Source organism: Streptomyces phaeofaciens, from assembly GCF_014648915.1.
Lineage (GTDB): Bacteria > Actinomycetota > Actinomycetes > Streptomycetales > Streptomycetaceae > Streptomyces > Streptomyces phaeofaciens.
Window position 1 is genome coordinate 55991 of the sequence record NZ_BMSA01000022.1, and the last position, 56324, is coordinate 112314.

Annotated in this window: 51 protein-coding genes and 1 pseudogene (2 of these 52 running past the window's edge); 20 read left to right on the top strand and 32 right to left on the bottom strand. The window is 72.6% G+C overall.

Annotation, left to right across the window (positions count from 1 at the left end; translation table 11 throughout):
* The 3 genes from IE275_RS31230 to IE275_RS31240 form a co-directional block, all read left to right on the top strand.
* A protein-coding gene (locus IE275_RS31230; protein ID WP_189715348.1) for a sensor histidine kinase crosses the window boundary here: on the top strand, positions 1-374 show its 3' portion. It extends 1267 nt beyond the left edge of the window; 374 of the gene's 1641 nt are visible here — the last part of the coding sequence; its start codon lies beyond the left edge, outside the window; it ends in the stop codon at positions 372-374.
* On the top strand, positions 371-1048 hold the full coding sequence (locus IE275_RS31235) for a response regulator (RefSeq protein WP_189715350.1): 678 nt from the start codon (positions 371-373) through the stop codon (positions 1046-1048). The genes IE275_RS31230 and IE275_RS31235 overlap by 4 nt, the downstream gene beginning before the upstream one ends.
* Before the next feature lie 127 nt (positions 1049-1175).
* Positions 1176-1382, top strand: coding sequence for a hypothetical protein (locus tag IE275_RS31240; protein WP_189715352.1), 207 nt, complete (start codon positions 1176-1178; stop codon positions 1380-1382).
* A 245-nt stretch (positions 1383-1627) separates the two neighbouring features.
* Here IE275_RS31240 and IE275_RS31245 read toward each other — a convergent pair.
* From IE275_RS31245 to IE275_RS31285, 9 genes and pseudogenes are all read right to left on the bottom strand, one after another.
* Positions 1628-2516 (bottom strand): annotated as a pseudogene (locus IE275_RS31245) (LLM class flavin-dependent oxidoreductase).
* Between the two features lie 113 nt (positions 2517-2629).
* Positions 2630-3703 carry a glycoside hydrolase family 5 protein gene (locus IE275_RS31250; RefSeq protein ID WP_189715354.1) on the bottom strand — a complete coding sequence of 358 codons (1074 nt, stop codon included), beginning with the start codon at positions 3701-3703 and terminating at the stop codon, positions 2630-2632.
* A gap of 271 nt (positions 3704-3974) precedes the next feature.
* Positions 3975-5012, bottom strand: coding sequence for a rod shape-determining protein (locus IE275_RS31255; protein WP_189715356.1), 1038 nt, complete (start codon positions 5010-5012; stop codon positions 3975-3977).
* Between the two features lie 280 nt (positions 5013-5292).
* Complete coding sequence (locus tag IE275_RS31260) at positions 5293-9573, bottom strand: SAV_2336 N-terminal domain-related protein (RefSeq protein ID WP_189715358.1); 4281 nt, start codon at positions 9571-9573, stop codon at positions 5293-5295.
* Positions 9573-10607, bottom strand: coding sequence for an AAA family ATPase (locus IE275_RS31265; RefSeq protein WP_189715359.1), 1035 nt, complete (start codon positions 10605-10607; stop codon positions 9573-9575). The genes IE275_RS31260 and IE275_RS31265 overlap by 1 nt, the downstream gene beginning before the upstream one ends.
* 42 nt (positions 10608-10649) lie before the next feature.
* The gene (locus IE275_RS31270) at positions 10650-12359 is read right to left on the bottom strand and encodes a VMAP-C domain-containing protein (RefSeq protein ID WP_189715361.1); all 1710 of its coding nucleotides are present in this window, start codon (positions 12357-12359) and stop codon (positions 10650-10652) included.
* Positions 12356-12760, bottom strand: coding sequence for a CU044_2847 family protein (locus IE275_RS31275; protein ID WP_268255308.1), 405 nt, complete (start codon positions 12758-12760; stop codon positions 12356-12358). The genes IE275_RS31270 and IE275_RS31275 overlap by 4 nt, the downstream gene beginning before the upstream one ends.
* Positions 12761-12879: 119 nt before the next feature.
* Entirely contained in the window at positions 12880-14217 is a 1338-nt protein-coding gene (locus IE275_RS31280) for a carboxyl transferase domain-containing protein (protein ID WP_189715363.1), read from the bottom strand.
* The gene (locus IE275_RS31285) at positions 14214-15656 is read right to left on the bottom strand and encodes an acyl-CoA synthetase (RefSeq protein WP_189715365.1); all 1443 of its coding nucleotides are present in this window, start codon (positions 15654-15656) and stop codon (positions 14214-14216) included. Before IE275_RS31285 ends, IE275_RS31280 begins: the two co-directional genes overlap by 4 nt.
* Positions 15657-15816: 160 nt before the next feature.
* Here IE275_RS31285 and IE275_RS31290 point away from each other — a divergent pair, with 160 nt between their 5' ends.
* Complete coding sequence (locus tag IE275_RS31290) at positions 15817-16686, top strand: ATP-grasp domain-containing protein (protein ID WP_189715366.1); 870 nt, start codon at positions 15817-15819, stop codon at positions 16684-16686.
* A gap of 66 nt (positions 16687-16752) precedes the next feature.
* On the opposite strand, the gene IE275_RS31295 is transcribed toward IE275_RS31290, so the two are convergent.
* A complete protein-coding gene (locus IE275_RS31295) occupies positions 16753-17361 on the bottom strand; it encodes a hypothetical protein (protein WP_189715368.1) in 609 nt (202 codons plus the stop codon).
* A 124-nt stretch (positions 17362-17485) separates the two neighbouring features.
* Here IE275_RS31295 and IE275_RS31300 point away from each other — a divergent pair, with 124 nt between their 5' ends.
* Together IE275_RS31300 and IE275_RS31305 are read left to right on the top strand one after the other, a co-directional pair.
* Positions 17486-18259, top strand: a complete 774-nt coding sequence (locus tag IE275_RS31300) for an IclR family transcriptional regulator (RefSeq protein ID WP_189715369.1) — start codon at positions 17486-17488, stop codon at positions 18257-18259.
* Positions 18256-19104 carry an SMP-30/gluconolactonase/LRE family protein gene (locus IE275_RS31305; RefSeq protein ID WP_189715371.1) on the top strand — a complete coding sequence of 283 codons (849 nt, stop codon included), beginning with the start codon at positions 18256-18258 and terminating at the stop codon, positions 19102-19104. Before IE275_RS31300 ends, IE275_RS31305 begins: the two co-directional genes overlap by 4 nt.
* Positions 19105-19164: 60 nt before the next feature.
* Here IE275_RS31305 and IE275_RS31310 read toward each other — a convergent pair whose 3' ends face one another.
* From IE275_RS31310 to IE275_RS31340, 7 genes are all read right to left on the bottom strand, one after another.
* Positions 19165-20565, bottom strand: coding sequence for an NAD(P)/FAD-dependent oxidoreductase (locus IE275_RS31310; protein ID WP_189715374.1), 1401 nt, complete (start codon positions 20563-20565; stop codon positions 19165-19167).
* 65 nt (positions 20566-20630) lie between these two features.
* Entirely contained in the window at positions 20631-21806 is a 1176-nt protein-coding gene (locus IE275_RS31315; protein ID WP_189715376.1) for an MAB_1171c family putative transporter, read from the bottom strand.
* Positions 21803-22990 (bottom strand): MAB_1171c family putative transporter, encoded by a 1188-nt coding sequence (locus IE275_RS31320; RefSeq protein ID WP_189715378.1) that lies wholly within the window; start codon positions 22988-22990, stop codon positions 21803-21805. The genes IE275_RS31315 and IE275_RS31320 overlap by 4 nt, the downstream gene beginning before the upstream one ends.
* Complete coding sequence (locus IE275_RS31325; protein WP_189715380.1) at positions 22987-23493, bottom strand: toxin; 507 nt, start codon at positions 23491-23493, stop codon at positions 22987-22989. Before IE275_RS31325 ends, IE275_RS31320 begins: the two co-directional genes overlap by 4 nt.
* Before the next feature lie 318 nt (positions 23494-23811).
* Entirely contained in the window at positions 23812-24402 is a 591-nt protein-coding gene (locus IE275_RS31330) for an XRE family transcriptional regulator (protein ID WP_189715382.1), read from the bottom strand.
* Between the two features lie 350 nt (positions 24403-24752).
* Positions 24753-25985, bottom strand: coding sequence for a DUF6545 domain-containing protein (locus IE275_RS31335; RefSeq protein WP_189715384.1), 1233 nt, complete (start codon positions 25983-25985; stop codon positions 24753-24755).
* The gene (locus IE275_RS31340) at positions 25982-26599 is read right to left on the bottom strand and encodes a toxin-antitoxin system, toxin component family protein (RefSeq protein ID WP_189715387.1); all 618 of its coding nucleotides are present in this window, start codon (positions 26597-26599) and stop codon (positions 25982-25984) included. Before IE275_RS31340 ends, IE275_RS31335 begins: the two co-directional genes overlap by 4 nt.
* Before the next feature lie 223 nt (positions 26600-26822).
* Here IE275_RS31340 and IE275_RS31345 point away from each other — a divergent pair, with 223 nt between their 5' ends.
* The 8 genes from IE275_RS31345 (at position 26823) to IE275_RS31380 (ending at position 34601) form a co-directional block, all read left to right on the top strand.
* The gene (locus IE275_RS31345) at positions 26823-28181 is read left to right on the top strand and encodes an extracellular solute-binding protein (protein ID WP_189715389.1); all 1359 of its coding nucleotides are present in this window, start codon (positions 26823-26825) and stop codon (positions 28179-28181) included.
* Positions 28178-29119 carry a carbohydrate ABC transporter permease gene (locus IE275_RS31350; protein WP_189715391.1) on the top strand — a complete coding sequence of 314 codons (942 nt, stop codon included), beginning with the start codon at positions 28178-28180 and terminating at the stop codon, positions 29117-29119. The genes IE275_RS31345 and IE275_RS31350 overlap by 4 nt, the downstream gene beginning before the upstream one ends.
* Positions 29116-29967, top strand: coding sequence for a carbohydrate ABC transporter permease (locus IE275_RS31355; protein ID WP_189715393.1), 852 nt, complete (start codon positions 29116-29118; stop codon positions 29965-29967). The genes IE275_RS31350 and IE275_RS31355 overlap by 4 nt, the downstream gene beginning before the upstream one ends.
* Positions 29968-30013: 46 nt before the next feature.
* The gene (locus IE275_RS31360) at positions 30014-30943 is read left to right on the top strand and encodes an arabinan endo-1,5-alpha-L-arabinosidase (RefSeq protein ID WP_189715574.1); all 930 of its coding nucleotides are present in this window, start codon (positions 30014-30016) and stop codon (positions 30941-30943) included.
* 81 nt (positions 30944-31024) lie between these two features.
* Entirely contained in the window at positions 31025-32539 is a 1515-nt protein-coding gene (gene arfA, locus IE275_RS31365; RefSeq protein ID WP_189715395.1) for an arabinosylfuranosidase ArfA, read from the top strand.
* A gap of 14 nt (positions 32540-32553) precedes the next feature.
* Complete coding sequence (locus IE275_RS31370) at positions 32554-33015, top strand: RrF2 family transcriptional regulator (RefSeq protein WP_189715397.1); 462 nt, start codon at positions 32554-32556, stop codon at positions 33013-33015.
* Between the two features lie 145 nt (positions 33016-33160).
* The gene (locus IE275_RS31375) at positions 33161-34072 is read left to right on the top strand and encodes a sulfite exporter TauE/SafE family protein (RefSeq protein ID WP_189715399.1); all 912 of its coding nucleotides are present in this window, start codon (positions 33161-33163) and stop codon (positions 34070-34072) included.
* A 136-nt stretch (positions 34073-34208) separates the two neighbouring features.
* Complete coding sequence (locus IE275_RS31380) at positions 34209-34601, top strand: hypothetical protein (protein ID WP_189715400.1); 393 nt, start codon at positions 34209-34211, stop codon at positions 34599-34601.
* Between the two features lie 78 nt (positions 34602-34679).
* On the opposite strand, the gene IE275_RS31385 is transcribed toward IE275_RS31380, so the two are convergent.
* Positions 34680-35540: an intradiol ring-cleavage dioxygenase gene (locus tag IE275_RS31385; protein ID WP_189715403.1), complete on the bottom strand. Its 861-nt coding sequence runs from the start codon at positions 35538-35540 to the stop codon at positions 34680-34682.
* 240 nt (positions 35541-35780) lie between these two features.
* On the opposite strand from IE275_RS31385, the gene IE275_RS31390 reads away from it, so the two are divergent.
* Positions 35781-36428 carry a DUF4360 domain-containing protein gene (locus IE275_RS31390; protein ID WP_189715405.1) on the top strand — a complete coding sequence of 216 codons (648 nt, stop codon included), beginning with the start codon at positions 35781-35783 and terminating at the stop codon, positions 36426-36428.
* Between the two features lie 48 nt (positions 36429-36476).
* Here the strand turns inward: IE275_RS31390 and IE275_RS31395 are convergent, their stop codons facing one another.
* Together IE275_RS31395 and IE275_RS31400 are read right to left on the bottom strand one after the other, a co-directional pair.
* The gene (locus IE275_RS31395) at positions 36477-36719 is read right to left on the bottom strand and encodes a DUF397 domain-containing protein (protein ID WP_189715407.1); all 243 of its coding nucleotides are present in this window, start codon (positions 36717-36719) and stop codon (positions 36477-36479) included.
* The gene (locus IE275_RS31400; RefSeq protein ID WP_189715408.1) at positions 36716-37540 is read right to left on the bottom strand and encodes a helix-turn-helix domain-containing protein; all 825 of its coding nucleotides are present in this window, start codon (positions 37538-37540) and stop codon (positions 36716-36718) included. Before IE275_RS31400 ends, IE275_RS31395 begins: the two co-directional genes overlap by 4 nt.
* Before the next feature lie 127 nt (positions 37541-37667).
* Here IE275_RS31400 and IE275_RS31405 point away from each other — a divergent pair, with 127 nt between their 5' ends.
* Together IE275_RS31405 and IE275_RS31410 are read left to right on the top strand one after the other, a co-directional pair.
* Positions 37668-38159, top strand: a complete 492-nt coding sequence (locus tag IE275_RS31405) for an ATP-binding protein (protein WP_189715410.1) — start codon at positions 37668-37670, stop codon at positions 38157-38159.
* A 61-nt stretch (positions 38160-38220) separates the two neighbouring features.
* A complete protein-coding gene (locus IE275_RS31410; protein ID WP_189715412.1) occupies positions 38221-39345 on the top strand; it encodes an FAD-dependent monooxygenase in 1125 nt (374 codons plus the stop codon).
* 28 nt (positions 39346-39373) lie between these two features.
* Here the strand turns inward: IE275_RS31410 and IE275_RS31415 are convergent, their stop codons facing one another.
* Positions 39374-40144: an intradiol ring-cleavage dioxygenase gene (locus IE275_RS31415; RefSeq protein ID WP_189715414.1), complete on the bottom strand. Its 771-nt coding sequence runs from the start codon at positions 40142-40144 to the stop codon at positions 39374-39376.
* Positions 40145-40332: 188 nt separating this feature from the next.
* Positions 40333-40752, bottom strand: coding sequence for a ricin-type beta-trefoil lectin domain protein (locus IE275_RS31420; protein ID WP_189715417.1), 420 nt, complete (start codon positions 40750-40752; stop codon positions 40333-40335).
* A 288-nt stretch (positions 40753-41040) separates the two neighbouring features.
* Here IE275_RS31420 and IE275_RS31425 point away from each other — a divergent pair, with 288 nt between their 5' ends.
* Entirely contained in the window at positions 41041-42012 is a 972-nt protein-coding gene (locus tag IE275_RS31425; protein WP_189715419.1) for an arabinan endo-1,5-alpha-L-arabinosidase, read from the top strand.
* A 75-nt stretch (positions 42013-42087) separates the two neighbouring features.
* On the opposite strand, the gene IE275_RS31430 is transcribed toward IE275_RS31425, so the two are convergent.
* The 8 genes from IE275_RS31430 to IE275_RS31465 all read right to left on the bottom strand — a co-directional run bounded on the left by IE275_RS31430 (position 42088) and on the right by IE275_RS31465 (position 52604).
* Complete coding sequence (locus IE275_RS31430) at positions 42088-43794, bottom strand: pyridoxal phosphate-dependent aminotransferase (protein ID WP_189715421.1); 1707 nt, start codon at positions 43792-43794, stop codon at positions 42088-42090.
* A 201-nt stretch (positions 43795-43995) separates the two neighbouring features.
* Positions 43996-45150 carry an aldose epimerase family protein gene (locus IE275_RS31435; RefSeq protein ID WP_189715425.1) on the bottom strand — a complete coding sequence of 385 codons (1155 nt, stop codon included), beginning with the start codon at positions 45148-45150 and terminating at the stop codon, positions 43996-43998.
* A 58-nt stretch (positions 45151-45208) separates the two neighbouring features.
* Positions 45209-46453, bottom strand: a complete 1245-nt coding sequence (gene mmsB, locus IE275_RS31440) for a multiple monosaccharide ABC transporter permease (RefSeq protein ID WP_189715428.1) — start codon at positions 46451-46453, stop codon at positions 45209-45211.
* Entirely contained in the window at positions 46450-48000 is a 1551-nt protein-coding gene (gene mmsA / locus IE275_RS31445) for a multiple monosaccharide ABC transporter ATP-binding protein (protein WP_189715430.1), read from the bottom strand. The genes mmsB and mmsA overlap by 4 nt, the downstream gene beginning before the upstream one ends.
* 32 nt (positions 48001-48032) lie before the next feature.
* Entirely contained in the window at positions 48033-49139 is a 1107-nt protein-coding gene (gene chvE / locus IE275_RS31450) for a multiple monosaccharide ABC transporter substrate-binding protein (protein ID WP_189715432.1), read from the bottom strand.
* 142 nt (positions 49140-49281) lie between these two features.
* On the bottom strand, positions 49282-50253 hold the full coding sequence (locus IE275_RS31455) for a hypothetical protein (protein ID WP_189715434.1): 972 nt from the start codon (positions 50251-50253) through the stop codon (positions 49282-49284).
* Positions 50254-50445: 192 nt separating this feature from the next.
* Positions 50446-51450, bottom strand: a complete 1005-nt coding sequence (locus IE275_RS31460; RefSeq protein ID WP_189715435.1) for a zinc-dependent alcohol dehydrogenase — start codon at positions 51448-51450, stop codon at positions 50446-50448.
* Positions 51447-52604 (bottom strand): mandelate racemase/muconate lactonizing enzyme family protein, encoded by a 1158-nt coding sequence (locus IE275_RS31465; protein ID WP_189715437.1) that lies wholly within the window; start codon positions 52602-52604, stop codon positions 51447-51449. The genes IE275_RS31460 and IE275_RS31465 overlap by 4 nt, the downstream gene beginning before the upstream one ends.
* Positions 52605-52816: 212 nt before the next feature.
* On the opposite strand from IE275_RS31465, the gene IE275_RS31470 reads away from it, so the two are divergent.
* Positions 52817-53599 (top strand): SCO2400 family protein, encoded by a 783-nt coding sequence (locus tag IE275_RS31470; RefSeq protein ID WP_189715439.1) that lies wholly within the window; start codon positions 52817-52819, stop codon positions 53597-53599.
* 30 nt (positions 53600-53629) lie between these two features.
* On the opposite strand, the gene IE275_RS31475 is transcribed toward IE275_RS31470, so the two are convergent.
* Positions 53630-55423 carry a hypothetical protein gene (locus IE275_RS31475; RefSeq protein WP_189715441.1) on the bottom strand — a complete coding sequence of 598 codons (1794 nt, stop codon included), beginning with the start codon at positions 55421-55423 and terminating at the stop codon, positions 53630-53632.
* Positions 55424-55577: 154 nt separating this feature from the next.
* On the opposite strand from IE275_RS31475, the gene IE275_RS31480 reads away from it, so the two are divergent.
* Complete coding sequence (locus IE275_RS31480) at positions 55578-55772, top strand: hypothetical protein (protein ID WP_189715443.1); 195 nt, start codon at positions 55578-55580, stop codon at positions 55770-55772.
* A 43-nt stretch (positions 55773-55815) separates the two neighbouring features.
* Here the strand turns inward: IE275_RS31480 and IE275_RS31485 are convergent, their stop codons facing one another.
* Positions 55816-56324 carry the 3' portion of a hypothetical protein gene (locus IE275_RS31485; RefSeq protein ID WP_189715445.1) on the bottom strand. 433 nt of this gene lie beyond the right edge of the window, so 509 of the gene's 942 nt are visible here — the last part of the coding sequence; its start codon lies beyond the right edge, outside the window; the stop codon is at positions 55816-55818.

Below are 56324 nucleotides of genomic sequence, written 5' to 3' on the forward strand. Positions count from 1 at the left end.
ACTCCGCGGACGTGGCGACCGTGCTCGGCAACCTCGTCGACAACGCCCTCGATGCGGCCGCGACGGCCGCCGGCGACCACGACGAGGCCTGGGTGGAGGTCGAACTGCGCCAGGACGCCTCCAGCGTGGAGATCGTCGTCCGGGACTCGGGGCCGGGGGTGGCCCCGGAGCTGGCGCAGGAGGTGTTCCTGCACGGCTTCACCACCAAGGCCGCGCAGGGCGGCGACCGGGGGATCGGGCTCGCGCTCACCCGGCTGGTGTGCACCCGCCGAGGTGGCGAGGTGTCGGTGTCCAACACGCAGGAAGGCGCCATGTTCATCGCCTGGATGTCCGTGGGCCGGCTGACCGGCCGGGAGCCGGAGGGAGTCCGATGATCGACGTGCTCGTGGTGGAGGACGACTTCATGGTGGCGCGGATCCACCGCGGGTTCGTCGACAGCGTCGACGGCTTCCGGGTCGTCGGCACGGCGAACTGCGGCGAGCAGGCGCTGACCGCCGCCGCCGAACTCCAGCCCGACCTGGTCCTGCTGGACCTCTATCTGCCGGACATGTTCGGCCTGGACGTCGTCCCCCGGCTGCGGACCGCGGGACACGACTGCGACGTCATGGTGATCAGCGCCGCCCGGGAGGCGGAGGCGGTACGGGGCGCCGTCCGGCAGGGCGTCGTCGACTATCTGCTGAAGCCCTTCGACGCCGCGGACCTCAGGGAGCGGCTGGAGCGCTACAGCTCCCGGCGCGGCGACCTGGCCGCCGGGACGGTCCGCGGCCAGGCCGACGTCGACCGGGCGCTCGGCCGGGTCGCGGCCCCGGCGGCGGCGCCCACGCTCCCGAAGGGCATGAGCGTGGAAACCTCGGAGCTGGTCGAACGCGCCCTGCGCACGGCCGACGGCACCCTGTCCGCGGCCGAGTGCGCGCTGCGGGTCGGCATCTCCCGCGTCAGCGCCCGCCGTTACCTGGAGCATCTGACGGTCACCGGCCGGGCGGTGGTGACCCTGCGGTACGGGCAGGCGGGGCGGCCCGAGCGGCGGTACCACTGGCAGCCGTCGTAGGCCGTGGGCCCCGGAGCGGATCGATGGAGTGGTTCTGCGCGCCGCTGACCGGTCGTTGGCGTGCGGCGGGAGATCGGCAGCGCAGACTGTCGGCGTTCTCGTGCGACGGCCTGGAGGGCGGACCGACATGTACTACCTGATCCTGGGGCTCGTGAGCCTCTACGCGGGGCTCCGGGTGCTCGCGCTGCGCCGCCGGCAGCTCACCGCGTCCGCCGGGCCGTCCCCCCAGCTGATCCTGAGACCCGCGGTGCTCGCCGTGGTCGCCGCGGTCGCCGTCGTGGGAGGCGCCTTCCTGCTGGCCGGCGGGGCCCTGCTGCTGGCCCGGGGGAGCTGAGCGGCGGGGCCCGGCACCGGCCTTTCCGCCAGGCATATTCACTGACGTGGGCATGCCTCGGTGGTGAGCTGGGTAAGGGACCGTCGGGAGGGGCGTCCTCCCGAGACGAGGCATCCCGACGACGAGTCCCGATGCACCCAGGAGGGCGTCATGAACCGACAGACCCGCGTTCGCGTCATCCGCCGGCCCGCGGCCCCCCGCGACATGCCGATCGACCGCCGGACCCCGTCGGGACGGCTGCTGCCCTACTGAGCGTCCGGCCCTCGGCCCGACGCCTGAAGTACGGCGGCCAGTTGCCGCAGCGGCTCCGCGCCCACGATCCGCAGGACGACGGTGTCCGCGCCGGCCGCCGCCAGGTCGCCGATCCCGGGCCGCTGCCCCTGCCGCGTCGCCGGAGACGGTGAAGACCTCCTCCCGCGGCCGGCCCAGCCAGGCGCCGTGGCCCTCGGTGTGGGGGGCGAGGGAGCGGGACACCTCGTCCGGGTCGTCGCCGACGCGGGCGAAGGCGAACACCGTCAGGGTGTGGCCGGGGCCCGCGCCGCCCTTGGTGGTGAGGGCGCGTACATGCTCCAGGTCGCGAGGGCCGTGGCCCTCGGCGATCAGGGTGCCGTCGGCGACCCGGCCGGACAGTTCCAGCGAACGGGGGCGCACCACGCCCGCGATCACGGGCGGGACGTCGGCCGGCGGATGCACCAACCGCACGCCGTCCAGGCGTACTTCACGTCCCGCCAGCTCCACGCGTTCCCCGCGCAGCAGCGCCCGCACGGAGGTGATCGTCTCCTCCAGCAGGGCCAGCGGGGAGCGGGCCGCGACGCCCGCCTGGGCCATCCACTCCTGTACCCCGTGTCCGATTCCGGCCACCAGCCGGCCCGGGAACACCCGTGCCAGGGTGGCCAGTTCCATGGCCAGCAGCGCGGGGCTGCGCAGCGGGGCGGGGGCGATGCCGATGCCGACCCGCAGGCGCGCGGTCGCGCCCAGGGCCACGGCGGCGGCCGACACCCCGGCGTTCCAGCCGAGGTCCTCCACCACCCACAGGTCGTCCGCCCCGAGGGCCTCGGCGGCCCGCGCGAACCCGGGCAGCCCCTGCGGGTCCCAGTCGCGGTCGTACATCACGCCGATCCGTACGTTCGTCATGGTTGCGGAACCTGTGCCTCGGTCGAGTGGGTGGTCGATGGGGCGTTGCCCGGCCGGCGCCGAGGCCCCGTCCGCCCGGTGGGCGGGGCCTCGGCGGGCGGACGGCGGGCGGGTCAGTCCGCGACCGGCCGGCCGCGGCCCCAGGCCCAGGCGAGGCGGTCGGCACCGGATCGGTTGGTGGTGGCCAGCCAGGGGCGGTCCGGGTCGCCGACGAGCTTCTGGAGCGAGTACGTGTCGTCGGTGCGCAGCCCCGGCCAGTACACCGAGCCCATCTTCAGCTCGCGGAAGGTGTCGGTGACGGCCTGGACGTAGTTGACGTAGTTGTCGTCCGGCGTCTTCACGTTGTAGTCCAGGCCGGTCGTCATCGGCGCGCCGAACTCGTCCGCGACGGTCCGGCCGGCGCAGTCGCCGATGCGGACCTTGAGGTCGGCCACCCACTCGTCGTAGGTGGCGTACGACTTCCAGAAGCCGTAGTGGTGCAGGGACAGGTAGGTGCCCTTCAGGCGGGGGTCGGCGCAGACCGAGGTGACGTGGTCGTTGTAGCCGGCGCCGCTGACGAAGACCCGGTCGCGCGGGACCTTCGGGTACGTCGACAGCCACTTCGCGGCGATGTCGGCCCACTCGGTGTCCGTGTAGCCGTGCGGTTCGTTCATCGGCTCGAAGTAGACGTGCCGGTCGTTCTTGTACGCCTTCACGACGGTGTCCCACATCGGCCAGTAGGCGGCCTCGTCGTCGATGAAGCCGTCCTTGCGGGCGCCGGTGCCCTCCCAGTAGGACAGGATGACCTTGAAGCCCCGGTCGGAGGCCGCGTCGACGACCGCGCGGTACGACTTCCAGTACGTGCCGTCGACCGTGTACGGGTTGATGGGCAGCCGGACCGTGTCGGCGCCGAGGTTCGCGCGGAACGCCGAGATGATCCGGTCGGCCTTGGTGTAGGTCTGCCGGTAGGTGTCGGAGGTCGACAGACCGGACAGCTGGAGGAGGTCGTCGGCGAAGTTGTCCCGCGGATCGGCCCAGTTGACGCCCTTGAACGAGGTCGGGTCGAGGGCCGGGGCGGCCGCGGCCGGGGAGGCGGTCGCGGGGGTGGCGGCGAGCGTGCTGCCGCTGATCGCGGCGACGGCGACCGCGACGAGCGCGGCGCGCAGCCGGGGGGAGACGGAGGAGGCTCGGGTGGGGGTCTTGCGCATCGACGTGCCCTTTCGGAAACGATGTTTGCGTAAACATCGCGCCCCGCGGTGGCTGATGTTTACGTAAACATGGCGGCGCCGGAATCGTGGCACCCGGCCAGGTGATCGTCAAGGTTTCGGGCACGTAACGTTCGGGGGCCGAGGGGCAGTTGCGCATCGCGGGACGGCGGCGGGCGGGCGGCGGGACCGTGTCGGGACGGCGGCGGGGCGGCCTGGACCGGCCGCCGCCGCCCCCGGAGCGGGCAAAAGCCCCCGCCGCCGGCCGACGGGCTCAGGTGGCCAGCGGGTTCAGGATCAGGGGGGCGATCCTGCCCTCCAGCATGGCGCCCAGGCCCTGGGCGGCGCAGATGTCGGGCCGCTCGGCGATGTGCACCGGCATACCGGTGGCCTGACGCAGCATGTGGTCGAAGCCGGGCAGCAGCGCGGAGCCGCCGACCATCATGATCCCCCGGTCGGCGAGGTCGGCGACCAGGTCCGGCGGGCAGTCCCGCAGCACCCGCCCGATGCCGTCCAGCACGGCCGTGAGCGGCGTCTCGATGGCGTCCCGCACGGCCGCCGTGTCGACCCGGACCGAACGGGCCAGACCGGTGGCCACGTCCCGCCCGTGGATCTCGGTGACATCCGGGCCGTACGGGGTGAGGCCGTTGCCGGAGAGGGCGAGCTGGAGCGGCCGAACCGACTGGCTGGGCAGCATCAGCTCGTGCTCGTGCCGCAGATGCTGGACGATCGCGTGGTCCACCGCCTCCCCGCCGACCGGGACGCGCTCGGCGGTCACGATCGACCCCAGGGAGAGCACGGCGACCTGGGTCGCGGCCGCCCCGCACACCATGACCATGGTGGCTTCCGGCTGCTCCACGGGCAGTCCGCAGCCGACGGCGGCGGCGATCAGGGTGTCGACGAGTTCCACCCGCCGGGCGCCCAGGCCGACCAGCGTCTCGATCGTCGCGCGCTGGGCGAGCGGGCCGGCGTCGTGCGGGGTGCAGGCGGCGGCGCGCAGGAACGGCTTGCGGCGCAGCTGGCGGCGGATCTTGTCGCCGAGCAGATGGCGCAGCATGCGCTGGGCCATGTCGATGTCGACGACCGTGCCGCCGGAGACCGGGCGCATCACGCGGATGTAGTGCGGGGTGCGGCCGGTCATCTTCTCGGCGAACTCACCGACCGCGATCAGCGCCCCGGTACGGGTGTTCACGGCGGCGACGGACGGCTGGTCGACGAGGAGCCCGGCCCCCTTCACGAACACCCGGGTCCGCGCCGCACCGAGGTCGACGGCGAAGTGGCAGCGGCGCAGCTGGTCCAGACTGGCGGTCATGGCAGGTCCTCCCGAGAGCGCAGACCGTGGCGGCCGCCGGGCGGGCGGGCCTCGTGCCGGTGGGGCCGCCGGGCGGTCGGCCTCCTTCGCATCGTGCGGGGGCGGGGAGGGGGCCGCCTTTTCAGGTGGGCCGGGCGGGGAGCGGCCGAATGGGGGTTCTTCTGCCGCATGTCCGAGATGTGCTCCGGATAAAGGGCGGGCGGAGGTGCTAGAGGGGCCCGCCCGCCGACCCGCGCCGCAGGCCTGGGCCGGACCGCCGCAGGCCTGGGCCGGACACGATCTAGAGCGCGCGGGCCGACTCCAGTACGGGCGTGAGCGACGACACGGTGAGCTCGCAGCCCGCCTCACGCAGCCGCTGTCCGACCGTGGGATTGCGGGCCAGACCGATGAACCGCAGCCCCACCTGCTGGGCGGCGGTCAACTCGGCCAGCGTGGAACCGATCAGGACGCCGGTGCGGGCCGGGGTGCCGTGCGGGCGCAGGGCGCGCAGCAGACAGTCCGGGTCCGGCATCAGCCGGGCGAGGTCGTCGGCGCGGCCGTGCGTCCCGGCGAGCAGCGGCAGCCGGTAGGACTCCAGATACCGGTGGACGGCCCGCTCGCCCACATCCGTGACGACCCCGACCCGGCGCCCGGAGCCGTGCAGCGCGCGGACCAGGGCGGCGGAGTGATGGGTGGCCGGGGCGTCCGGTACGGCGCGCAGCTCCAGGCCGTCGAGCCGGTCCCGCAGCAGCGGGCCGAGCCGGTCGTGGGCGAAGGCCCGCAGCACGTCCAGCGGGTGCACGAACAGCTCCCGCGCCGCGTTCCGGTCGCCCGCCGGACGGCCGGCCAGGGATTCCTCGGGGTCGCGGTGCTCGGCGACCAGCGCCAGCAGGTCCAGGGCGGCCTCCCGGGCGGCCGTCGCCGGGAACAGCCGGGTCAGCGGGCCGTCGAAGCCGAGCAGGACGGTCTCCGCGTCGGCCAGCAGCTCCGACAGCGGGCGGGCGGCGGCGCCCGGCCGGGGGACCTCCGGCGGCGGGGCGTGCTCCGGCGCGAGCGTGGCCGTGCACGTCACCTCGACACCCGGGACCGGCCAGCGGCCCAGCTGGGCGTTGACGGCCCGCTGCGCGCCCGCCGGGCGGCGCGGGGAGTGGTGCCGGGTGATCCGCGCACCGGCCTCCGCCACATGGGCCAGCAGCCGTGCCGCCACCCCGGTGACCTCCGCCCGCACGAACGCCACCGGGTCGGCGACCCGCCAGGTCAGCTCCACGGCGGCCGTGAACGCGCCCTTGCCGGAGCTGGGCAGGGAGATCCGGTGGACCGCGTGGTGCGGGGTGAGGTCGACCTCGTAGTAGCTGGCCGGGCGGTGCGGGCCGCCGCCGTACGGCTGGGCCGGGTCGAGGAGCGTGAGCGGGACGTCGGGCCGGGTGTGCACGAGCGCCGTCCGGCCGGGCGCGGGCACACCGAGCTGACGCAGGTCCCGGGTGATCAGGGGCCCGCGGACCAGATCACGGTCCGCCGCCGGCGTGGGCGGCAGCGGGCAGTACCAGGCGACGGGCGGGGCGTCCGGGCCGTCGCCGTACAGCGGGTGGAAGCGGTGCGGTCCCGCGGCGGCGGAACTGCCGGCGAAGGCCTCGAAGAGGGCGGGCGGGACGGTGAGCAGGACGGGCGCGGGGCTCTCGGGGGGGTCGGCGAAGGTGCCGGAGCCGTCCCGGAACGTCACCCGCAGCCGCGGCGGATCGGCCAGTGCGGCCAGCGGGCCGGGCAGCCAGCGCAGGGCCGCCGCCAGCACCGGCAGGAGATAGGCGTCGGGGGCGAACTCGACGACGTACCCGTCCCTGCGGACCCGCGTCTCGTACTGCTGCGGCGTGAGATCGCCCCGGGTGAGGACCTCGTGGACGGCGTACTCGAGGGTGATCCGGGACTCGGGACGGGCGGTGAGGTCGGTGGCGGTCTCGAAGAGCAGGGCGGGGGCCGGTGCGGGGGCGGCGGGGCGGTCGGCCTCGAGACGGTCCCGGAGATCGCGCAGCCGGGCGCGGGTCGCCTCGGCGGCGGGGCCGGGGACGCCGTCGAGGGGGTCGCCGTGGAAGAGGCCGAGGGCCTCGGACGGCCTGCCCTGGGCGAGGGCCTCCTCGCAGGCGACGGCGTCGATCTGGATGCCGGGCGCGTGCAGGGCGTAGCCGTCGGACAGGGACGCCACGGTGCCGGGGCCCAGCAGGTCGGCCAGTTCCCCGGCCGACAGGTCGACGAGGTGGGCGGACTCGGGGTCGTGCGGCTGTTCCCCGAGGCCGGTGGCCAGTTGGTCGTAGGTCATACGGCGGCCGGGCCGGTGGACCAGCATGCACAGCAGGGCCTGGGCCTGCGGGGAGGGCAGGGGCAGGGACTCCTCGGCGCGCCCGACGCGCAGGGGGCCGAGCATCCGGACGCGCAGGGGGCCGGGGTCGTGGTCCGCCAGCAGTCCGGTGTTCAGGCCGCCCTGCTCGACCAGCGTCTCGCGGACCTTCGCACCCGTCCCCGGCAGCCTGACGGCCAGCCGGTTCAGCAGCCGGCGGAGGGTGTCCCGGTCGGCCGCCGCACTCCGGTTCCGGGACCTTCGGCCCAGCGCGAACCGGCTGAGGACGACGGTGCCGTCCGGCCGCAGCAGCAGGCCGTCCTCGCCGTCCTGGCCGCGCACCAACTCCCGCAGGTGCAGGGCCCGCAGCCCGGCGTCGACGCCCGTGGCCAGCTGGACGAACACCGGCACGGACACGCCGGGTCCGCTTCCGTCGAGCAGCTCGTTCAGCGTCACCCCGTCCATGAACTCGGCGACCAGATACGGGGTGTCGCCCGCCACGCCGTGGTCCAGCACCCGCACCACATGCGGATCGTCGATACCGGCCAGCGCCTTAGCCTCCCGCAGGAACCGTTCCTGCGGCGCCGGCTGCTCCGGGTACAGGTGGACGACCACGGGCTCGTCGGTGCGCACGTCCAGCGCCTGCCACACCCGGTGTCCGGGCCCGCGCCGCGTCAGCAGCCGGTAGCGCCCCGCGAACAGTTGCGGGTCCGGCTCCGGTGCGCCGCCCAGCCTTCGTACGGTCTCCTCGCTCACCGTCGCGAAGGCCGGGCCGCGTTCCTCGCCCCCGCCGCCGCCCGGCTCCGCGCGGAACTCGCCCGCCGTCAGGCCCGCGCGGGCGTCGATCAGGCCGCCCACCCGGTCGAGGAGTTCACGGGTGCGGCCGCGGGCCGTGCGGGGCAGTGTGCGCAGGAGGAGTTCGCGGACGCCGGGACGGAAGTCGTACGAGCCGGGCGGGCCGGGGACCGCCGTGAGCATGCCGCTGAGGATGACCTCGGCGAGATGCTGCGGACGCGGATCGCGTTCCACGGCACGCTGCACGAGCCGCATCACCGGGACGGAGGGCAGGGCGAGGGCCAGGTGTCCGGCGAGCCGGAACGCCTCCGGGGACGCCGTCGCCCGGAAGCGCAGCACCAGGTCCTGGGCCGGGAGCGCGGCCGGGGCACCGGGCGGCGCCGGGGCCGGCGCGGGCGGCAGCCAGGCCGCCGCGCCCGGAGCACGGCCGCCGCCCGGCAGCGCCACCAGCGCCGCCCAGTTGGCCAGCCACGGCGCCCCCGGCTCCAGCACGGGCAGCGGGAGCGCACCGGGCGGCGCCGGCGCGGCCTCCGGGTCGTACGGGGTGAACGTCAGGGTGGAGAGCGGGGCCGCCGCCCCGGGGGCCAGCAGCACGCCCGGCAGCGCCGGCAGCGCCGTCGTGGTCCACAGGTGTTCCGGCAGCGGCTGGACGACGGCCAGCGGCATCCGGGCCGCCCAGTGCCGCAGGGTGCCGTACCAGCGGGTGCCCGCGGGGCCGGCGCGCCACTGCGGGCCCGTGCAGTCGCTGACGACCAGCGTGAGGGTGCGGCCGTCCGCCGGGTCGGGGACGTGCCGTGCCCGGCCGTCGGGTGTCGCCGTGTGCAGGGTGACGGTGCGGAAGACGCCCGACTGGGCCAGCACGGTGTGCAGTTCACGGATCAGGGGGCGCCAGACGGGCATGGTCGGGCCCGTGTCGTGGACCAGGTTGAGCCGCAGCCAGCGGTCGTGGGCCGGGCGGAACACGGGCAGCCAGACGTCGGGATGCGCGCCCAGCCGGGCGATGCGGTCGGCGGTCGCCCGCTCGTCCAGGAGCCGGGCGCGCGCCGACGGCACCGTGCGCTTCAGCGGACGCAGGGCCCGCTGGAGGGCGAGCGGGCGGGGCAGCATGGGGGGCGCGGGTGCGAGGAGCGGAGAACCGGCACCGGCGCCTGACTCCCCGTGGCCCGTGCCGGGCTCGGTGCGCGCCGGCAGGTGGAGCGGGACGCGGTCCGCGGGCGCGGCGGGCGGTGTGCGGGGCGCGGCGGGCGGCGCCTCGGGAACGGCCGGGCGCGGCGTCGCCGCCGCCGGCTCCGTACGCCCCTCGGGAGGCGTCTCCTCCCGGTCCTCCGACAGGCCCGCCAGCCACAGCAGTTCCGCCAGTTCGCGTGCCGTCGGCGGGGTGTCCGTCGCGGCCGCCAGCAGGGCGGTCAGCCGCTCCAGTGCGGCGCTGTCACCGGCCCCGGTCCCCTCCGTGGCCATCAGAAGCCGTCGCCGTCCGCCGTCGCGCTCAGATACGGCATCAGCTGCTCGGCCAGCGCGTCGCGGGAGTCCGCGTCGAGACCGGCGACCCCGGTCAGGTAGAGGGCGTTGAGCAGCTGGTCGGTGGCGAGTTCGCCGTCGGCGGCACGGGCGAGGAAGCGCCCGATGAGGTGTTCCGCCTCGCCGGCCGGGGTGTCGAGATGGGCGCGGACGATGTCGGTGAGCTGCTCGCGGTCGGGGCGGCGCAGCTTGAGGCGGACGCAGCGGCGCAGGAACGCGGGCGGGAACTCGCGCTCGCCGTTGCTGGTGAGGACGACGAACGGGAAGGCACGGCAGCGGACCCGGCCCCGGGTGACGGTGACCGGGGTGTCGGTGCCGTCGGCGAGGACCTCGGCGGTGGTGCCGTCGGCCGAGTGGCGGGCGGCGCGCATGAGTTCGGGGATCTCGTACTGGCCCTCCTCCAGCACGTTCAGCAGGTCGTTGGGCAGGTCGAGGTCGCTCTTGTCGATCTCGTCGACCAGCAGGGCGCGCGGGCGTTCGTGGGGGAGCAGGGCGGTGCCGAGCGGGCCGAGCCGCAGATGGTCCTCGACGCCGCCCCGCAGGCCGGTGTCCGTCCCGGTCCGGGCCGCCTGGCGGGCGGCGTAGAGGCGGGACAGCGGGTCGTACTGGTAGAGCCCGTCGGCCAGGGTGGAGCGGCTGGTGATGTTCCAGCGCAGGACCGGGCCCAGGCCCAGCTCGCGGGCGACGGCGTACGCCAGGGAGGACTTGCCGGTGCCGGGCGGGCCGGTGACCAGCAGCGGGCGGCGCAGCACGAGCGCCGCGTTGACCAGTTGCACGCTCTCCGGGGTGGCGACGTACGTCCTGGCGCGGTGCACGCGGTCGGGGGAGACGGCGGCCCCGTCGTCGGCGTCCCGGGGCGCGGGCAGGACGGGTTCGCCGTCGAACGCCCGCCAGGGCGGCGGCGGGGGCAGTCGGTCGATGCCGTCGTGCGGCTCGCTGTCACTGTTGCCGGTGTAGACGGACCAGTCGGGCATGGTTCTCCGAACCTCTGGCGGGCGGTGGGGCGGTCGGGCCGGTCAGGCCACGGGGGAGTGGGCGGCGGCGGGCGCGGGGGCGCCGTGCGGGTCGGTGAAGACCCGCGGGTCGTCCCACAGCAGCTGGATGTCGCGCGCCCAGTGGCCCTCCTCCGCCTCCGCCTCCTCGCGCAGCGCCAGGATCCGGCGCGGCAGTTCGGCGGGCGGGACACCGGCGACACAGGCGTCCAGCTCGTCGAGGAACGACTTGCCCGCGCAGCCGTCCCCGCCCGCGCACGCCTCCTCGGTGCCGTTCGCGCAGCCGCCCCGGGACCAGACGACCAGCGGCGCGGGTGCGGTGAGCGTGACGTCGAAGTGCGGGCGGGTGCCGGGCGCCGCCGGGGCGGTGGCGAAGCCCGCGAGACAGGCGTCGGGCTTGCGCAGCCGCATGCGGAGCCGGGGCGGTTCCTCCGGGCTGCCGCACTCGACGCGCAGGACGCGGGCGCCCGGCACGGAGTCCAGGCGTCTCCAGGCGCGGGTCAGCTGGTGCCGGGCGCCGGCCCGGCGCCGGGCCTGGTCGGTGACGACCAGCGGGTACACCGAGCCGAGCGGGGTGTCGTCGTCGGGGGCGCTGGCCCAGCGGTCGACGGGCAGGTCGATCCAGTCGCGCGGCAGCGCGAAGGCGATCAGCTCGTCGGAGCCGGGCGTCAGATAGCGGAAGGCGGCCTCGATCCGGTCCTGGACGTAGGCCCGCAGCCGGGCCCGCGGGACGGTGTCGGAGCCGACCGGGTGCCGGCGCCCGCCGCTGTACGCGGACACCTCGACGCGGACCTGCCCGTCGCCCGCGCCGCTGTGCTGGAGGTCGACCAGGATCGGCGACCAGTCGGGGGCGGGCGCCGCCTCGGCGGGCGCGTGGAGCAGCGCCTGGAGCCGGTCCGCGAACCGGGCGACGGTCGCCGCCGCGTCCGCCCCGTCGATCTCGCAGAGCACGAACAGGGCCGCCGACCACAGCGAGTCGAACCCCTCCTCGGGCGCGGGCGGGTCCAGGGGCCCGGCGGCGGCGCCGTAGAGGCGTACGGGGTCGCAGTCCAGGCCGGCGTGCACGGCGCGCTCGACGAGGCCGCGCAGCCGGGCGCGGTCGGCCGAGCGGTGGTCGGAGGTGGGGACCAGGCCCTCCAGGCCGGGCCAGTGCCGGGCCATGACCTCGGTGGGCATCATCCGCCCGTTGTTCACCCCGGGGTCGCCGGCCGCCGCCGTGACCATGCCGACCACCTCGCCGGTGTCGACCAGGGTGACCGCGGCGCCGCTGAACCCGGGGGCGAGCGGCCGGCCGCCGGGCTGCCAGGCCTCCAGCTGGATCCACTCGCGGCTGAGCAGCTGGGTGGCGGTGATCCGGTACTCGGCGAGGGTGCCCTCGTCGAAGCCGACCGGGAAGCCGTAGACGAGGAGTTTGCGGGGCCGGTCGGGACGGTCGGTGTGCGCCGCGTCGACGGGCGCGAGCGCGGCCGGGGCGATCGGCACCTCCCGGGCGAGCTCCAGGACGGCGAGGTCGCCCGGGTCGGTGACACCGCCGCGCCAGCCGCCGTCGGCGACCACCCGGGCCGGTACGGCGTCGCAGCCGGGGCGCTCGGGGAAGGTGACCGTCAGCGTGTCCTGCGGGGCTCCGCTCACCACATGGGCGCAGGTCAGCACCTTGCGCGGGGTGATGAGGAAGCCCGCCCCGGCGATCCGGCCGGCGGTCTCGATCCGGGCGTGCCACTCGGCGCTGATCATGACGCGGCTGCGGGCCCCGGCCCCTGAGCGGCGGGTACGGCCGGGGCGGGTACGGCGGCGGGGGCGGCCGCGGCGGGTGCGGTGCCGGGCGCGGCGGCGGACGGCGACCAGGTCAGCCGCACCACGAGATGGCCCTCGGCCGTGCCCTTGGCGATGATCGCGCCGGTCTCCGCGGAGAGTTTCACCCCGAACTCGATCTCCACCCCGTCCGGCCGTAACGAGCCGTCGCGGAACACCCGCAGCGCGGACTCGGCGGCCGTGCGCACGCTCTCCAGGGCGCCCTCGAAGGTACGGGCCGCCTGGACCGTACCGTCGCCGCGGGCCACCAGCCGGGAGCCGGGCCGCCCCTCCGTGACCGCTTCGACGGCGACCACGGCCCCGTCGTCGGTCCTGAACTCCACCAGTCCTTCCACGGTTCCCCCGTCGTCCCTTCCGTACGGTCCTGCGGCTCTGTGCATCCCCATTGTCACGGACGGTACTACGGACGGCACTTGGGGCTGTCCCGTTTCTTCCGCCGTTCTCACGGGGCCGGACGGTCCGTCGTGCGGATCACCCCCAGTTCGGCCAAGTCCTGGGGCCGGATGCGGAGTCGGTCCGCCGTCGTCGCCACCTCCTCCGGGGGACGCTTGAGGATCGCGGCGGCGAGTTCGGGCGCGATGACGGAGAAGTAGCTGTCCGGCACGGCCCAGGTGCGGCCGGGCGCGGCGAGCGCCAGCGCGCCCCCGGAGCCGCCCTCGCCGATCACCAGCGTGGTCAGGGGCGTCCGGGCGGTGGCGACCGCGCCGAACAGCTCGGCGATCGCCGCGCCCGCCCCCTGCCGTTCCGCCGCCGCGTCGTTGGCCGCGCCCGGGGTGTCCACCAGGGTCAGCACCGGGATCCCGAGCCGGTCCGCGAGCCGGATCAGCCGGGTGGCCGTGCGGTATCCGGCGGGCCGGGTCGCCGTACCGGTCTGCGCGGCGTAGGCGACGGTACGGCCCCGGTGCGTGCCGAAGCCGCAGAGCATGCCGTCGGGGTCGGTGCCGCCGCACCGGTCGCCGGAGATCGCGAGGCGGTCGGTGAAGTAGGCGTCCAGGTAGCGTGCGGCACGCGGCCGCCGTGCCGCCCGGGCCCGGCGCACCGCGTCCCAGCCGGAGGCCGGGAGGTCCGTCGCGCCGAGTGCCCGGGGGACCGGGGCGGGCTCGTGCGAGGGTCCGGTCAGCAGCCGCAGCCACCGGCCCAGCGTCGCCCGCAGCTCCCGCGGGGGGACGACCGCGTCCGCCGAACCCGCGGCGACCTGCGCCTCGGCGGTGTAGGCGGCCGGGTCGGCGTCCGCCGGGCGCACCCGTGACCCGGCGAAGCCGACCTGGGCACCGGGCAGCGCGAGGACCACGTCGGCGCCCGCGCCCAGGGTGGCCCAGCCGCCGCCGGTCGTCGGGTCCCGCAGAACCGCGATCTGCGGCAGCCCGGCCTCCCGGGTGAGCGCGGACTGCCGTGCCACCCGCTGGAGCTGGGTGAGCGCGAGCATGCCCTCCTGCATCCGGCTGCCGCCCGTCGCGATCAACGGCACGACCGGCAGCCGGTGTTCACGGGCGTGGGTGTAGGCGGCCTCCAGCCGGTCGCCGGTGCCCTGGCCCAGCGAGCCGCCGAGGAAGCCGAACTCGAAGGCGATCAGCACGGCGGGGGTGCCCTCGACGCTCGCGACGGCGCAGACCACGGACTCCGACTCGCCGGTGCGCTCGGCGGCGCGGGCCCGGGAAGCGTCGTAGCCGGGCCAGCCGAGCGGGCCGTCGGGCGCGGAGTCCCGCCGCGGCCAGGGGAGTTCGGTGCAGGAGTCGGCGACCAGGGCGAGGGTCTCGCGGGCGCTCGCGCGTGCGGTCACGACGGCAGCGCCCGCTTCATGATCTTCCCCATGTCGTTGCGGGGGAGGGCGTCCAGGTAGCGGACCGCACGGGGGCGCTTGTGCGGGGCGAGCCGCCGGGAGACGTGATCCGCCAGCTCGGCCTCGCCGGGCGGCGCCTCGGGATCCGCCGGCACCACCCAGGCCACGATCCGCTCCCCGAGGTCCGCGTCCGGCTCTCCGGTGACGGCGGCCTCCGCCACCCCCGGATGCTCCAGCAGCGCGTTCTCGATCTCACCGGCCCCGATCTTGTAGCCGCCGCTCTTGATGAGGTCGGTGGCCTTGCGGCCGACGATCCGCACGGCGCCGTCGGGATCGCGCACGGCCACGTCCCCGGTGCGGAACCAGCCGTCGGCGGTGAAGGCGGCGGCGGTGGCGTCGGGCCGGTTGAGGTACTCGGTGAACAGGTTCGGGCCCCGCACCTGGATCTCGCCGACGCTCTCCCCGTCGAGGGCGGCGACGACCGAGCCGTCCTCCTCGACCAGCCGCAGCTCCACACCCGGCAGCGGCACCCCGACGATGCCCGCCCGGGCCTCGCCGTCGGCGCGCACGGAGGTGTTCATCAGGGTCTCCGTCATGCCGTACCGCTCGATCACCCGCCGTCCGGTGGCCGCCGCGATCCGCTCGTGGTCGTGGACGGGGAGCGCGGCCGAACCGGACACCAGCAGCCGGGCCCCGGCGAGCGCCTTGGCCAGCTCCGGCTCGGCGGGCAGCGCCTCGGCGACGCGGTGGTACATCGTCGGCACCCCGAACAGCATGGTCGCGCCGTCGTTCAGCTCCCGTGCGACGCCCTCGGTGGAGAACCGTCCGAGGTGGCGGACGGACCCGCCCCGGCGCAGCGGCCCGAGGACGCCCAGCACCAGCCCGTGCACATGGAACAGCGGCAGGCCGTGCACGAGGATGTCGTCACCGGTCCACCGCCAGGCGTCGGCGAGCGCGTCCAGGGTCGTGGCGATCGCCCGGCGGGGGATGACCGCGCCCTTCGGCGGGCCGGTGGTGCCGGAGGTGTACACGACGAGTGCGGGATCCTCGTCGCCCACCGGTTCCCCGGAAGGCGCCCCGACGCCGTGCACATCGACGTCGATCCGCTCGATCCCGGCCGCCGCGGCGGGCAGTTCGTCCCCCGGGGCCGCCAGCAGCAGCTCCGGGGCGCTGTCCCCCAGGATGTGCCCGAGTTCCTTCTCGCCCGACTTCGGGTTGAGCGGCACGGCGGCCGCCCCGGCGAGCAGCACGCCCACCACCGCGACGGCGGTCTCCAGCGAGGGCGTCGCCCACACCGCGACCCTCCCGGACCCCCGCACCCGCTCCCCGACGGCCCCGGCCGCCGCCGCGAGCTGCGCATACGTCAGAGACCGGGCCCCGAACCGCAGCGCGACGCGCCCGGACGGATCATCGGCCAGGGCCGGGAAGAGAGAGGACACGCGCACTCCTAGGCTCATCGGTGACGACAGAGGCCTACCTACCCTGCCCTGTCCCCGGGCCATCGCCTCCACCACGTGGGCCACCCCACAGCGGGCGTCCGGCGAGGGTTAGCCTTCGAAGATCCTATGATCGGACCGCCGTACGGAACTGGAGCCCGCCGTGCCCCGCATCGCCCTCGTCACCTGCCGGCCCGGCCCCGAGGTCTCCGTCGACCGTGATCTGCCGGGGCTGGCCGGAGCGCTGCGGGAGGCCGGGGCGGACGCGCGGGCGGTGGCGTGGGACGACCCGGACACCGACTGGGCCGGCTTCGACCTCGCCGTGATCCGCTCGACCTGGGACTACAGCTGGCGGGCCGCCGAGTTCCTCGCCTGGGCGCGCCGGACCGGCGCGGTGACCCGGCTGGCGAACCCGGCCGAGGTCGTGGCCTGGAACGCCGACAAGCGGTACCTCGGCGAGCTGGCCGCGGCCGGTGTGCCCACCGTCCCGACCCGCTACCTCGCGCCGGGCGAGCCGGCCGAGCTGCCCGACGGCGAGTACGTGGTCAAGCCGGCCTCCGGGGCCGGCGCCCGCTTCGCCGCCCGCTACACCCCCGACGAGCACGACACCGCCGTACGGCAGCTCGCGCGCATGCACGAGGAGGGCTTCACCGCGATGGTGCAGCCCTATGTGCGGGGCATCGACAGCAGCGGGGAGCGGGCGTTGCAGTTCTTCGGCGGGCGGCTGCTGCACGCCAGCCGCAAGGGCGCCGTCCTCGCCCCCGGCACGCCGTACGACGCGCGCAAGACGGCCCACCCGGGCCTGACCCCCTGGCGGCCGACGGACACCGAACTGGCGGTGGCGCAGCGGGCGCTGGCGGCCGTCCCCGACGCACCCGAACTGCTGTACGCGCGCGTGGACCTGGTGGACGACGAGGAGGGCCGCCCCCAGGTGATGGAACTGGAACTGGTCGAACCCAACCTGTTCCTGTCCCTGCACACCGGGTCGGTGGCCGGGGTGGTCGAGGGGATCCTCGACGCGGCCCGCCGTTGACGGCCGTCCGCGTCGAGGGCTGGTCGGTGGTCGGCGGTCCGACGGCCGTCCTCGTCGACGGAGTCCTCAGCGCGGCCCGTCGTGGACGGCCGTCCGCTGGAGCAGTCCCCAGGTGAACTCGGCGACCACCTCCCGCCGTACCCCCGCCGCGTCCGGCGCGGTGAAGGCGAGGCCCCAGCGGGTGGGGGCGCTGCCCTCCAGGGGGCGGGCCGGCGCGAAGGCCTGGGCGGCCTCGTCGACCGTGCAGGACCAGGGGACGAGGTCCTCCAGCGTGCGCAGGTCGGGGGCTTTGGCGTCCGGGGCGCGGACCAGCCACTCGTTCCAGACGGTGTTGGCGGGGGTGAGCAGCACCTCGAAGCGCAGCGTGGGCCAGAGCGGCAGCGGCCATCGCCAGGCCTCGCAGTCGAGGTCGCCGATCCGGCGGGCGGTTCTGGACTCGGGTTCACCGAGGACGGAACGGTAGCGGGCGAGGGCGCCGCGGGTGTGCGGCGAGTGGACCATGGCCTGCCAGCGCTTGTTGGCCTCCCGCATCTGCGCGAGCGAGACGCCGAGCCCGTGGCGGGCGTCCTCGACCAGATCGGGTGCGTGGTCGGCCATGCGGCGCAGCAGCACCAGCTGGAAGTCGAGCAGGGAGAAGGAGCCGGCGAGGCGTTTCTGGGTCGGCATGCGCCCCATCCTGGCCTACCGCGCGTTTCACGACCATTGCCCGGCGCAGGCCGATGTGACTAGCCTGTGTTCGTCATGCCGATCGCCTGTTGAAATATCGAACACAGGCCGACGAACAGGGAGGGGGCCGGTCGTGGGACGCCTCGTACCAGCTGTGACCCGAGCTCTCGACATTCTCGAGCTCTTCCTCGACGGGGACGGGACGCTCTCCGCCCCCGACATAGTGCGCCGTCTGCAACTCCCGCGCACCACCGTGCACGAACTGGTCACCACGCTCTCCGCCCGCTCGTACATCGTCCCCGTGCCCGGACAGCCCGGACGCTACCGCCTCGGCGTCCGCCCGTACCAGCTCGGCAGCCGGTACGCGGAGCAGCTCGACCTCGCCGCCGAGGGTCAGCAGGTCGCCCGCACTGTCGCCGAGACGTGTGACGAGACGGTCCACGTGGCGATCCTCGAGGGCACCGACGTCATCTACATCGCCAAGGTCGACTCCACGCACGCGGTGCGGATGGTCTCGGCCGCCGGCCGCCGGCTCCCCGCCCACTGCACCTCCGTCGGCAAGATGCTGCTCGCCTCCCTCCCGGACCAGGAGCTGACCGCGCGCATCCCCGACGACGCCGAGCTCGTCCGCATGACCCCGAACAGCATCACCGACCCCGGTGCGCTGCGCGAGGCCCTGGCGGAGATCCGGGAGCGCGGCGTCGCCGTCGAGAGCCGTGAGTCCAACCCGGACGTCAGCTGTGTGGCCGCCCCGGTCCGCGACCGCACCGGCCAGGTCGTCGCCGCCCTCTCCATCTCCGTGCCCATGATCCGCTGGAGCGACGAGCGCCGCACCGAACTGGAGCAGCTCGCCGCCAAGGGCGCCGCCGAACTGTCCGAGCTGCTGGGTTACCGGAGCGTGGCATGACGGCCTCGTACGACGTGGCGGTCCGGGCCGAGGCGACCCTCGGCGAGGGCCCGACCTGGGACCCGGCCACCGGCCGGCTGCTCTGGATCGACATCCTCGGCGCCCGCCTGCACTCCTACGACCCGGTCACCGGCCGGCGCACGGTCCGGGTGACCGACCAGCACGTGGGCGCCGCCAAGCCCCGCGCCGGCGGCGGCCTGGTCCTGAACCTGCGGGACGGCGTGGGGCTGCTCGATCCGGACGGCGCCTTCCGCTGGCTCCACCACGAGCCGGTACCCGGCCGCCGCGCCAACGACGCCGCCGTGGCCCCCGACGGCTCCCTCTGGGCCGGCACCATGCGCTACGACGAGGCCCCCGGCGGCGGCACGCTGACCCGCTACGGCGCGGACGGCACGGCCCGGCCGGTGCTCGACGACGTGGCCGTCAGCAACGGCACCGGCTGGAGCCCGGACCACTCCCGCATGTACTACATCGACTCGCCCACCCGGCGCGTCGACGTCTTCGACCACGCGGACGGCCGGGTCGCCGACCGCCGCACGTTCGTCCGGATCGAGGAGGGCGCCGGCTTCCCCGACGGCCTCACCGTCGACGCCGACGGCTGTGTGTGGGTGGCCCTGTGGGACGGGGGAGCGGTCCGCCGCTACACCCCGGACGGCGAGCTGGACCGGGTCGTCACCCTGCCGACCCCGCGCGTCACCGCGTGCGCGTTCGGCGGGGCCGACCTCACCGACCTGTACATCACCACGGCCCGGGTGGGACTGGACGCCCCGCACCCGGTGGCGGGGTCGCTGCTCGTGGTCCCGGGCGCGGGCAAGGGCCTGGCCCAGCCGGCGTTCGCCGGCTGAGGGCCCTGGTGCCGGGGCTCACCGCCGGGCGGCCGACCTAGGCCGTGTCCGACCTGGGGCTCACCGCGCCGTCCGGTCCAGCCCGCGCAGGATCTCCCGTTCCCCGGCGGTCATCGGCGCGCCGGCCGCCGAGGGCAGCGGGGGACCGCTCAGCGTCGCCAGGACCGTCCCGGGCCGCAGCAGCCGCTCCGGCCCGGACGTCATGCTGGTGACGTCCCAGACGGCGGACGCCGCGCGGTAGGAGCCGGTCGCCGTGCGGATCACCCGGCGCGTGTACTTCGTGACCAGCCGGTCCGCCACGGTCGGCGCGCCGCCGCGCGTCTGCGGGAACCAGACGTCCTGGCTGACCGCCATCGTCCAGGCCGCGTTGACCGGCGCGGCCACCCCGCGCTGCACCCGCCGGGCCAGTCCCGGCGCGGTGAGGGCGGTGCGGGCCAGCTCCCGGCTCAGCACCCCGGCCTCCAGCGCGGCCACCGCCATGCCCTGCCCGTAGGCCGGGTTGAAGGTGGCCAGCGCGTCACCGAGGACCACGAACCGCTCGGGCCACGCCCGGGACTTCTCCAGATAGCGCCGGTGGTTGCTGGTGCTGCGGCTGACGTGGATGTCGGTGAGCGGTTCGGCGCCGGAGATCAGCCGGCCCACGATGGGGTCGGGCAGGTCGAGCGTGTACCGCAGGAAGCCCTCGGGGTCCGACGGGGGTTCGCCGCCGCCGCGGGTCCCGGCGAGGCTCACCATCCAGCGGTCGCCCTCGATCGGCAGGACCATCCCGCTGCGGCCCGGCCGGGACAGATACGGGTTGGCCTGCACGATGGTCAGCGGGAAGTCCCCGGCGCCCTCGGGGGTGCGGTAGACCCGGGTGGCGTTGACCAGGCCGGCGTCCACGGTCTTCTCACGTATGCCGGATATCCCGAGTGAATCAAGCCATGTGACGACCCGTGAGCCGCGCCCGCTCGCGTCCACCACGAAGTCGGCCGTCAACTCCTCGTCCCCGTCGGGCGTCGAGAGCCGTACACCCGCCACCCGGTCTGCGTCGCCGAGGAGTTCGCGCACCTGGGCCTTGCGGATCCGCACGTCCGTGTGGGCCAGCACCGCGACCCGGACCGCCCAGTCCAGCAGCGCCCGGCTGCACGTCAGCATCTGCGGGCCCTCGTGGCGCCAGCGGCGGAACCAGCCCTCGGGCGTCAGGGCCAGCATGCCCGAACTGATCGAGATCTCCCGGGCACCCGCCGCGAGCAGGTGCTTGCGCATGCTCATCCCCGGCACCAGGTCCTCCATGGCGGCCAGCCCGCCGGCCATCAGGAGGTGGGCGTGGCGCCCCTGCGGCAGGCCCTTGCGGTGCTCCGGTCCGTCGGGCAGTTCGTCGCGCTCCAGGACGACGACCTCGTCCACGACGGTGGACAGGGCCGCCGCGGCCAGCATGCCGGCCAGACCGGCACCGATGACGACAGCTCTACGCGACATGGGGCTCCTCGAACTCGGCCAGGTGGGCCCTCGGCCATGAAGGCACAGGGCGGAAGGGCAGGTATTCAGCCATGGAAGGCTTTCACCGTACCTTCACGCGCCTTGTCCGAAACAGGAGTTCGGCCCAGAGCCTGCGCCAATTCGACCAGGCCACCGGCCCCGGAGACCTCCGTCGCGTGCAGCCGGTAGGTGCTCGGTGTCTCCTGCGGTTCCTCCTGGGCGGCGGCCCGGCGCGCGGCCTCGGCCAGCATCGCGGCCTCCGCGGCGACCCGCGCCTCGTGCGCGCCGCGGCCCTCCCGCAGGGCGGCCGCCCGGGCCCGCTCGCGCACCGTGTCGTCGAAGTAGGGGGCCAGCGCGAGCAGCGCGTCGTGGATGGCGACCTCACGCCAGTGCAGCCGCTCCTCCGGCAGCTGCCACCAGGAGGCGGGCGGCTTCGGGGCCGTCGACACGAACCCCACCCGGGACCACAGGGGAACCAGCCGCCGGTGGTCGCGCAGCCCGCGCCAGTGCGCCCCGGCGGCCGGCAGCAGCCGGGGCAGCACGAACCCGGCGGAGCAGATCAGCGCGGCAAGCGACGCCATCGGCGGGGCGACGGTGGTGGAGAGGAAGTCCAGGTCGTGCCCCGACCAGCGGGCCACGATCGCCGTGTACTTGGTCAGCTGGAAGCCCGCCAGGTCCAGCAGCGCCCCGACCAGGATCAGCCGCAGCCCCGTCCGCAGCAGCCCGGTGACCTCCCGCCCCCAGCGCACGCACACCACGGACGTCGCCACGATCACGGCCGTGTGCCCGAGCAGATAGAGCACGATCATCTCGCGCATGTACGGGGTGTTCGCGTAGTACGTGTCGAGGTCGGTGAGCCGCTCGGTGTGCGCGTCGGCCAGCGCGAACAGCACCACCACGGCCACCACCAGCGGCCCGTACACGGCGATGGAGCGCAGCACCAGCCGCCGTACCCGACCGGGCGGCCCGCCCCGCCAGTTGATCAGCAGGATCAGCAGCGAGCAGGAGTACGCGGTGAGCATGCCGTACGTCAGCGGGGCGCCGAAGTTCGGGACGCCGGTGAGGGAGTTGACGGCGGACAGGGTCATCGGCGCCGAACAGGCGAAGACGACCGCGCCGAGCAGGATCGCCACGCAGGTGGACACGGTCAGCGGGTTGCGGACGGCCGCCCGGGGGCGGCGGAAGAGCACCGTGGCGGAGAGCGCGAGGACGGCGGCCGCCAGGTAGACGACGACACTCATGCGCGGGAACTCCGTTCGGCCGGTGCGGTCTTTGTGCCGGCCGCGGCGGCGCGGACCAGCGGGGAGCCGGCCAGCGCGTCGGCGATCCGCTCCAGCGCGGCCGGTTCGGGCGCCCGTTGAAGGAACCAGTCGGACTCGCCGCTGTACCGGGCGCCCGCCGGCCCGGCGTCGCGCCGGGCGGCCGCCGCGATGACCGCGGCCCAGGCCGTGGCCGCGGCCCGCTGCGGGTCGCCGGTCAGCCGCAGCTCGGCCCGCAGGGTCTCGTCGTACAGCTCCCGGTCGGCGTAGGCGTCCAGATGGCTCAGCGCGTTGTGGATGCTCGTGAGGCGCCACACCAGGCGGGTGACGGGCGAGGCCCAGCGCGGCCGGGGCAGGCGCAGGGCACGGCGGGCGAGGACGTCGTCCAGTTCGCGCTCCAGGGGTTCGAGTCGGACATAGGTGCGCCAGGCCCCGCACCACTCGGTCAGCCGGGGCCCGGCGAGCGGGATCAGGACGCCGGTGACGGTCAGCAGCGCGCCCGCCCCGGCCACGGCCGGCGAGACGTGCGCGCCGAGCGTCGTCCAGTCGTGGCCGAACCAGTGGGCGGCCACCGCGGCGAGCTTGGCGGCGCTGAACCCGACCCCGCACAGGGTGCCCAGGCCCAGGGTCGTCAGCCCCGCCCGCAGCCAGCCGCGCACGCGGCCGGCCCAGCGCAGTGCCGCCACCGTGGTGGAGCCGACGGCGGTGAGGTGCGCGAGCAGGTAGAGCAGGATCATCTCGCGGATGTAGGGGGTGCTCGCGTAGTAGGTGTCCAGGTCGGTGCGCCGTTCCACCGGCGCCTCGCCCAGCACGAACATCACCGCGATGCCGACGACGACGCACGCGTACGCCACCATCCAGCGCCGCGTGGTCCGCCGCACCCGCCCGCCGCCCCGCCAGCGCACGATCAGCACCTGGGAGGCGGCGCTGTACGCGGTGATCGCGACGTACGTCAGCGGCGCGGCCAGGTTGGCCACGCCGCTCAGGTCGTTGACGGCGCCGACGGTGGGCGGGGCGCCGAGGAAGAAGCAGAGGCCGGCCAGGCCCAGCACCGCGCAGATGGCCCGCAGATAGGGGTCGCGGCGGTGGCGCAGCAGCTCCGGGGCCCGGACCGTCAGGCCGAGCCACAGGACGCCGGCGCTGATGTAGTCGGTCACCGCGGTCACCTGCGGGTGCCCCGGTAGTTGAGCGCGGCGCCGATCCGGCCGGCGAGGTCCTGGGCGTCGTCGCCGTGGACCGCGTACACGGAGTCCGGCGGGGCCTCCAGCCAGGTGCGCAGCCGACGGCCCATCAGGATGCCGAAGCGGTCGGCCTCCTGCTCGTCGGCCAGGGTGAAGTCGGAGCGGGCGGCGGAGTGCAGCCCGGCGCCCGGGGTGTCCGACCGCCGCTGGTGCATGTGCCACACCTCGTGGCAGAAGATGACGATCTGGTGCCAGACGGCGGCCCGCTTGTCCACGATGACGTCGTCATGGGTCTCGCGCTCCAGCCAGAGCCCGCTGGCGGTGTGCGGCGGGAACACCTCCCGGTGCACCACGATGCGCCGCCCCCGCCACTGCTCGGCCGCCTCGACGACCGCGTCGAACAGGACCTCGGGATCCGCGGGCACGGGCACCCGGACGGTGCCGACGAGCACGTCGGCGAGGCGACGCATCTCCCTGTTCGTACGCACGGTTCTCCCCGTGGCTGCGCGGTGTTCGATCCCGTGCAATATGCCAAGACCCGCCCGTCTTCAGCTACCTCCGCCCGGCGGGGCCCGGGCGACGGGAGGGGAGGAAAGGGGTGCAACGGATGAAGCGGCGGCGACGGCCGGCCCGAGGTGGCCGAAAAGCCGCCCGTCGCATGCCGGAAGGCCGCCGTCGCGGGCCGGAACCGGGCCGGACGGCGCGCTCGGACCGCGGCCGGAGCCGAGCCGAAACGCGTCCACCGAGCCCGCCGAAACCGGACGCGTACGCCGTGCGCGCGGTGGCCTGGGCGGCCCGTCGTACGCTCAGAGGCCGTCGTCGCCGGGGGAGTTCCGCTCCGTGACCATCTCCGCCCACTCGGCCAGCGCCTGGAGTTTGCGCGGGGACATGTGGGGCGCGCGCCTGGCCAGCCGGTAGAAGCCGGGGGTGCGCAGGGGCGCCAACGGGTCTGTTTTCGCCTCCAGTTCGCGCACGACCGGCTGGAGGGCCGCGTGCAGGGCCTCGGCGTCGTCGGCGGTGAGGAACCCGGCGGGCAGGTCGAAGTGGCGGCGGATCCGGTCCGCGTGCTCCAGGCTGGGCAGCCCGCTGGTGCGCCACTCGCTCAGCCACTGCCGGCTGGTGCCCGCGATCCGGGCCAGTTCGTCGAGCGAGTACCGCTTGCCGTCGGGCCGGCGCCGGGTCTCGCGCACGAAATCAAGCCTTTGTCGCACGCGTTCGCCGAGGCCGGTCTCCGGCACGCTCCCGCCCGCGAGCAGTGTGGCGACGGTCGCGGCGGGAATCCCGGTGCGGTACGAGAGGTCGTCCACGTCGAGCATCTCGGCCAGCCGGCCCGGGCTGTCGGTCAGTTCCTCGAGGCGCTTGCGTGCCTCGGCAAGGGAAACGTGGGCGTCGCTCACCGAGTTCTCCCTGTTCTCCCGTGGTCCTCCGCCGGTGCGCTTGGTCGGGGCGCGCGGCTGTTCGGGTTGACCGGAGGCTACCGGGTCGCATCGGTCCCCCACCAGTAAGGGCAGGAATAGCTGCGTAATGACGCAGTAATGGTTGACAGTTGAGGCCGGCGGAGGAAATGATCGCGGTACGGCAACAGAGCATTCCGGTTGTCGGCGGCCCGGTGTCACGGAGCGCTGCCATGGGGGAGTGGCGTACGGGACACCGGGCCGCACCCATGCCCGAACCCGCCGGTGCCGCCCGAAGACGTCAGCCGGCCCCGTGCCCCGATGCCCGAGGACGTCGAAGACGCCCGCGGACGTCAGCCGGCGACGCGCGCGCCGTCGTCCGGTGCGCCCGCCACCCGCGCCCGCACCGCCCGGACGTCCTCGCCGCGCCGCAGCTCCCGGGACACCGCCCCGATCTCCCGCAGCAGGTCCGTGGTGTCCGGATCGGTGCCGCGCTCGCTCTCCTGCGCCTGTCCGCGGGCGTCCGCCGCGGCCAGGATGGTCACCGCGGCGGCCAGCGCCTTCGCCCGCTGCGCCGGGAAGCCCAGCTCGACGGCCGCCTCGTACGACCGCCGCCGCAGGTCCTCGTCGATGAACCGGGCCAGCGACAGCAGGGTGTCCCGGATGAACGTCTCCCGCCGGATCAGCCGCAGTTCGGCGCCGGCCCGCAGCACGAACGGCACCCCCCGGCCGCTGACCGACCGCATCAGCACGTACAGCGGCCGCAGTTCGTGCAGCGCCAGCCGGACCCGGCAGCGGTCGTGCAGGTACTGGCCGGCGTGCGGCAGGATGAAGCCCACCGCCACCAGGATGGCCGCCAGGCAGGCGAGGGGCGGTGCGACGGCCGTGCTCAGCCAGTCGAGGTCCCGGTCGCCCCAGCGCGCCACGAGGGCGGTGAGCTTGGCCGCGTCGAAGGCCAGCTGGAGCGCGTAGCCCACACCCAGGAACTTCAGGCCCCAGCGCAGCCAGGCGTCGAGTCCGTCGGTGCGGATCCAGTTCCAGATCAGATAGTTGGTGATCAGGCTGGAGTTGGTGTGCGCGAGCAGGTAGAGCAGGATCAGCTCGCGCATGTACGGGGTGTTGGCGTAGTAGGTGTCGATGTCCCGCAGCCGCTCGACGGGCACGTCCGCGAGGGCGAACAGCACCCACAGCGCCGCGATCACGCCGGAGTAGCCGATCACGACCCAGCGCATCGCGCGGCGGGTGCGGGCCGAGCGGTCGGACAGGCCGTTGCGCCAGGTGATGATCAGCAGCAGACAGGCCCCGCCGAACGCGGTCAGCAGCGAGTACACCCACGGCGCCGAGATGTTCACCACGCCCGTGAGCCGGTTGACCCGGGCGATCGTCGACGGCGCCACGAACACGAACACCGCCAGCGCGAGCAGCAGCAGCCCGCCCACCGCGCGCAGCATCGGGTCCTTCCAGAGCCGGATGATGCTCGGCAGCTTGATCGCCAGCGCGGCGGCCAGGATCCCGGCCGGGATCCACCAGAACGACGGGTAGAACTCGTTGACGAACCCGGCGGGGCTCAGCGCGACGGACGTCATCGCCGCGCCCCGTCCCCGCGCCCCCGGTAGCCGAGGGAGCGCTGGACGGGGGCCAGTGGTGCGTCGGCGCCGGCGTCCGGGCCGGCGGTCAGCAGCGGCCGGAAGGCGGCGGCCAGCCGGTGCCCGAACTCGTCGGCCTCCGCCTCGTCCCGCTCCCGGGAGCCGTCGCGGGCGGCCACCGCGAGGGCGACGTCCTGCCAGCCCGGCCGGTCGGCCAGCGCGTCGGCGGCCGCCGTGCCGACCGTGTGGTGGTGGTCGTGTCCGGCGTGCAGATGCCACAACTCATGTCCCAGGATGACCAGTTGCTGCACGGCCTCGGCCCGCTCCTCCACGATGACCAGGTCGAAGTCGTGGAACTCCACCCACAGCCCGGTGACCTCGATCTCGTCCGGGAACCGTTCGAAGCGCAGTTCCACCGGCCGCCCGCCGCGCCGTGCGCTCATCTCCTCGCACAGTGCCCCGCACAGCTCGCGCACCCCGGTGGGCGGACGGGAGCGTCCGCGCAGCGCGACGGTCAGCTCCGAGGCGAGGTCGCGCATACCGGAGACGGCACGAGGGCGGAGCAGTGCCGAGGCGACCCGGGCCGCCGTCCTCCGCGCGCCCGCGATGTCCATCGCGCCCCCTCACTTCCCCGCACCACAGCAGGCTGCCGTTCGAGACTACGCGGGCGGACGTGTCCGCGTCACCCGAAGTCCGTACAGCGGCGAGGAGCGGGAGGCGGATAGTAAGCGCTGTCATAAGTCCTGTCGAAACCATTGACGCGCGGCCTCGCGGATCTTACGGTCCCGTTCGAAGTTACGGGCACGATTCGGAATGTCGAACGACAGGGGCAAGGTAATGGGACGACCTGGCCTGAATCGCAGGCAACTTCTCACCGCCGCGGGCGGGCTGACCCTCGCGGGCAGCTTCGGTTTCGCTGCCCTCGGCAAGGGGGCCGACGCTCTCGCCGCCGGTGACCGCACCCGCGTGCGCTACTGGAACCTCTTCCAGGGCGGCGACGGCGCCAACCAGGTCGCGATGGTGGACGCCTTCCGCGAGGAGCACCCGGACATCGCCGTCAAGGACGCCACCCTCGCCTGGGGCAACCCCTACTACACGAAGATCGCCATGGCCGCGGCCGGCAACCGCGCCCCCGACCTCGCCGTGATGCACCAGGGCCGTATCCCCGGCTTCGCCCCCGGCCGCCTCCTCGACCCCTGGGACATCGACCTCCTCGCCGAGTACGGCGTCAGGGAAGCCGACTTCAACCCGGTGCTGTGGCGACGCGGCATCGTGGACGGCCGCCTGTACGCGCTCCCGCTGGACATCCACGTCCAGCTCAGCTTCTACCGCAAGGACGTCTGCGAGAAGGCAAGCCTCCTCGACGCCGACGGCCGGCTGCCCTCCGCCGGCTCGCCCGACGACTGGTTCGCGATCCTCGACGCGGCGCGGGGACAGCTGAAGAAGGGGCAGCAGACGCTCGGCCTGCACGCCAACGACCAGAACTTCTCCTGGTGGTTCTTCGTCGCGTTCTACCAGCAGCTGGCGGGCACCTACTTCACCGACGACCGCACGGCCGTCACCTTCGACACCGACAAGGCCACCCAGGTCCTGGAGTTCCTCCGCAAGCACGTCACCGAGGGCTACGTCACCGTCGGCGAGGCCGACGCCGAGGCCTTCCTGGCCGGCTCTCCCTTCACCTGGGAGGGCAACTGGTCGGTGCCGTACTTCAACGGCGAGAAGGTCGAGTACGGCGCCCAGCCGCTGCCCCCGGTCTTCGGCACCCCGGCCACCCACGCCGAGTCCCACTCCTTCATCCTGCCCCACCGGTCCGCCCGGGGCGGCGCCGCCGACGAGGGCGCCTACCGCCTCGCCGCCTACATGGTCACCCACGCCACCACCTGGGCCAACGGCGGCCATGTCCCCGCCTACCTGCCCACCTTCGAGGACCCGGCCTATCTGAAACTCGCCCCGCAGGACGAGTACTCCCGGCCCGCCATGGAACACCCGGCCACCGAACCCCACATCTGGTTCGCCGGCTCCACCGGTGTCCTCGCCCAGCGCGTCGGCCCGGTCGTCGCCGCCTCCAACCTCGGCTCGGCCCGGCCCGACCAGGCGGCCCGCCGGATCAAGTCCGCCCTCCGGCAACTGCTCGCCACCAGGAACCCGATGGACGGCCGCACGGCCGCCCAGGAAGCGAAGGGAGCGGACGCATGAGCACCCTCGTACAGGCCGGGGCGCTGCCCTCACGCACCGCGGCGGCCACGGACTCCGCCCGCGCCCGCTGGGGCCGCCGCTTCCAGCACGGCGGCTGGTTCGTCGCCCCCTTCTTCGTCCTCTACGGCCTGTTCGTCATCGTCCCGGTGGTGCGGGGCCTCTACCTCAGCTTCACCGACGCCAACATCTCCGGCGAGCACACCGCGTTCGTCGGCCTCGACAACTACCGCGAGGCGCTCAAGGACGACCTGGTCCGGGACTCGCTGTGGCACAGCGTCCAGTTCACCCTCTACGTCGTCCCCGTGATCGTCGTGACGGCCCTGCTGATGGCGCTGATCGCCCACCACACCGTGCACTTCCGGTGGCTGTGGCGGCTCTGCTTCTTCGCCCCGTTCCTGCTGCCGTCGGCGGTCGTCGGCAACCTGTGGTGGTGGCTCTTCCAGCCCACCAACGGCATGGTCAACCACGTCCTGGGCTGGGACACCCCCTGGCTCACCCAGAAGTCCACGGCGATGCTCGCGATCGTCGTCGCGACCCTGTGGTGGACGGTCGGCTTCTCGTTCCTGCTGTACCTGGCGGCCCTCCAGAACATCCCCCGGCACCTCTACGAGGCGGCGGAACTGGACGGCGCGGGCTCCCTCCAGCGCCTGCTCCACATCACCGTCCCGAACCTGCGCAACATCACCGGCCTGGTCCTCGCCCTCCAGGTCCTCGCGTCGCTCCAGGTCTTCGACCAGGCCGTGGTGATGTACCAGTTCGGCCCCGGCCCCGAGGAATCGACCCGCACCTTCGTCCAGTACACCCTCGAACAGGGCTTCACCAGCTACCGCGTGGGCTACGCCTCCGCCATCTCCCTCATCCTCTTCCTCATCATCGCCGCCGTCGCCCTCGGGCGGATGTGGCTGCTGCGCGACCGCGAGGAGGCCGCGACCCGATGACCACTCCCGTCGTACGCAAGCCCCGCAGCACCTGGACCCCCGCCCAGATCGCCCTGACGCTGGTGGCGGCGGCCCTCTCCCTGGTCTGGCTGGCCCCGCTCGCCTGGGCCCTGTCCACCTCCCTGAAGACCCCCACCGAGTCGGTGCTCTCCCCGCACTGGATCCCGGACGACCTCACCGCCGAGTCCTGGCGTGCCGTCCTCGACGCCGGCAACATCCCCAACTGGTTCGTGAACTCGCTGGTCGTCTCCGTCTGCGTCACGTTCCTCGTGCTGCTGGTCGCCTCCCTCGCCGGATACGGCTTCGCGCGCACCGAGTTCCGCGGCAAGCCGGTGCTGCTGGCGCTGACGATGGCGGGCCTGATGTTCTCCCCGGCGGTCCTCGGCGTCCCGCTCTTCACCACGGTCCAGTCCCTGGGCATGGTGGACACCTACTGGGGCATGATCCTTCCGCAGTGCGCGCCGGCGGCGATGGTCTACATCCTCTACAAGTTCTTCCAGTCGCTCCCCAAGGAGCTGGAGGAAGCCGCCTTCATCGACGGCGCGGGCCGCTGGCGGATCTTCTTCACCATCGTGCTGCCCCTGTCGAAGCCCTCGCTCTCGGCGGTCGGCATCTTCACCTTCATCGCCTCCTGGAACAACTTCCTGTGGCCCTACATGGTGACCAACAACCCCGACCTGATGACCCTGCCGAACGGCATCGCCACCGTGCAGAACTCCTTCGGCATCGTCTGGCCCCAGCTCATGGCGGGCGGCCTCATCGCGGGCCTGCCGCTGATCGTCGTGTTCGTCTTCTTCCAGAGCCAGATCGTGCGGGGCGTCGCCCACACCGGTCTGGCGGGCCAGTAGAGGAGACCGCGTGCACCTCAGGCTCGTGAGCCTCCTCGCCGCGGCGATGGTGGCCCTGCTGCCGGGCACCGCCCGGGCGGACGTGACGTACCCCGACCCCCAGCCGGTCACCGGCCGGCAGATCATCCACGACCCGACCGTGATGCGCCTGCGCACCGGCGGATACGTGGCCTACTCCACCGGCGGTGTCATCGGCGCCCGCACCTCGAAGGACCGCGTCCACTGGGACGACGCGGGCAACGCCTTCGCCGAACCCCCGAGCTGGTGGTACGCGTACAACGACACCGGCGACCCCTGGGCCCCCGACCTCTCCTACCGGGCCGGCCACTACTGGCTCTACTACGCCGTCTCCTCCTGGGGCACCAACCACTCCGCGATCGGCGTCGCCACCTCCCCGACCGGCCTCCCCGGCACCTGGACCGACCACGGCAAGGCCTTCGCCTCCGAACGCACCGACACCTGGAACGCGATCGACCCGGCGATCGTCCGGGCCGACGGCAGGCTGTGGATGTCCTTCGGCTCGTACTGGACGGGCATCCGCATGGTCGAGCTGGACCCGACGACGGGCAAGGCGGCCGAGGGGGCCCCGGTCCACCACCTGGCGACCCGCCCGGACGCCCCGTACGCGGTCGAGGGCCCGTACATCGTCAGGCACGGCCGCTGGTTCTACCTCTTCGCCAGCTACGACACCTGCTGCGCGGGCGTGAACTCCACCTACCGGATCAGGGTGGGGAGAGCGACTTCGGTGACGGGCCCGTACACGGACAGCACGGGCAAGCCGCTGCTGGAGGGCGGCGGCGACCTGCTCCTGGCCGGACACGGCCGGTACGTGGGGACGGGCGGCGAGTCGGTCTTCCACGACCGGGGCCACGACTGGCTGGCGTACCACTACTACGACGCCGAGGACGCGGGCACGCCGAAGCTGGGGCTGAACGCCCTTACTTGGACAAGAAGCGGCTGGCCCAAGGTCCGTTAGGGGCGCGGGGAACTGCGCGACCAGCCACAACGCACCCGCACCCGCCCACGAAACCGAGCCACCCACTTTGAAAGGCGCACCTTGCGATCAGCTCACTTCACCCTCGACCCCGCCTTCACCGTCGGCGAAGTCAACCCCCGAATCTTCGGCAGCTTCGTCGAACACCTCGGCCGCTGCGTCTACACCGGCATCTTCGAACCGGACCACCCCACCGCCGACGCCGAAGGCCTGCGCACCGACGTCCTCGACCTCGTCCGCGAACTCGGCGTCACCGCCGTCCGCTACCCCGGCGGCAACTTCGTCTCCGGCTACCGGTGGGAGGACTCCGTCGGCCCCGCGGCGGACCGTCCCCGCCGCCTCGACCTCGCCTGGCGCTCGACGGAGACGAACCGCTTCGGCCTCTCCGAGTACATCGCGTTCCTGCGGAAGATCGGCCCGCAGGCCGAGCCGATGATGGCCGTCAACCTCGGCACCCGGGGCGTCGCCGAGGCCCTGGAACTCCAGGAGTACGCCAACCACCCGTCCGGAACCGCCCGCTCGGAGCAGCGGATCGCGCACGGCGACAAGGAACCCTTCGGCATCCGGCTCTGGTGCCTGGGCAACGAGATGGACGGCCCCTGGCAGACCGGCCACAAGACGGCCGAGGAGTACGGCCGCGTCGCCGCCGAGACGGCCCGGGCGATGCGCCAGATCGACCCGTCCGTCGAGCTCGTCGCCTGCGGCAGCTCCAGCCAGTCCATGCCGACCTTCGCGGACTGGGAGGCGAAGGTCCTCACCGAGACCTACGACCTGGTCGACCACATCTCCCTGCACGCCTACTACGAGCCGCACGACGGCGACCTCGACTCCTTCCTCGCCTCCGCCGTGGACATGGAGTCCTTCATCGAGAACGTCGTCGCCACCTGCGACCACGTGGGCGCGAAACTCAAGTCGAAGAAGAAGATCAACCTCTCCTTCGACGAGTGGAACGTCTGGTACCTCTCCCGCTGGGAGGAGCACGCCCGCACCGCCGACCCGAGCGACTGGCCGGAGGCCCCACGCCTCCTGGAGGACAACTACAGCGTCATGGACGCCGTCGTCTTCGGCTCGCTCCTCATCGCGCTGCTGCGGCACGCCGACCGCGTCACGGTCGCCTGTCTCGCCCAGCTGGTCAACGTCATCGCGCCCATCATGACCGAGCCGGGCGGCCCGGCCTGGCGGCAGACGACGTTCTTCCCCTTCGCCCAGGCGTCGAGGTACGGCCGGGGCGAGGTCCTCGACGTGCGCGTCGACTCACCGACGTACGAGACGCGGCGGTACGGCGAGGCGGACCTGCTGCACGCCACCGCGGTGCGCGCCGAGGACGGCTCGGTGACCGTCTTCGCGGTGAACCGCGACCGCACCGAGGCGCTGCCGCTCGACGTGACCCTGAACGGACTGGGCCTGACCACGCTGGTCGAGCACAGCGCCCTCGCCGACGCCGACCCGGACGCCCGCAACACGCTCGCCGAACCCGAGCGGGTCGCCCCGCACCCGGTGCCGGGCACCACCCTGACCGACGGACGGCTGAGCGCCACCCTGGAACCGCTCTCCTGGAACGTGATCCGCCTGGCCTGATTCACAATGGGCGCATGAGGATCTCGGCACGGGCGGACTACGCGGTACGGGCGGTACTGGAGCTCGCCGTACGGCAAGGCGGCGACGACCCCGTCAAGGCGGAGACGATCGCCGCCGCGCAGGACATTCCGCACAAGTTCCTGGAGGGGATCCTCGGCGACCTCCGCCGCGCCGGTGTCGTCGACAGCAGGCGCGGCGGAGGCGGCGGCTACCGCCTCGCCCGCGACCCCGCCACGATCACCGTCGCGGACGTGATCCGGGCGGTGGACGGCCCGATCGTCTCCGTCCGCGGCGAACGCCCGACCGGGCTGACGTACACCGGCTCCGCACAGCCCCTGCTGCCCCTGTGGATCGCGCTGCGGGCGAACGTGCGGCGGATCCTGGAGGGCGTCACGGTCGCCGACATCGCGGCGGACGCGCTGCCGGAGCCGGTGAAGGCGCTGGCGGCGGAACCGGCGGCCTGGGAGAACCCGTAAGGGTCTGTCCGGCCGGCGGGTGGCGCACGGCCGTCTGTGAACCGTTCTCATCGGGCCCTCAGCCGGGTCTCAGTTCGAGCGCCTAGCCTCGCCTCCCGTTCATCCCCACCTGACCGGTGGGAAAGACAGGGAACCGGGAGTCCTGATGCGCACGCTCGTACTGCTCGCCCTCGCGGGCCTGGGGGCCCAGCTCGTGGACGGCAGTCTCGGCATGGCCTACGGGGTGACCTCGACGACGCTGCTGCTGGCGCTGGGCACCAACCCGGCCGCCGCGTCGGCCACGGTCCATCTCGCCGAGATCGGTACGACGCTGATGTCCGGCGCCTCGCACTGGCGCTTCGGGAACGTCGACTGGAAGGTCGTCGCGAGGATCGGCGTACCGGGGGCGGTCGGCTCCTTCCTCGGCGCGACCGTCCTCGCCCGGCTCTCGACCGAGGTCGCGGCCCCGCTGATGTCCGTGATCCTGCTCGGACTCGGCGTCTACGTGATGTCCCGGTTCACCTTCCGCGGCCTGCCGAAGGACCGGCTGGGGCAGCCGCTGCGCCGCCGCTTCCTCACCCCGCTAGGCCTGGTCGCCGGCTTCCTCGACGCCACCGGCGGGGGCGGCTGGGGCCCGGTCGGCACACCGGCGCTGCTGGCCGGCGGGCGGCTGGAGCCCCGTAAGGTGATCGGCTCGATCGACACGAGCGAGTTCCTGGTGGCGGTGGCGGCGAGCCTCGGCTTCCTGCTCTCGCTCGGCTCCCAGGGCCTGGACGGGACCTGGGTGGCCGCGTTCCTCGTGGGCGGACTGGTCGCGGCTCCGGTCGCCGCCTGGCTGGTGCGTCTGCTGCCGCCCCGGGTGCTCGGTTCGGCGGTCGGCGGCGTCATCGTCGTCACGAACGTCCGCACGCTCCTGAACAGCGACTGGCTCGCGGCCCCGGCCGCCGTGGCCACGGCCGTGTACGTCGTCCTCTACGTGCTCTGGGCCGCCGCGATCACCCATTCCGTCCGCGCGCATCTGCGGGAGAGGGACGCCGTGGCCGAATCCGATGGGGAACGGCGGCCCGTGACGGCCTGAATCCCAAACAGATCTTCTATTTCCCGGGTGCGGGAAATCCGGGGCGTGGCGAATTACTCGCATGAAACGATCCTCGGGCCGGAACGACAGCGTGAGCGTGGCGTGGTTCCGGCCGCACCAAGGGGAGGGTCAGAAAATGGGCAGGTCTCTTTTCCGCACGTCTCTTTTCCGCCGGGCACGGCTCTGGGCGACCGGGACGCTGATGGCGGCCGGTGCCGTCGGGCTCGCCGCGGCTCCGGCGAGCGCGTGGACCGGGGGGAACGTCTGGGTCAACTTCGGCAGCTGGAACTGCCCGTCGGGCGGTTCGGTCGTCGGCGTGTACTGGGCGGTCGACACGTACTCCAGCGGCCCGGCGACCGGTGACTGGGGCGACAACGTCGTCTACCCGCGGGTGCGGGTGGGCAGCGGCTCCTACAACACCCTCAGCTACCAGGTCATGTGCAAGAAGTGGGGCTGGTACCAGTACCGGGGCGTGGTCTCCCAGCGGACCCTGACGCCGTACAAGTCGGGGCTCAGCTACACCTACTGATCCCTGGCGGCCGGCCGCCGCGCCCCGCGCTCGTGGCGCGGGACGCGGCGGCCTCTCGCCGTCCGAGGGGTCAGGCCGTCAGGCGGAGTCGACGCCGACGGTCAGGGTGGCCTTGTAGCCGTCGGAGACGCCGGAGCCGAGCGCGGTCAGGGTGAGCAGCCCCGAGGAGGCCCCGCCGTCGTCGTAGATGGAGTCCGCCGAGAGCAGGGTCTCCCTGGTGGTGTTCGCCGCGTACGGCGAGGTGGCCTGGACCTCCGTGTTGATGTCCTGGTCGAAGAAGAGCTGGCCGGTGTGGATGACGTCGCCGCCGGTGTACGAGTCGTCGGTGAGCGTGACGTCCGTGTGGACCCGCATGTGGACGTGGACGGCCCGGGAGACGTAGTGGCCGGGCCAGATCGAGGTGATGCTGCACTGGCCGTCGCTGTCCGTCAGCTGCCCGCCGCGCAGGAAGGTGCCGTTGTCCTCCTCCTGGTGGCCGTTGCCGCCGACGAACCCGGAGTACTCGCCGAGCGCGTCGCAGTGCCAGATCTCCACCAGCGCGTCGGCGAGCGGCGCGCAGTCGTTCGCCTGGTCGACGACCGTGAACGTGTACTGGACCTCGAAGCCCTCCTTGTCCTCCCTGATGTCGGTACGGACCAGGGCGCCGTCGAGCGAGTAGGGGCCCTCGGTGACCTCGGCGTTGAGCGTGCAGACGCCCGTCGCCGTCGAGGCGTCCGCCGCGGCCGACGTGTCGGTGCCCGACTCGGAGGTGGCCGTGGTGGTGTCGGCCGAGGCGAGGCCGGCGAGGGCCAGTCCGCCGGCCGCCGCGACCGCGCCGCCGCCGATCAGGACCCGGCGCCTTTTCATGCTGGTGTCGAGCCGATGCCGGCCGGGCCGGGCGCCTTCGTCGCCGTTGTCGTGGTGATCGATTATCTCGTTGTGCTCCGTGTTTCCCGTCATGTGCAGGAAGTTAGGAGCGAATCTGAGGAAATCATTGATGCGGGGCTGTGCGAGGGCTGGGGATCGAACGGATTGAACGGTCAACACCCCCAGTTTTCAAGAAAGTTCGGGCACAAGTCGGGGCTGTGAATGGGCCGGGGTGAATGGCCGGGGATCGACCTGTATCGGTCACAGGGCACTTCCTACGATGCGTTCGCCACGGTTCTTCACAGCAACTTCACAGGTTGGGAGAGACCCCCCATGGCAAGTGGCCTGCTCCTCGGCGGCGCCGTCGCCGCTCTCGTCACCGCGGCGGTACCCGCGCACAATCCGTCGAGTATCGTCGACCCGCCCCCGGACAAGATCGTCATCGATGTCGCCACGGTGAACGGCTCCGGCTGTCGCCCCGGTACGGCGGCCGTCGCCGTCTCCGAGGACAACACCGCCTTCACGGTGACCTACAGCGAGTACCTCGCCCAGGTCGGCGGCAACTCCGACCCGACGGCGTTCCGCAAGAACTGCCAGCTCAGCCTGATCGTCCATGTCCCGCAGGGCTTCACCTACGCCATCGCCCAGGCGGACTACCGGGGCTTCGCCTCGCTCCAGTCCGGCGCGAACGCCGTCCAGCGGGCGTCGTACTACTTCCAGGGCTCGTCGCAGACGGTGTTCAAGAACCACACCTTCACCGGCGCGCTCAACGACAACTGGCAGGCGACCGACACCACGGACTGGGCGAACCTGGTCTACGCGCCCTGCGGAGTCCAGCGCAACTTCAACATCAACACCGAGCTGCGCGTCAACGCGGGCACCTCGTCGCCGTCCAGGGTCAGCTTCATGGCGATGGACTCGACCGACGGCGACATCAACACCGTCTACCACATGGCGTGGAAGGAGTGCCCGGCCAAGTGACGCGGAGGGCCGCCCGCCGTCCGGCGGGGCGGCGGGCGGCCCGTACGCTCACTGCGCCGCGTGCGTGATGAAGTCGGCCCAGGCGGCGGGGGAGAGGGTGAGCCGGGGGCCGGCCTTGTCCTTGGAGTCGCGGACGTGGATGTGGTGGGGGAGGGTGGCGACCTCGATGCAGTCGCCGTCGCCGCCGCTGCTGTAGCTGCTCTTGAACCAGGCCAGTGCGACCTCGACGCAGTCGTCCCCGGAGCCGCTGCTGTAACTGCTCTTGAACCAGGCCAGTTCGGAGCTGTTCATAGGTCTCCTCGCATGCGTTCCAGCAGGCTCACGGAGTCTTCGACGGAGAGAGCCTGTTCTCGCATCTTGGCATATCGGCGCATGAGTACGCTGATCGGCTTGGGGTCGGTCAGGAGCTGCCCGCTGACTTGGCCCTCGTTGTAGCCGAACCACTTGTTCTTCGGTGTCTCCAGCAGGCGGATAGGCCCATGCAGCCCAGCGTGTCGCCTGCGGACCTGCGGCATGATCTGGATGTCGATGTTGCGCAGCCTCCCGGTCACCAGCAGATGATCGATGCCCCCGCGGGCGACTTCCGTGCCCCCTGTCTGCCGCAGAAGCACCTGCTCTTCGATGATGAAGCCGAAGTCGGTGTTCGGCAGCTCCCGCAACAACTTCTGACGTTCGGCCCGCGCCGCCCAGTTGACCTCGATCTCCTCGTCGGTCAGTGGCGGCAGTTCGTCGTCGAACAGCTGCCGCGCGTACGCCTCCGTCTGTAACAGGCCAGGAATCATTCGGCACTCGTAGGTGAGGAGCGTGATCGCCGCCTTCTCCAACCGAGCCCACCGCTGGAACCAGTCCGCCAGCCCCGCCTGCCGCTCCACGAACCCCGAGGCCCGCCTCAACGCCCCGGTGTTCCCCAGCACCAGCTCCGCCGCCTCCACGAACTCCTCGTCCGGCATGCGCCTGCCCAACTCCACGGAGGCCACGGTGTGTTTGGAGAAGCCGACCACGTCGCCGAGTTCCTCCCTGCTCAGCCCGTGGTGCTCCCGCAGCCCCTGGACCACCGCCCCGAACGTCCGCAGACTGTCCGACGACTCCGGCTCACCGCTGTCGACCGCCATGGCCACCTCCCGCACCCCATGGTCACGGGCAGTCACCGATCATGTCCAGTACGTCACCGCGTACGCTCGCGCAGCGTACGCGCCGAACACCTGGTGAACCCCCGGCGGGCCCCGCCACATTGGCCCCATGACCGCACGACCCACCCCCCAACCAGCCGTCACCGTACGTGTGTTCGCCCAGCGTCTCAGTGCCACCCCGCGCGGTGCCCGCCTCGCCCGGCGGCTCGCGCTGGCCCAGCTCGACGCGTGGGGCATCCCGCACGGTACGGACGCGGCCGACACGGTCGCCGTGATCGTCGCCGAGCTGGCGGCGAACGCCGTGACCCACGGCCGCGTCCCCGGACGGGACTTCGAGCTGCGGCTCTCCCTCGTCCCGGGCAGCGTCCGCGTCGAGGTGACCGACACGCACACCGGGCCGCGCCCGCCCGGACCCGGCGCCGTACCGTCGCCGCGCGCCCTGGACGAGAGCGGGCGCGGGCTGATGCTGGTGGACGCGCTCGCCGCGCGCTGGGAGGTGCTGGACCGGCAGCCGCCGCCGGGCAAGACCGTGCGCGCCGAGGTCGACGTACCGAACTGGCCGGCGCTGGTGAAGGCGTCGCCGTTGTGGCCCCTCGGCTGATCCCGGCCCGGGGCACGGGAGAGGATGGGCCGAGGGATCGTGACCGGGGAGGGCGGGGCGGATGGGGCGGCGCGGCGCGGTGGTGGTCGGCGGGGGCATCGGGGGACTGGCCGCGGCGATCGGGCTGAACCGGATCGGCTGGGACGTGACGGTGCTGGAGCGGGCCCCCGCGTTCGCCGATGTGGGCGCCGGCATCTCGATGCACGCCAACGGCATGCGCGCGCTGGACGCGCTCGGCGTCGGGGAGGCGGTCCGGGCCACCGTGCGCCCCCTCTACACGGGCGGCACCCTCACCCCCGAGGGGCGTCTGCTGTCCCGTATGGACGGGGCGGCCCTGGAACGCCGGCTCGGTACGCCCGTCGTCGGCGTCCTCCGCGCCGACCTGCACCGCGTCCTGCGCGAGGCGCTGCCCGCCGGATGCGTGCGAGGCGGCGAGGAGGTGACGGACGTGCACGGCGTGGGCGAGGCGGATCTGGTGGTGGCCGCCGACGGCGTCGACAGCCGGGTCCGCGCCCAGCTGTTCCCGGATCACCCCGGTGCCGAGTACAGCGGCTCGACGGTCCTGCGCGCGATCACCGGACGGCCGCTGCCCGAGCCGCCCGCCGATCTGGAGCTGACCTGGGGCGGCGGTGCCGAGTTCGGGCACATGGTCTTCCGTGACGGGCGGGTCGAGTGGCACGCGGTGATCACCGCGCCGCCCGGCGTCCGCCACCCCGACCCCCTCGCGGCGATGCGCCGGCGCTTCCAGGGCTGGCACGACCCGATCCCCGCCCTGCTGGACGCGACCCGGCCGGACGACGTCCTGCACCACGACATCCATGAACTGCGCACCCCGCTCCCGGTGTTCGCCGTCGGGCGGGTCGCGCTGCTCGGCGACGCCGCGCACGCGATGACCCCCAACCTCGGGCAGGGCGCGAGCCAGGCGCTGGAGGACGCGGCCGTCCTGGCGTCCTGTCTGGCCGGCGAGTCCGACGTCGAGCGGGCGCTGCGCCGCTACGACGCCGTACGCCGCCCGCGCAGTCAGTCCGTGGCCCGCGCCGCCCGCCGGGCCGGCCGGGTCGGTCACCGGCTCACCCGGCCCGTGGCCGTCGCCCTGCGCGACACCGCGCTGCGGCTGGCTCCCCCGGGAGCGATCCTGCGCGCGGCCCTGCGGCACGCCGACTGGACGCCACCCAGGATCGGGTGACGTCCGGCCGGCCGCGGTGCCGGTGCCGTCAGCTGCTCTCGACGCCGAGGGTCAGCGTGCCGGTGTACCCGGCGGACGGTGAACTCCCGAGGGCGGTCAGGGTCAGCAGGCCGGAGGCGGCGCCGCCCTCGTCGTAGATCGAGTCCTGGGCGAGGGTGGTGCGGGTGACCGTGTTGGCCGAGTACGGGGAGAGTCGCCCGACGGCGGTCGTGATCGTCTCGTTGAAGAACAGCTGGCCGGTGTGGAGCTCCTGGCCGCCGGTGAAGGAGCCGTCCGAGGTCAGGGTGACGTTCGTGTGCACCTTGATGTGGATGTGGACGCAGCGGCCCCGGTACCAGCCGGGGTAGACCGTGGTGATCGAGGCGAGGCCGCTGGAGTTGGTCAGGACTCCGCCGCGCAGGAAGGTGCCGCTGTCCGGCTCGCTGTGGCCGTTGTTGCCGACGAATCCGGAGTACTCGCCGAGGGCGTCGCAGTGCCAGATCTCCACGAGGGCGTTGCTGAGGGGAACGCAGGTGTCGTCGTCGACGACGGTGAGGGCGAGCTTCAGCGGGAAGCCCGTCTTGCCCTCGGTGATGTCGGCGCGGACGTACTGTCCGTCGAGGTAGTAGGGGCCTTCGGTCATCTCCTTCGTGAGGGTGCAGACGGCCGCGGCGGCGACGGGGGCGGTGTCGGCCGTCTCGGTGGTGGGGGCTTCGGTCGACGCGGCGGCGCCCACGGCGAGGGTGGCGGCGGTGACGCCCGTGGCCACGAGCACCGTGCGGCGTCCGATGGGGCTGCGAGTTTCCGAGGTGTCTGTCATGGACACGGCACCGTAGGGAGGGGTCCTGTCCGGACGCTGTCGGAAACCTGTCATTTCGATAAGACGACTGTCCGTCAAGTCCGTTGCCGGGCATGCCCCGGCGTGCGGCCCCCGGTGTGCGGTACACGGTCCTCGGTGCCGCCGTCCGCCGGTGGGGCGGGCGGCGGCGGGGTCCGGGCCGGGGGTCGCTACGCGACCGGCCGGAACCTCCAGGCCTGGAATTTCTCGCCGAAGTCGGGGGCCAGGGCGACGCGCGGCGGGTAGATCCGCAGCAGGCTCATGCCCAGGCGCAGCTCGGCGTCCGGGACACCGATGGCGTAGGTGCCGGACTCCTTGCCGGGGATGAGGTTCCATTCACGGGTTCCGGGCAGCAGGACGGCCAGCTCGTGCATGTCCGGATCACCCTCGTAGCTCACCTGTTCCCGCGCGTCGGGGACGCCGATGGTGTGGCCGCCGTTGCCGTCGCTCCGCAGCTCCCACGTCTGCGTCAGCCCCCCGTCCGGCGGCAGGAGCATCAGCGGCGCTCCGGGCCGGGGTTCCGGAGCGGTGAGGAACTGCTGGTCGGTGAAGATGATCTGGTAGAGGCCGTCGGGCGGTAGGGCTGTCATGTGGACTCCGTGTCTCTGGGGGTGGGGTGCCTCCGGGGGCTACGCCGAGGGGCGCCGCCGGTGAGCAGATCAGGACGGATCGCTCGAAACCGGATGAATCACCGCGCTGGACACGATCATGTGGCATATGACGACAGGCCGCGACCGGGGTCCATCCCCGTTTCTCGAAGAGTTTCGAGTGGCCGCGTCGGCCATTGACGCGCAAGGGGTTCGATTCTACGGTCCCGTCCGACGACGCGACTGTCGTTCGGCATGACGAACGACGTACCCCGCTGAAGGAGCGTCCGTATGAGCCGCACCTCCCGCAGGACCATGCTGCTGGCCGTCCCGGCCGCCGTGCTCCTCGCGCTGACCCCCACCACCGCCTCCGCCTACCCCAACCCCGGCACGGTGACCGGATCCACCGTGGTCCACGACCCGACGATGATCCGCACCTCCGCCGGCCGCTATCTCCTCTACGCCACCGGAGGCGGCCTCTCCCACCGCACCTCCACCGACCGGATCGCGTTCACCGCCGGCGGCGACGCCTTCTCGACGAAGCCGGGCTGGTGGTCGTCGTACGGCGCCACCGAGGCCTGGGCGCCGGACATCTCCTACCAGGGCGGCAAGTACCTCATGTACTACGCCGTCTCGACCTTCGGCTCCAACAAGTCGGCCATCGGACTGGCCGGTTCGAGCACAGGCCTTCCCGGCTCCTGGACCGACTACGGCACCGTCTACACCTCCACCACCTCCAGCGACTACAACGCCATCGACCCCAACCTCTTCGTCGACGACGACGGCAAGTGGTGGCTGTCGTTCGGAAGCTGGTGGACCGGGCTGAAGATGATCCGGATCGACCCCGCCACCGGCAAGCAGCTGTCGGGCGACGCCACCCGCTACGCCCTCGCCTCCCGCCCCACCGGGACGAAGGCCGTCGAAGCGCCCTTCGTCGTCAAGCGCAACGGCTACTACTACCTCTTCGCCTCGTACGACACCTGCTGCGCCGGCACCGGCTCCACCTACAAGGTCAAGGTCGGCCGCGCCACCGCCGTCACCGGGCCGTACTACGACAAGAACGGCGTGGCGATGACGAACAACGGGGGCACAGCGGTCCTGGAGTCGCACGGCCGCTACATCGGCCCCGGCGGCCAGTCGATCATGAAGGACGCCGACGGCGACCTGATCGTCTACCACTACTACGACGGCAACGACAACGGCACCCCCAAGCTCGGCATCAACCTGCTGAGCTGGAGCACCGGTTGGCCGGTGGCGTACTGAAGGAGGCCGTCCGGCGGACGCACGACGTCCCCGGCCCGACCACGTGCCAGGCCGGGGACGTCGTCCGGGGAAGTCCTAGCCGGTCTGGCCCATGCCCGCCGCGTTCGGCCAGCTCTGGGCGTTGGGCCAGCCCGTGGCCGCCGCGGGGGCGAGACCGTTGGTGCCGCGGACCTGGGCGGCGGTGAGGCCGCCGCGGGCCGGGACGCCCGGCGGCGTCGGGCCGGGGGCGGCGGCCGGGGCCATCGCCTGCGGGGCGACGGGCGCCATCGCGGCCGGAGCCATGGCGGGAGCCATCGCGGCGGGGGTCATCGCCGCCGGGGCCATGGCGGGGGCCATCGCGGCGGGAGCCATGGCGGCGGGCGCCATCGCCGGGGCCGGGGCGGGAATCGGTGCCGGCGCCGGGGTCGGCATGGACTGCGGGAAGACCTGGGCCGCGGCGGGCAGCGGCATCCCGGAGCCCTGGGACGGGTGCGCCTGCGCCGCGGCGGGCGCGGGCATCGGCATGCCGGGCGCGACCGGGGCCGCGGCCGGTCCCGACATGCCGACGGCCTGGGCGGCCAGGTTCTGCATCCCGGCCCCGTTGGTGGCCTCCACCAGCCGGTCCACGGCCGCCGTACCCGAGCTGTAGCCGAACCCGGCCGCCAGCTCGGGCACGGCGGCTCCCCTCCTGGTCCCGTAGAGCACCTGTTCCAGGCCGGACACCAGGCGACGCACGTCCACCTGGGGGCGCACCACGAGCCGCAGGAAGCGGCTGGAGGAGCCGATCTTGTTGCCGCACTCACGGACCAGGATCCGGTGCTCGGTGAGCAGCCGGTCCCGGACCACGGTCCCCTCCGCGCCGACGGGAAGGCGCACGAAGAGGAAGTTGCCCTGCGAGGGGTAGACGGTGAGGCCGGGCAGCGCGGAGAGCTGGCTGGCCATCTCCAGCCGGTCCCGGCGCACCTGCATCAGGCTCTGCGCGTACTCGGGGCCGTGCTCCTTCAGCATGAACACCACGTACTCGGCGAAGGCGTTGAGGTTCCACTTCGGCAGCATCGAGCGGACCCGGCCGGCCAGCGAGGGGTTCGCCACCATGTAGCCGAAGCGGATGCCGTGCAGACCGAAGTTCTTGCCGAGGCTGCGCAGCACGATGACGTTCGGCCGGATCATCGCCTCCTGCACGACGCTCGGCTCCTGCTCGGCGTCCGCGAACTCCAGGAACGACTCGTCGATGACGATCAGGTCCAGGTCGGCCATGGCGTCCATGAACTGCACGAGCGCGTGCTTGTGCAGGAAGCCGCCGTCGGGGTTGTTCGGGTTGCAGATGACGGCGACCCTGGTGCCGCGGGTCCGGATGAACTCGGCGTACTGCGCGAGGTCCAGGGCGAAGCCGCTGGACTCCTGGAGCGGGAACATGTCGACCCGCTTGCCGGTCTCCATGGGCTGGTCGGTCCAGCGGCCGAAGGTGGGGACGGGGATGGCGAGGGACTCGCGGACCAGCAGGTGGTCGATCCAGGTGATCAGTTCGGTCGAGCCGTTGCCCATCGCCACGGCCTGCGGCGGGAGCTGGAGCAGGTTGCAGAGCTCGGCCGTGATCGTGTCGGCGCCGCTCGGGTAGTACGTGATGATGTCGCGGAACCGGACCGACATCTCGTCGAACATCGCCGGCGTCGGGAAGTACGGGTTGCACGGGATACAGAAGTCCACCGGCCCGGTGCCCTCGCCGCCTTCTCGCGTCAGCGCCGCCATCGACGGGCTGTGCGCCGCCGTGCTGCGGAACAACGAGGTGACGTTGTCGGCCATGGAACCTCCGTATGGGGCGGGCCCGGTGGGGACGTCCGGGCCCGTCGTCTCTGGGGTGGCCCGCGCGGGGGAGCGCGGGCCGCTCTTACATACGGAGGTGTGAGTGACGCCGTTCAACAGGTGTGAAAAAAATGTGAGTTACGGAACCGGGGGCCCGTGTTTGACATCGGGCCCCCGGTTCACCGTCACGCCGGTGCGTGGTCAGGCGTCGAACGAGTGGATCGTCGTGGTCCGGTACGTCTGACCGGGCCGCAGCGTGGTCGACGGGAAGGACGGCTTGTTCGGCGAGTCCGGGAAGTGCTGGGTCTCCAGGCAGAGGGCGTCGCCCTGGCGGTAGATGTGGCCGCCGGTGCCGACGAGGGTGCCGTCGAGGAAGTTGCCGGAGTAGAACTGGAGACCGGGCTCGGTGGTGGAGATCTTCAGGGTGCGGCCGGAGGACGGGTCGCGCAGGGTCGCCACCTGGACGGGCCTGGCCGTCACGCCCTTGTCGAGGACCCAGTTGTGGTCGATGCCCTTGCCGTACAGCAGCTGCTGGTTCGCGACGCGGATGTCGCGGCCGATCTCCTTGGTCCTGCGGAAGTCGAAGGGGGTGCCCGCGACCTTCGCCAGCTCGCCCGTGGGGATCAGCCCCGAGTCGACCGGCGTGTAGCGGGCGGCGGCGATCGACAGCTCGTGGTCGTAGATCGAACCGCTGCCCTCGCCGGCCAGGTTCCAGTACACATGGCTGGTCAGGTTGACGACCGTGGCCTTGTCGGTGGTCGCCGCGTAGTCGACGCGCCAGTCGCCGTGCCGGGTGAGGGTGTACGTGACCTTCACCTTGAGCGTGCCCGGGTAGCCCATCTCCCCGTCGATGCTCGTGTAGTACAGGTACAGACCGACGTCCGAGCCCTTCACGAACGGCTCGACGTCCCACACCCGCTTGTCGAAGCCCTGGGCGCCGCCGTGCAGGCTGTTCGCGCCGTCGTTGACGTTGACCTGGTAGGCCTTGCCGTCGAGGGAGAACTGGCCCTTGCCGATGCGGTTGCCGTAGCGGCCGATCAGCGCGCCGAAGTACGGGGTCTTGGCGACGTAGTCCTCGATGTTGTCGAAACCGAGGGAGACGTTCTTGTAGCGGCCGTGGCGGTCGGGGATCTCCAGGGACTGGACGACACCGCCCCAGGAGAGGACCTTGAGCCGCGTGCCGCCGTTGGCCAGCGACCAGATGTGGACCTTCGTGCCGTCGGCGAGCTTGCCGAAGAGCTTCTTCGACGGCGTCCGGCCGCCGGTGGAGGCCTCGGCGGTGGTCGAGCCGAGGGTGGTCGCGGCGAGTCCCGCCGCCGCGGCGCCCGCGATCATCGTGCGTCTGTTCAGTTCCATGTGCGGCTCCCTCTAGAAGGGTCAGGCCCCGCCTTTCCGGGCGGGGCCTGAAGCTGACTTACGAACCGGACTTGCGCTTGTTCCACACGTCGAACCCGACCGCGGCCAACAGGGCCATGCCCTTGATGACCTGCTGCCAGTCGGTGCCGACGCTGAGGAGGTTCATGCCGTTGTTCAGCACACCGAGGACGAGACCACCGATGATCGCGCCGAGGACGGTACCCACACCGCCGCTCATGGACGCGCCACCGATGAACGACGAGGCGATCGCCTCGAGTTCGAAGTTCAGGCCCGCCTTCGGCGAGGCCGCGTTCAGACGGGCTGCGACGACCAGACCCGCCAGGGCCGCGAGCACGCCCATGTTCAGGAAGACCAGGAAGGTGACCTTCTTGTCCTTGACGCCGGACAGCTTGGCCGCCGGCAGGTTGCCGCCGATCGCGTAGATGTGACGGCCGAAGACGGCGTTGCGCATGACGTAGCCGTAGCCGACCACCAGCGCGCCGAGGATCAGCAGCACGATCGGCGCGCCCTTGTAGCTGGCGAGCAGCATGGTGACGGTGAGGATCGCGGCGACGATCGCGACGAGCTTGAGGAGGAAGAGGTTGCGCGGCGCCACGTCCAGCGAGAACTCCTGCTGGCGCTTGCGGTCCCGGATCTCCTGGAGCACCACGAAGACGATCAGGACGATGCCCAGCAGCAGCGTGATGTTGTGGTAGTTCGTCTCGGGGCCGGCCTCGGGCAGGAAGCCGTTGCCCATCTTCTGGAGGCCGTCCGGGAACGGGCCGAGGGTCTGGCCCTCCAGCAGGATCTCCGTCAGACCGCGGAAGAGCAGCATGCCCGCGAGGGTGACGATGAAGGACGGTATCCCCAGATAGGCGATCAGGAAGCCCTGCACCGAGCCGGCGACCGCGCCCACGAGCAGACACAGGAACAGCGCGACGGGCCACGCGATGTCGTGCTGGACGGTGAGGACGGCCGCGAAGGCTCCGACGAACGCGGTGAGCGAACCGACCGAGAGGTCGATATGGCCCGCGATGATCACCAGCATCATGCCGATCGCGAGGATCAGGATGTAGCTGTTCTGGAGCACCAGGTTGGAGACGTTGCGCGGCAGCAGCAGGTCACCGTCGGTCCACACCTGGAACAGGACGACGATCAGACCGAGCGCGATCAGCATGCCGTACTGGCGCATGTTGCGGCGCAGTCCGTCCAGCACCAGCTGGAACAGGTTGCCGTCGGCCGATCCGCCGCTCTTGCCGGGCGGCGCGGCGGCCGGGCTCTTGTCGGTCACATCGGTGCTCATCGCGTTACCTCTTTGTCCTTCGTCATCTGACGCATCAGCACTTCCTGCGTGGCCTCGGCCCGGGGGACCTCGCCCGTGAGCCGACCGGCGGCCATGGTGTAGATGCGGTCGCACATGCCGAGCAGTTCGGGCAGCTCGGAGGAGATGAAGACGACCGCCTTGCCCTGGGCGGCCAGCTGGTCGATGACCGTGTAGATCTCGTACTTGGCACCCACGTCGATGCCACGCGTGGGCTCGTCCAGGATCAGAACGTCCGGACCCGCGAAGATCCACTTGCTGAGGACGACCTTCTGCTGGTTGCCGCCGGAGAGCTTGCCGACCGGTTCGAAGACGGTCGGCGCCTTGATGTTCATCGACTTGCGGTAGCCCTCGGCGACCTGCCGCTCCTCGTGCTCGTCGACGATGCCCCGCTTGGCCACCTTGCTCAGCGCGGTGAGCGAGATGTTGCGGTTGATGGTGTCGATGAGGTTGAGGCCGTAGTGCTTGCGGTCCTCGGTGACGTACGCGATCCCGTGCCCGACCGCCTCGGCGACGGTCTTCGTGCGGATCTCCGTGCCGTCCTTGAGGACCGTGCCGCCCGCGTGCCGGCCGTAGGTCCGCCCGAAGACGCTCATCGCGAGTTCGGTGCGGCCGGCGCCCATCAGGCCCGCGATGCCGACGATCTCCCCGCGCCGCACATGGATCGACACGTCGTCGACGACCTTGCGCTGCTGGTCGAGCGGGTGGTGCACGCTCCAGTTGCGGATCTCCAGGGCGGGCGCCGCCTCGGCGTCCGCCTCGTGCGGGGTGCGCTCGGGGAAGCGGTGGTCGAGATCGCGGCCGACCATGCCGCTGATGATCCGGTCCTCGGTCGTCTCCGCCGCCTTGACGTCGAGGGTCTCGATCGACTGGCCGTCACGGATGATCGTCACCGAGTCGGCGACCTTGCGGATCTCGTTGAGCTTGTGGGAGATGATGATCGAGGTGATGCCCTGCTTCTTCAGCTCCAGGATCAGGTTGAGGAGCTTGTCGCTGTCCTCGTCGTTGAGCGCCGCGGTCGGCTCGTCGAGGATGAGCAGTTTCACCTTCTTCGACAGCGCCTTCGCGATCTCCACGAGCTGCTGCTTGCCCACGCCGATGTCGGCGACGCGGGTCTCGGGGTGGTCGTCGAGACCGACCCGGCGCAGCAGCTGCGTGGCGTGCCGCAGGGTCTCCCGCCAGTTGATGAACCCGCCCTTGGCGTGCTCGTTGCCGAGGAAGATGTTCTCCGCCAGGGAGAGGTACGGCGACAGCGCCAGTTCCTGGTGGATGATGACGATGCCGCGGTGCTCGCTCGCCCGGATGTCCTTGAACTGGCAGAGGTCTCCCTCGAAGAGGATCTCGCCCTCGTAGCTGCCGTGCGGATGGACGCCGGAGAGCACCTTCATCAAGGTGGACTTGCCGGCGCCGTTCTCACCGCAGATGGCGTGGACCTCGCCCTGGCGGACGGTCAGTGTGACGTCCGACAGCGCCTTGACGCCGGGAAAGGTCTTGACGATCGAGCGCATTTCCAGGACGGGTCCCGCCATGGTCGTGCCTTCCAATCACTAGGTTCCGGCGGTTACTTGAGCTCGTCGGCGGTGTAGTAGCCGCCGTCCACCAGGACCTTCTCGTAGTTGGCCTTGTCGACGCTCACGGGCTGGAGCAGGTAGGCCGGGACGACCTTGGCGCCGTTGTCGTAGGTCTTGGTGTCGTTGGTCTCCGGCGTCTTGCCGTTGAGGGCCGCGTCCACCATGTTCGAGGCGACCTTGGCCAGTTCGCGGGTGTCCTTGTAGACGGTCATCGTCTGCTCGTCGGCGATGATCGACTTCACCGAGGCGAGCTCGGCGTCCTGGCCGGTGAGGACCGGCAGCGGCTTGCTCTTGGAGCCGTAGTCGTCCGACTTCAGCGCGGAGAGGATGCCGATGGAGATGCCGTCGTACGGCGAGAGGACCGCGTCGACCTTCTTGCTGGAGTACGACTTGGTGAGGATGTCGTCCATGCGCTTCTGGGCGGTGGCGCCGTCCCAGCGCAGGGTGGTGACCTGGGTGAGGCCGGTCTGGCCGGACTGGACGACGAGCTTCTTGCTGTCGATGTACGGCTGGAGCACGCTCATCGCGCCGTTGAAGAAGTACTTGGTGTTGTTGTCGTCGTTGGAGCCGGCGAACAGCTCGATGTTGAAGGGGCCCTTGCCACCCGCCAGGCCCAGCTTCTCGACGATGTAGTTGGCCTGGAGCTCGCCGACCTTGCTGTTGTCGAAGGACGCGTAGTAGTCGACGTTCTTCGTGCCGAGGATCAGGCGGTCGTAGGCGATGACCGGGATCTTGGCGTCGGCGGCCTGCTGGAGCACGTTGTTCAGGGACTTGTTGTCGATGGCGGCGACGATCAGCGCCTTGACGCCCTGCGTGATCAGGTTCTCGATCTGGGCGACCTGCTGGTCGGGGTCGTCCTCGCCGAAGACCAGCTTGGTCTTGTAGCCCTTGGACTCCAGGTCCTTGACGACGTTGTTGCCGTCGGCGATCCAGCGCTCGGAGGACTTGGTCGGCATCGCGATGCCGATGGTCCCGCCCTTGGCGCTGCCCTTGCTCTCCTCGCTTCCGCCTTCGCCGCTCTGGCCGCAGGCGGACAGGGTGAGGGCGAGGGAGGCGGCTCCGGCTATGGCGGCGAGTGCGGCTCTGCGGTTACGCATGATCATCATCCTTGATGTGTGTGCAGGGCTCGGTCTCGCGGTTCGAGGACGCTCCCGAGGGTGGCGCCGGGAAAGACCGAGAAGAGGTGTGTGGGATTCTGCGCGCCTGTGTGGGCTTCTGTGAAGCAGGGTTTCCGGAACGTTATGACCCGATGTCGAACCTGTTCAGTTCGCCGGGCAGGCGCGAGCCCAGTGGGGCCATGTCGCCGTCCGCGCCATGGCGCGCGAGCAGGTCCAGCGCGAGCCGTCCGCGCCGCACCCGCTCCTTGGCGGTGGACAGGGTCAGATCCCGCAGATGGTGCCCGTAGGGGTAGAGGCCGGGGGTCTTGGACAGGCCGAACTTGAGATACAGCGGTGCGCCGCGCCGGATCAGCTCGGCGACCTCGTACATCCGGATGTACCCGCCGAGATCGTCGGGGGCCTCGATGTACATGTCCATGGGGGCGCCGGAGACCCGGCGGATCTCGGTGAGGTGATCCAGCGTCAGATCGCTGGGCACATTGACCGAGTCGGCCCCGAGCCGCTCGTACACCGCGTACGAGGCCGGGTTCACGGGCCCGATGAGCGCCGACACCTTCAGGGTCGTGTCGGCGGGGATGATGCCGGCCCGGCGCGCCCGGTGCAGCGTCCACAGCACGCCCTCGTCGGCGACGAGGAGGCATTTGACGCCCAGCTCCGTCGCCCGGACGGCGTCTTCGACGCATCCGGCGACCGCGTCGTGGCCGCGGGCGCGCAGCCCGCCGCCGCGTGAGTCGGTCCGGGTCGAGCCGCCGATGTCCCAGGTGCCGCGCGGGCCGGTGAACAGGCACAGCTCGATGTCCCGTTCACCGGTCGCCTCGACCATCTCGGTGATCTCGGCGTCGGTCAGCATCCACACGCCGCTGCCCTGGCTGATCCGGTGGATCGGCACATCGAGCCGGGACGCCTCCTTCAGGATGACGGCCAGCGCTTCGGGACCCTCGCACGAAGGGACCTCGGTGCGCCAGCGGCCGCCGCCCGGGAAGGTGTGGGCGGAGGCGTCGGCGGGATCGAGGGCGGGCGCGCCCAGTCCGAGGTCGGTGAGCGCCTGCTCACCGGGCCTGCGGGCTGCCGTGGCGGAAGCGTCGGTCGTCACAAGACTGTCCTTCGTGTTCGATATTTCGGACGAGGTTCGCGGCTCAAGTCGTACGTGGCTCGGGATGTACGCCGGCACGGGGACTGTCAGGTCGCCCCCGTGCCGGCGTACGGCCAGGGTGTCTCCCGGCGTACGGGCCGGGAGGCCGGCGGGCGGGGAACCGGGGAGTCCGGTCGGGCCGCGCCGGGGTTCCTACGGCCGGAGCAGCACCTTGCCCACCTTCGGGTCACCGGAACCCACCAGCTCGATGGCCTCCGAGAACGCGGTCAGCGGCAGCTCGTGCGTGACCAGCGGTAGCGGATCCAGCAGCCCGGCGCCGAACACCCGCACGGTGTGCGACCAGGCGTCCGGCGGCGCCCCGAAGACGGTGTGCACCTCCAGCTGACGTACGACCAGATCCGTCGGGTCGAGCCCGTCGGCGCCCGGCGCCGGGATCCCGGTCAGCACCAGCCGTCCGCCGCGCCGCAACAGGGAGGCCGCGGTGCGCCCGGCGGACGCCGATCCGGCGGTCTCGATCACCACGTCGAAGTCGTCCGGCAGCTCCTGGTCCCGGGTGCGGAAGTCGGTGGCCCCGAACTGCCGGGACAGGGCCTCCCGGTCGTTGCGTGTCCCGACCACCAGCAGCTCCGCGGGGGAGCCCGCCCTCAGGAACTGGACGGCGAACATGCCCAGGGTCCCGGTGCCCACGACGGCCACCCGCTCGCCCGGCAGCGCGTGCGCCTTCATCGCGGCGGCCGCGATACAGGCGGCGGGCTCCAGCAGGGCCGCCGCCGTGAGGTCGGCGTCCTCGGGGAGCATGTGCAGCAGCCGGGCCGGGAGGGTGAGGGTGGCGGCCATCGCCCCCGGCTGGGTGAAGCCGGTCTCCTCGTACCCGTCCGTGCACAGCGTGGTCTCGCCCGCGTGGCAGCGGTCGCAGACCTGGCAGTTGCGGAACCCCTCGCCGACGACCTTGCGGCCCACCAGCGAGGCGGGGACACCGGCGCCCACCCGCTGCACGGTGCCCGACCACTCATGGCCGGGGACGAGCGGATAGCGGACGTACCCCTCGGGCCGGTTGCCCTGGTACACCTCGCGGTCGCTGCCGCAGATGCCGACCGCGTGGACCCGGACGAGCGCCTCGCCGGGACCCGGCTCACGGGGCGTGTGCTCGGCGATCCGGTGCTCGCCGGGCGCCTCGACGACGACCGCGCCGCTCACTGGCTGCCCTTCGGCTTGCGCTGCTCCCAGCCCTCGGCCCACAGGTCGAAGCGGGCCTGCTGCTGGGGGAACTCGGCGGCCGCGTCCACGTCCAGCTCGACGCCCAGACCGGGCTTGTCGGAGAGGTGGAAGTAGCCGTCGATCACCTCGGGCGCGCCCTTGACGACCTTCTTGATCTCCGCGTCGGCGAAGTCGTTGAAGTGTTCGAGGATCTTGAAGTTGGGGGAGGTGAAGCCGACCTGGAGGGAGGCGGCGGTGAGCACCGGGCCGCCCACGTTGTGCGGGGCGACGAGCACGTAGTGCGCCTCGGCGGTCGCGGCGAGCTTGCGGGTCTCCCAGATACCACCGATATGGCCGACGTCCGGCTGGATGATGTCGACGGCCTGGCTCTCGAACAGCTCGCGGAACTCGATGCGATCGTGAATGCGCTCACCGGTGGCGACCGGGATGTCCACCTTGGCGGCGACCTTCTCCAGGGCCTTGAGGTTCTCCGGCGGGCAGGGCTCCTCCAGCCAGGCGGGCTTGAAGGGGGCCAGCTCCTTGGCCAGCCGCACGGCGGTCGCCGGGGAGAAGCGGCCGTGCATCTCCAGCATCAGCTCGGCGTCCGGCCCGATGGCGTCCCGGACGGCCTCGATGAGGGAGACGGCGTACAGCGACTGCGCGTGGTCCAGCTCGAAGTGCCCGGTGCCGAAGGGGTCGATCTTGAGCGCCTTGTAGCCGCGCTCCATGACCCCCTGGGCGGCCTTGTGGTACGCCTCGGGCGTCCGCTCGGTCGTGTACCAGCCGTTGGCGTACGCCTTGACCTTGTCCGTCACCTTGCCGCCGAGCAGCTGCCAGACGGGCACGCCGAGGGCCTTGCCCTTGATGTCCCAGCAGGCCATCTCCACGACCGCGATGCCGGACATCACGATCTCGCCGGCGCGGCCGTAGTCGCCGTACTTCATGCGGCGCGTGAGGTCCTCGACAGCGAACGGGTCCGAGCCGAGAATGTGGTTGGCCTCGGCTTCTCTCAGGTAGCCGATCAGCGCGTCGGTGTGACCCAGCATGCGGGTCTCGCCGACGCCCGTGATGCCCTCGTCGGTGTGCACCAGGACGTAGGTCAGGTTGCGCCATGGCGTCCCGACCACGTGCGTGCTGATTCCGGTGATGCGCACGGAAGTTACCCTTCGGCCGTTCGAGATTTCGTCACTCGTTCGAAATGCTGGCGTGACAGTAAGGACGGTGTGAGCGGGGTGTCAATGGGTCGAACGCATATCGGTTTCGATAGTTTCGGTCAGGCGTTTCGGGTTTCGCGCTCCTGTTCCCCCAAAACCTTCACAGGCTCGTCTAGGAACGTGACCCGCCGGGAACCTACTCTTCCCGGGTCATGGACTACTGCCTCCCGTGCCGACGGCACCTCAACGGCGCCCTAGCCTGCGCGGGGTGCGGAGCACCTGCCGAACAGCTGCGCGCGTATCGACCGGACGCGTACGAGCCGGACCCGGAGGGGCCCGAGCGGTATACGCCCGAGCCGCACACGGAACCGGCCGCGAGCCACTCCGAGGAGCCGGCCGGGGCCGACGACGACGAGGACGACGCGCCCCGGGGCCGCGCCGCACGCCGTCGCGAGCAGGGCCGCGGGAGCCGGCGCGGTCCCTCCGGCGCGGCGGCCGGCGACGGGGACGCGAGCCGTCGCGATCGCAAGGCCGCGGTCCACCGGCGGCGCCGCAGACGCACGGTACTGATCACCGTCGGCTTCGTCCTGGCCGCGGGCGGACTGAGCCTCGCCGAACTGGGCATCGACGCACCGGGCTTCTCCTCGCCGAACCCGGCGGCGGCGGGCGGCGAGTCGTCCGAGGTGGCGGACTCGACACCGGAACCGAGCACGACCGCGCAGCCGCTGGACGACCGGACGGACGACGAGGACGGCTCCTCGGCCTCCCCCGACCCCTCGGACTCCCCGTCGGCCTCACCGTCCGCGTCGGACGAGGCCGAGGCGAGCGAGACCCCCGACAAGGTCCCCCAGTCGGCCCCCCTCCCCGGCTCCGCCGACCCCTCCACCCCGGCCGGCTCCGCCTCCACCCCGGCCGCCGACCCGACCACCGCCGACCCGTCCCCGCAACCGTCACCCTCGGAAACGTGCAACCGGTTCCTGTGGTGGTGCACCTGATCCCGCGCCGGTCCGCCCCGGTCCTTCGCGTCAGCTTCCGTACGGCCAGGTGAAGCCGAGTTCCTCGGCGCGCTCGCGGGTGCCGGCGGAGACCTGGGTGTAGCCCCTCGGGTCCTCCTCGGCCAGCCGGCGCAGGGCCGCCCCGGCCTGGGACCCGGGGGAGGTGCCGTCGTCGGGGACGCTCCAGCGCAGGACGAGGGGATGGCCGTCCGGCGCTCCCGAGCCGAGGCCCGGCGTGTACCAGAGGTGCACCTCGACGGTGTCCGGGTCCTGGGGCGCGGTGCTGATCCAGCCCCGGGTCATGTCCCACCGGCGCAGCGGCTCCGGCCGGGCCGTCAGCCCCTCCCGGATCAGCCGGGCGAGTTCGAGGGCCGGCCAGGACCAGGAACGGTCCGCCTCCGCCCGCGCGACCTCCGCGTCGTACGCGGCGGCGTCGAAGCGCTCGGCGGGCAGCGAGGGCGTGGACCGGCCCCATCCCGGCAGCGGCGGCCGCCGCCAGTTCTCCCACACCACCTGGTCCCCGTCGCGGCGGATCGTGACGGTGAGCGCGCCACAGCATCCCTCGGTGCAGGCGGCCTCGGCGAGCTGGACGTCGTGGGGCTCCGGGCCGGCCCGCAGCGAACCGTTCTCCAGGAGGAACTCGGGCCGGTGCGCGGGGCCGTGCGGGAAGACCGCCGGGACGAGCGGACGTCCGTCGACGAGCACCCGGGTCTCCATCGGCTCCCGGTCCACGGGATCACCGGCCACGACCTCGATGCGCAGCCGGCCGGGCGCCGCCGGGGGCAGGAACGGCCGCCGTCCCGTACGCCGGATCCAGCGGGCCCGCACACGCCCTTCCGGTTCGTCGGTGCCGGTGTCCGCCGCGGCGGCCCAGCGGGGCTCCGCCAGCAGGTGCCCGAGCGACTCCAGCAGGGCCGCGCGCCGGCCGTCGGGCCAGTCCAGCAGCACGGCGGTGCCGCTGCTCAGGTCCAGGGCGAGAGAGAGCAGGGTGGCGTGGTGGTCGAGGGCGGGCGGCAGCAGCCCGGCCCGGGCCACGACGGTCTCGTACAGGGCGGGGACGTCGCGCCGGGCGAGGAACTCGGTGGAGCCGTCCTGCGAGGACACCATCCGGACGAGGAGCCGGCCGGCCCGGCCCAGCAGGGCGGTACGGGTGGGGTGTCGGTGCAGCAGGTCGAGGAGCCGCGTCGCCTGCGCGATTCGGCGGGCGGTCGCGCCGCCGATGAACTCGGCCGCCATGGGCAGGGCTTCGAGCTGTGCGAGGACGTCCGCGTGGTCGTCCCTCCACAAGGCGCCGACGAGCGGCCGCAGTTCGGGCCGGTCGTCATGCCCCAGCATGAGGACCGCGGCGCGGCGCGGATCGATCGCCTCCAGGGCCTGGACGGCGGGTCCCCGTACTTCCCGCAGGGCGCTGAGCGCGGTCAGGCACGGGACGTCCTCGGCATCGCCGACCCGTGCGAGCAGGGCGAGGGCCGCGATGACGGGCGGCACGGCGGTGCCGGTGCGGGCCAGCCGCCGGGCCAGCGAACGGGCGGCGTCCCGCCGCTCGTCGGGGAGAGGCAGCTCGGCGACGACGCGCCGGACGAGGGTCCTGTGCCGGTCACGGACGCCGAGTTCGGCGAAACGCCGGTGCAGGGTGGCGGGGTCGGACGGCAGCGGGTCCAGCGCGGAGCGGACGGCCGCCGCCGCGTCCTCGCGGGACAGGGCCGGTGGTGGCGGGCCGGCGTCGGGCGTCCGGGAGAGGGTGAAGCCACGCCGGGGCGGCAGCCCGTCCGGGGACGCGTGCATCAGACGCAGGGCGTGGTCGTACAGCGGGAGGGCGCTCACCGGGCGGAGTGGTACTCGATTCCGTAGGTCATGGCGGGAGCCTGCCAGTCCGGCCGGCGATCCGTCGAAGGAATTTCCGGGAACCGCTTGCCGTCTTCGGGCGTACTGGAGGACAGGGCTCCACGAGGGGCTCGTGCGAAGGAGGGGGAAGAGCATGGCCGTACTCCTGCTGTCCGGTGTTCTCGCGCTGGCCGTCGGCGGGTGTGCCTGCGTCGTCTGGGCGGCCCGCGGCGGCCCCCGCTGGACCCGCGTGGTGTCCACCGTCACCCTGACGCTGGCGGAGATCGTCACCACGGCGAACAAGAAGTCGCGGCGCTCGGGGAGCTCGGGGGGCGGGGGCGACGACTAGGGCCTCTCGTTCGGATCATTCGGATCTCGCCGGGGCGCGAGGGTCAGCGCTGCGGGACGAGCTGCACCCGGATGTCCTTGCCGTAGGGCAGGACGACGGTCTGGTCCCGGCCGAGGACCCAGTCCGGGGTGACCAGGAACAGGCGCCCGCCGGAGGCCAGCAGCAGCCGGAAGCCCCGGTACCGGTGCCGGAACGCCGCCGCGCCCTCCGCCGCCGTGCCGAGCCGGGCGGCCGTCACCCCCGTGGGCAGCCCCTCCAGGGCCACCTTGGTGTCGACGACCACCTCGGGACGGTCGACGAGCTCCGCCACGTCCTGCTCGCCCCGGCCCCTGCCGTACGCCCATGCCAGCTGCGTCGAGGCCCAGAACAGCCCGGCCACCCCGATCAGGAGCGCGTACATCACACCGTTCCTGGCGAGGCGCTGCGGCAGCAGCGGGTGCCCGCTGCTGCGGCCGTGGATCCAGACGCCGTACGCCACCGAGGCCGGGCCGAAGGCCAGGGACAGCGGGGTGGCACCGATGATCACGCTGACGTCGGAGCCCTGGACGAAGA

Coding starts and splice junctions, on each gene's coding strand:
- IE275_RS31235 (WP_189715350.1), top strand. CDS start 371: ATGATCGACGTGCTCGTGGTGGAGGACGACTTCATGGTGGCGCGGATC.
- IE275_RS31240 (WP_189715352.1), top strand. CDS start 1,176: ATGTACTACCTGATCCTGGGGCTCGTGAGCCTCTACGCGGGGCTCCGG.
- IE275_RS31250 (WP_189715354.1), bottom strand. CDS start 3,703: ATGCGCAAGACCCCCACCCGAGCCTCCTCCGTCTCCCCCCGGCTGCGC.
- IE275_RS31255 (WP_189715356.1), bottom strand. CDS start 5,012: ATGACCGCCAGTCTGGACCAGCTGCGCCGCTGCCACTTCGCCGTCGAC.
- IE275_RS31260 (WP_189715358.1), bottom strand. CDS start 9,573: ATGGCCACGGAGGGGACCGGGGCCGGTGACAGCGCCGCACTGGAGCGG.
- IE275_RS31265 (WP_189715359.1), bottom strand. CDS start 10,607: ATGCCCGACTGGTCCGTCTACACCGGCAACAGTGACAGCGAGCCGCAC.
- IE275_RS31270 (WP_189715361.1), bottom strand. CDS start 12,359: ATGATCAGCGCCGAGTGGCACGCCCGGATCGAGACCGCCGGCCGGATC.
- IE275_RS31295 (WP_189715368.1), bottom strand. CDS start 17,361: ATGGGGCGCATGCCGACCCAGAAACGCCTCGCCGGCTCCTTCTCCCTG.
- IE275_RS31305 (WP_189715371.1), top strand. CDS start 18,256: ATGACGGCCTCGTACGACGTGGCGGTCCGGGCCGAGGCGACCCTCGGC.
- IE275_RS31310 (WP_189715374.1), bottom strand. CDS start 20,565: ATGTCGCGTAGAGCTGTCGTCATCGGTGCCGGTCTGGCCGGCATGCTG.
- IE275_RS31315 (WP_189715376.1), bottom strand. CDS start 21,806: ATGAGTGTCGTCGTCTACCTGGCGGCCGCCGTCCTCGCGCTCTCCGCC.
- IE275_RS31335 (WP_189715384.1), bottom strand. CDS start 25,985: ATGACGTCCGTCGCGCTGAGCCCCGCCGGGTTCGTCAACGAGTTCTAC.
- IE275_RS31340 (WP_189715387.1), bottom strand. CDS start 26,599: ATGGACATCGCGGGCGCGCGGAGGACGGCGGCCCGGGTCGCCTCGGCA.
- IE275_RS31345 (WP_189715389.1), top strand. CDS start 26,823: ATGGGACGACCTGGCCTGAATCGCAGGCAACTTCTCACCGCCGCGGGC.
- IE275_RS31350 (WP_189715391.1), top strand. CDS start 28,178: ATGAGCACCCTCGTACAGGCCGGGGCGCTGCCCTCACGCACCGCGGCG.
- IE275_RS31355 (WP_189715393.1), top strand. CDS start 29,116: ATGACCACTCCCGTCGTACGCAAGCCCCGCAGCACCTGGACCCCCGCC.
- IE275_RS31360 (WP_189715574.1), top strand. CDS start 30,014: ATGGTGGCCCTGCTGCCGGGCACCGCCCGGGCGGACGTGACGTACCCC.
- IE275_RS31370 (WP_189715397.1), top strand. CDS start 32,554: ATGAGGATCTCGGCACGGGCGGACTACGCGGTACGGGCGGTACTGGAG.
- IE275_RS31375 (WP_189715399.1), top strand. CDS start 33,161: ATGCGCACGCTCGTACTGCTCGCCCTCGCGGGCCTGGGGGCCCAGCTC.
- IE275_RS31380 (WP_189715400.1), top strand. CDS start 34,209: ATGGGCAGGTCTCTTTTCCGCACGTCTCTTTTCCGCCGGGCACGGCTC.
- IE275_RS31385 (WP_189715403.1), bottom strand. CDS start 35,540: ATGACGGGAAACACGGAGCACAACGAGATAATCGATCACCACGACAAC.
- IE275_RS31390 (WP_189715405.1), top strand. CDS start 35,781: ATGGCAAGTGGCCTGCTCCTCGGCGGCGCCGTCGCCGCTCTCGTCACC.
- IE275_RS31395 (WP_189715407.1), bottom strand. CDS start 36,719: ATGAACAGCTCCGAACTGGCCTGGTTCAAGAGCAGTTACAGCAGCGGC.
- IE275_RS31400 (WP_189715408.1), bottom strand. CDS start 37,540: ATGGCGGTCGACAGCGGTGAGCCGGAGTCGTCGGACAGTCTGCGGACG.
- IE275_RS31405 (WP_189715410.1), top strand. CDS start 37,668: ATGACCGCACGACCCACCCCCCAACCAGCCGTCACCGTACGTGTGTTC.
- IE275_RS31410 (WP_189715412.1), top strand. CDS start 38,221: ATGGGGCGGCGCGGCGCGGTGGTGGTCGGCGGGGGCATCGGGGGACTG.
- IE275_RS31415 (WP_189715414.1), bottom strand. CDS start 40,144: ATGACAGACACCTCGGAAACTCGCAGCCCCATCGGACGCCGCACGGTG.
- IE275_RS31420 (WP_189715417.1), bottom strand. CDS start 40,752: ATGACAGCCCTACCGCCCGACGGCCTCTACCAGATCATCTTCACCGAC.
- IE275_RS31425 (WP_189715419.1), top strand. CDS start 41,041: ATGAGCCGCACCTCCCGCAGGACCATGCTGCTGGCCGTCCCGGCCGCC.
- IE275_RS31430 (WP_189715421.1), bottom strand. CDS start 43,794: ATGGCCGACAACGTCACCTCGTTGTTCCGCAGCACGGCGGCGCACAGC.
- IE275_RS31435 (WP_189715425.1), bottom strand. CDS start 45,150: ATGGAACTGAACAGACGCACGATGATCGCGGGCGCCGCGGCGGCGGGA.
- mmsB (WP_189715428.1), bottom strand. CDS start 46,453: ATGAGCACCGATGTGACCGACAAGAGCCCGGCCGCCGCGCCGCCCGGC.
- mmsA (WP_189715430.1), bottom strand. CDS start 48,000: ATGGCGGGACCCGTCCTGGAAATGCGCTCGATCGTCAAGACCTTTCCC.
- chvE (WP_189715432.1), bottom strand. CDS start 49,139: ATGCGTAACCGCAGAGCCGCACTCGCCGCCATAGCCGGAGCCGCCTCC.
- IE275_RS31470 (WP_189715439.1), top strand. CDS start 52,817: ATGGACTACTGCCTCCCGTGCCGACGGCACCTCAACGGCGCCCTAGCC.
- IE275_RS31480 (WP_189715443.1), top strand. CDS start 55,578: ATGGCCGTACTCCTGCTGTCCGGTGTTCTCGCGCTGGCCGTCGGCGGG.